General features: G+C 65.3%; 46 protein-coding genes, 4 tRNA genes and 1 pseudogene (1 of these 51 cut by a window edge). 23 read left to right on the top strand and 28 right to left on the bottom strand.

Annotated features, from left to right (window positions below):
• The 5 genes from CFR72_RS05300 to hpnK form a co-directional block, all read left to right on the top strand.
• Positions 1–183, top strand: a 183-nt coding sequence (locus CFR72_RS05300) for a hypothetical protein (protein ID WP_146220653.1), incomplete at its 5' end; no start/stop codon positions are given.
• Positions 180–845 carry an ABC transporter substrate-binding protein gene (locus CFR72_RS05295; RefSeq protein ID WP_110912969.1) on the top strand — a complete coding sequence of 222 codons (666 nt, stop codon included), beginning with the start codon at positions 180–182 and terminating at the stop codon, positions 843–845. The genes CFR72_RS05300 and CFR72_RS05295, both read left to right, overlap by 4 nt.
• 69 nt (positions 846–914) lie before the next feature.
• Entirely contained in the window at positions 915–2,093 is a 1,179-nt protein-coding gene (gene hpnI / locus CFR72_RS05290; protein WP_110912980.1) for a bacteriohopanetetrol glucosamine biosynthesis glycosyltransferase HpnI, read from the top strand.
• Positions 2,094–2,189: 96 nt separating this feature from the next.
• Complete coding sequence (gene hpnJ / locus CFR72_RS05285; protein ID WP_003622006.1) at positions 2,190–3,614, top strand: hopanoid biosynthesis associated radical SAM protein HpnJ; 1,425 nt, start codon at positions 2,190–2,192, stop codon at positions 3,612–3,614.
• An 82-nt stretch (positions 3,615–3,696) separates the two neighbouring features.
• Positions 3,697–4,551, top strand: a complete 855-nt coding sequence (hpnK, locus tag CFR72_RS05280) for a hopanoid biosynthesis-associated protein HpnK (RefSeq protein ID WP_110912968.1) — start codon at positions 3,697–3,699, stop codon at positions 4,549–4,551.
• A gap of 156 nt (positions 4,552–4,707) precedes the next feature.
• On the opposite strand, the gene trxA is transcribed toward hpnK, so the two are convergent.
• The 5 genes from trxA to tsaE form a co-directional block, all read right to left on the bottom strand.
• A complete protein-coding gene (trxA, locus tag CFR72_RS05275) occupies positions 4,708–5,037 on the bottom strand; it encodes a thioredoxin TrxA (protein ID WP_110912967.1) in 330 nt (109 codons plus the stop codon).
• Positions 5,038–5,121: 84 nt separating this feature from the next.
• Complete coding sequence (gene addA / locus CFR72_RS05270; RefSeq protein ID WP_244182183.1) at positions 5,122–8,697, bottom strand: double-strand break repair helicase AddA; 3,576 nt, start codon at positions 8,695–8,697, stop codon at positions 5,122–5,124.
• Complete coding sequence (gene addB / locus CFR72_RS05265; RefSeq protein WP_110912965.1) at positions 8,694–11,747, bottom strand: double-strand break repair protein AddB; 3,054 nt, start codon at positions 11,745–11,747, stop codon at positions 8,694–8,696. The genes addA and addB overlap by 4 nt, the downstream gene beginning before the upstream one ends.
• The gene (locus tag CFR72_RS05260; RefSeq protein ID WP_110912964.1) at positions 11,747–12,517 is read right to left on the bottom strand and encodes a nucleotidyltransferase family protein; all 771 of its coding nucleotides are present in this window, start codon (positions 12,515–12,517) and stop codon (positions 11,747–11,749) included. Before CFR72_RS05260 ends, addB begins: the two co-directional genes overlap by 1 nt.
• Positions 12,514–13,023 carry a tRNA (adenosine(37)-N6)-threonylcarbamoyltransferase complex ATPase subunit type 1 TsaE gene (gene tsaE, locus CFR72_RS05255; protein WP_110912979.1) on the bottom strand — a complete coding sequence of 170 codons (510 nt, stop codon included), beginning with the start codon at positions 13,021–13,023 and terminating at the stop codon, positions 12,514–12,516. The genes CFR72_RS05260 and tsaE overlap by 4 nt, the downstream gene beginning before the upstream one ends.
• Positions 13,024–13,252: 229 nt before the next feature.
• On the opposite strand from tsaE, the gene CFR72_RS05250 reads away from it, so the two are divergent.
• On the top strand, positions 13,253–14,275 hold the full coding sequence (locus CFR72_RS05250; RefSeq protein WP_110912963.1) for an NAD(P)/FAD-dependent oxidoreductase: 1,023 nt from the start codon (positions 13,253–13,255) through the stop codon (positions 14,273–14,275).
• Between the two features lie 133 nt (positions 14,276–14,408).
• Positions 14,409–15,665, top strand: a complete 1,257-nt coding sequence (locus tag CFR72_RS05245) for a D-amino acid dehydrogenase (RefSeq protein ID WP_110912962.1) — start codon at positions 14,409–14,411, stop codon at positions 15,663–15,665.
• Positions 15,666–15,893: 228 nt separating this feature from the next.
• Here the strand turns inward: CFR72_RS05245 and CFR72_RS05240 are convergent, their stop codons facing one another.
• The 3 genes from CFR72_RS05240 to CFR72_RS05230 form a co-directional block, all read right to left on the bottom strand.
• Positions 15,894–16,157, bottom strand: a complete 264-nt coding sequence (locus tag CFR72_RS05240; RefSeq protein ID WP_110094698.1) for a hypothetical protein — start codon at positions 16,155–16,157, stop codon at positions 15,894–15,896.
• Between the two features lie 247 nt (positions 16,158–16,404).
• Positions 16,405–18,228, bottom strand: a complete 1,824-nt coding sequence (typA, locus tag CFR72_RS05235) for a translational GTPase TypA (RefSeq protein WP_110912961.1) — start codon at positions 18,226–18,228, stop codon at positions 16,405–16,407.
• A 188-nt stretch (positions 18,229–18,416) separates the two neighbouring features.
• On the bottom strand, positions 18,417–19,472 hold the full coding sequence (locus CFR72_RS05230) for an adenosine kinase (RefSeq protein WP_110912978.1): 1,056 nt from the start codon (positions 19,470–19,472) through the stop codon (positions 18,417–18,419).
• 366 nt (positions 19,473–19,838) lie between these two features.
• Between CFR72_RS05230 and CFR72_RS05225 the strand changes: the two genes are divergently transcribed.
• Complete coding sequence (locus CFR72_RS05225) at positions 19,839–20,315, top strand: bactofilin family protein (RefSeq protein ID WP_110912960.1); 477 nt, start codon at positions 19,839–19,841, stop codon at positions 20,313–20,315.
• Positions 20,316–20,534: 219 nt separating this feature from the next.
• Here the strand turns inward: CFR72_RS05225 and CFR72_RS05220 are convergent, their stop codons facing one another.
• A complete protein-coding gene (locus CFR72_RS05220; RefSeq protein WP_110912959.1) occupies positions 20,535–21,338 on the bottom strand; it encodes a GcrA family cell cycle regulator in 804 nt (267 codons plus the stop codon).
• A 144-nt stretch (positions 21,339–21,482) separates the two neighbouring features.
• Positions 21,483–22,670 (bottom strand): ribonuclease D, encoded by a 1,188-nt coding sequence (rnd, locus tag CFR72_RS05215; RefSeq protein WP_110912958.1) that lies wholly within the window; start codon positions 22,668–22,670, stop codon positions 21,483–21,485.
• A gap of 127 nt (positions 22,671–22,797) precedes the next feature.
• Here rnd and queF point away from each other — a divergent pair, with 127 nt between their 5' ends.
• Positions 22,798–23,289, top strand: coding sequence for a preQ(1) synthase (queF, locus tag CFR72_RS05210; protein WP_110912977.1), 492 nt, complete (start codon positions 22,798–22,800; stop codon positions 23,287–23,289).
• 183 nt (positions 23,290–23,472) lie between these two features.
• Here the strand turns inward: queF and atpC are convergent, their stop codons facing one another.
• The 7 genes from atpC to CFR72_RS05175 form a co-directional block, all read right to left on the bottom strand.
• Positions 23,473–23,898 (bottom strand): ATP synthase F1 subunit epsilon, encoded by a 426-nt coding sequence (gene atpC / locus CFR72_RS05205; RefSeq protein WP_110912957.1) that lies wholly within the window; start codon positions 23,896–23,898, stop codon positions 23,473–23,475.
• Between the two features lie 31 nt (positions 23,899–23,929).
• The gene (atpD, locus tag CFR72_RS05200; RefSeq protein ID WP_110912956.1) at positions 23,930–25,411 is read right to left on the bottom strand and encodes a F0F1 ATP synthase subunit beta; all 1,482 of its coding nucleotides are present in this window, start codon (positions 25,409–25,411) and stop codon (positions 23,930–23,932) included.
• Positions 25,412–25,442: 31 nt separating this feature from the next.
• Positions 25,443–26,324, bottom strand: coding sequence for a F0F1 ATP synthase subunit gamma (locus tag CFR72_RS05195; protein WP_110912955.1), 882 nt, complete (start codon positions 26,322–26,324; stop codon positions 25,443–25,445).
• 16 nt (positions 26,325–26,340) lie between these two features.
• The gene (gene atpA / locus CFR72_RS05190) at positions 26,341–27,879 is read right to left on the bottom strand and encodes a F0F1 ATP synthase subunit alpha (RefSeq protein WP_110912954.1); all 1,539 of its coding nucleotides are present in this window, start codon (positions 27,877–27,879) and stop codon (positions 26,341–26,343) included.
• Complete coding sequence (locus CFR72_RS05185; RefSeq protein ID WP_110912953.1) at positions 27,879–28,475, bottom strand: F0F1 ATP synthase subunit delta; 597 nt, start codon at positions 28,473–28,475, stop codon at positions 27,879–27,881. Before CFR72_RS05185 ends, atpA begins: the two co-directional genes overlap by 1 nt.
• Positions 28,476–28,770: 295 nt before the next feature.
• Positions 28,771–30,282 carry an MFS transporter gene (locus CFR72_RS05180; protein WP_244182185.1) on the bottom strand — a complete coding sequence of 504 codons (1,512 nt, stop codon included), beginning with the start codon at positions 30,280–30,282 and terminating at the stop codon, positions 28,771–28,773.
• Positions 30,283–30,409: 127 nt separating this feature from the next.
• Positions 30,410–30,483 (bottom strand) — tRNA-Gly (locus CFR72_RS05175).
• 240 nt (positions 30,484–30,723) lie between these two features.
• Here CFR72_RS05175 and CFR72_RS05170 point away from each other — a divergent pair.
• The 4 genes from CFR72_RS05170 (at position 30,724) to CFR72_RS05155 (ending at position 32,235) form a co-directional block, all read left to right on the top strand.
• Positions 30,724–30,800 (top strand) — tRNA-Trp (locus CFR72_RS05170).
• Positions 30,801–30,938: 138 nt separating this feature from the next.
• Positions 30,939–31,133 (top strand): preprotein translocase subunit SecE, encoded by a 195-nt coding sequence (gene secE, locus CFR72_RS05165; RefSeq protein WP_040512887.1) that lies wholly within the window; start codon positions 30,939–30,941, stop codon positions 31,131–31,133.
• An 8-nt stretch (positions 31,134–31,141) separates the two neighbouring features.
• Positions 31,142–31,672, top strand: coding sequence for a transcription termination/antitermination protein NusG (nusG, locus tag CFR72_RS05160; RefSeq protein ID WP_110912952.1), 531 nt, complete (start codon positions 31,142–31,144; stop codon positions 31,670–31,672).
• An 83-nt stretch (positions 31,673–31,755) separates the two neighbouring features.
• Entirely contained in the window at positions 31,756–32,235 is a 480-nt protein-coding gene (locus tag CFR72_RS05155) for a cupin domain-containing protein (RefSeq protein ID WP_244182182.1), read from the top strand.
• Between the two features lie 271 nt (positions 32,236–32,506).
• Here CFR72_RS05155 and CFR72_RS05150 read toward each other — a convergent pair whose 3' ends face one another.
• The 3 genes and pseudogenes from CFR72_RS05150 to CFR72_RS05140 all read right to left on the bottom strand — a co-directional run bounded on the left by CFR72_RS05150 (position 32,507) and on the right by CFR72_RS05140 (position 36,319).
• Complete coding sequence (locus tag CFR72_RS05150) at positions 32,507–33,142, bottom strand: PqiC family protein (RefSeq protein ID WP_110912950.1); 636 nt, start codon at positions 33,140–33,142, stop codon at positions 32,507–32,509.
• 4 nt (positions 33,143–33,146) lie between these two features.
• Positions 33,147–34,811: pseudogene (locus CFR72_RS05145) on the bottom strand (PqiB family protein).
• Positions 34,808–36,319 carry a paraquat-inducible protein A gene (locus CFR72_RS05140; RefSeq protein WP_110912949.1) on the bottom strand — a complete coding sequence of 504 codons (1,512 nt, stop codon included), beginning with the start codon at positions 36,317–36,319 and terminating at the stop codon, positions 34,808–34,810. The pseudogene CFR72_RS05145 and the gene CFR72_RS05140 overlap by 4 nt, the downstream one beginning before the upstream one ends.
• 95 nt (positions 36,320–36,414) lie before the next feature.
• On the opposite strand from CFR72_RS05140, the gene CFR72_RS05135 reads away from it, so the two are divergent.
• Positions 36,415–36,489, top strand: a tRNA-Thr gene (locus CFR72_RS05135).
• A 321-nt stretch (positions 36,490–36,810) separates the two neighbouring features.
• Here the strand turns inward: CFR72_RS05135 and CFR72_RS05130 are convergent.
• The gene (locus CFR72_RS05130; RefSeq protein WP_110912948.1) at positions 36,811–37,266 is read right to left on the bottom strand and encodes a hypothetical protein; all 456 of its coding nucleotides are present in this window, start codon (positions 37,264–37,266) and stop codon (positions 36,811–36,813) included.
• A gap of 288 nt (positions 37,267–37,554) precedes the next feature.
• Complete coding sequence (locus tag CFR72_RS05125; protein WP_110912947.1) at positions 37,555–38,670, bottom strand: AAA family ATPase; 1,116 nt, start codon at positions 38,668–38,670, stop codon at positions 37,555–37,557.
• A gap of 165 nt (positions 38,671–38,835) precedes the next feature.
• On the opposite strand from CFR72_RS05125, the gene CFR72_RS17110 reads away from it, so the two are divergent.
• Positions 38,836–39,030, top strand: a complete 195-nt coding sequence (locus CFR72_RS17110; protein ID WP_146220652.1) for a hypothetical protein — start codon at positions 38,836–38,838, stop codon at positions 39,028–39,030.
• Between the two features lie 146 nt (positions 39,031–39,176).
• Here CFR72_RS17110 and CFR72_RS05120 read toward each other — a convergent pair whose 3' ends face one another.
• Positions 39,177–39,368, bottom strand: coding sequence for a hypothetical protein (locus CFR72_RS05120; protein WP_110912946.1), 192 nt, complete (start codon positions 39,366–39,368; stop codon positions 39,177–39,179).
• An 816-nt stretch (positions 39,369–40,184) separates the two neighbouring features.
• On the opposite strand from CFR72_RS05120, the gene CFR72_RS05115 reads away from it, so the two are divergent.
• The 4 genes from CFR72_RS05115 to CFR72_RS17990 all read left to right on the top strand — a co-directional run bounded on the left by CFR72_RS05115 (position 40,185) and on the right by CFR72_RS17990 (position 44,500).
• The gene (locus CFR72_RS05115) at positions 40,185–41,696 is read left to right on the top strand and encodes an aldehyde dehydrogenase family protein (RefSeq protein WP_110912945.1); all 1,512 of its coding nucleotides are present in this window, start codon (positions 40,185–40,187) and stop codon (positions 41,694–41,696) included.
• Between the two features lie 213 nt (positions 41,697–41,909).
• Positions 41,910–43,190, top strand: a complete 1,281-nt coding sequence (locus CFR72_RS05110) for an NAD(P)/FAD-dependent oxidoreductase (RefSeq protein WP_110912944.1) — start codon at positions 41,910–41,912, stop codon at positions 43,188–43,190.
• A gap of 229 nt (positions 43,191–43,419) precedes the next feature.
• A complete protein-coding gene (locus CFR72_RS05105; protein WP_110912943.1) occupies positions 43,420–43,812 on the top strand; it encodes a hypothetical protein in 393 nt (130 codons plus the stop codon).
• Between the two features lie 313 nt (positions 43,813–44,125).
• Positions 44,126–44,500 (top strand): hypothetical protein, encoded by a 375-nt coding sequence (locus CFR72_RS17990; RefSeq protein ID WP_244182181.1) that lies wholly within the window; start codon positions 44,126–44,128, stop codon positions 44,498–44,500.
• A gap of 97 nt (positions 44,501–44,597) precedes the next feature.
• Here CFR72_RS17990 and CFR72_RS17490 read toward each other — a convergent pair whose 3' ends face one another.
• On the bottom strand, positions 44,598–44,759 hold the full coding sequence (locus CFR72_RS17490; RefSeq protein WP_167400305.1) for a hypothetical protein: 162 nt from the start codon (positions 44,757–44,759) through the stop codon (positions 44,598–44,600).
• 182 nt (positions 44,760–44,941) lie between these two features.
• On the opposite strand from CFR72_RS17490, the gene CFR72_RS17780 reads away from it, so the two are divergent.
• Positions 44,942–45,373: a hypothetical protein gene (locus CFR72_RS17780; RefSeq protein WP_208629969.1), complete on the top strand. Its 432-nt coding sequence runs from the start codon at positions 44,942–44,944 to the stop codon at positions 45,371–45,373.
• A 240-nt stretch (positions 45,374–45,613) separates the two neighbouring features.
• Here CFR72_RS17780 and CFR72_RS05085 read toward each other — a convergent pair.
• From CFR72_RS05085 to CFR72_RS05075, 3 genes are all read right to left on the bottom strand, one after another.
• Positions 45,614–45,688 (bottom strand) — tRNA-Thr (locus CFR72_RS05085).
• Positions 45,689–45,788: 100 nt separating this feature from the next.
• Positions 45,789–46,202, bottom strand: coding sequence for an RNA polymerase-binding protein DksA (gene dksA, locus CFR72_RS05080; protein WP_003621930.1), 414 nt, complete (start codon positions 46,200–46,202; stop codon positions 45,789–45,791).
• 137 nt (positions 46,203–46,339) lie between these two features.
• Entirely contained in the window at positions 46,340–47,938 is a 1,599-nt protein-coding gene (locus CFR72_RS05075; RefSeq protein ID WP_110912941.1) for an efflux transporter outer membrane subunit, read from the bottom strand.
• 166 nt (positions 47,939–48,104) lie between these two features.
• On the opposite strand from CFR72_RS05075, the gene CFR72_RS05070 reads away from it, so the two are divergent.
• From CFR72_RS05070 to CFR72_RS05060, 3 genes are all read left to right on the top strand, one after another.
• Positions 48,105–48,803 carry a TetR/AcrR family transcriptional regulator gene (locus CFR72_RS05070; protein WP_110912940.1) on the top strand — a complete coding sequence of 233 codons (699 nt, stop codon included), beginning with the start codon at positions 48,105–48,107 and terminating at the stop codon, positions 48,801–48,803.
• Between the two features lie 143 nt (positions 48,804–48,946).
• Positions 48,947–50,164 carry a Tm-1-like ATP-binding domain-containing protein gene (locus CFR72_RS05065; protein WP_110912939.1) on the top strand — a complete coding sequence of 406 codons (1,218 nt, stop codon included), beginning with the start codon at positions 48,947–48,949 and terminating at the stop codon, positions 50,162–50,164.
• Entirely contained in the window at positions 50,164–50,994 is an 831-nt protein-coding gene (locus tag CFR72_RS05060; protein ID WP_110912938.1) for a phosphoenolpyruvate hydrolase family protein, read from the top strand. Before CFR72_RS05065 ends, CFR72_RS05060 begins: the two co-directional genes overlap by 1 nt.
• A 444-nt stretch (positions 50,995–51,438) precedes the next feature.
• Here the strand turns inward: CFR72_RS05060 and CFR72_RS05055 are convergent, their stop codons facing one another.
• Positions 51,439–51,527: the final stretch of an outer membrane beta-barrel protein gene (locus tag CFR72_RS05055; protein ID WP_390669794.1), read on the bottom strand. The gene runs 1,171 nt beyond the window's last position; 89 of the gene's 1,260 nt are visible here — the last part of the coding sequence; its start codon lies beyond the right edge, outside the window — the gene reads right to left on this strand; its stop codon occupies positions 51,439–51,441.

Below are 51,527 nucleotides of genomic sequence, written 5' to 3'. Positions count from 1 at the left end.
CGCGTGCGCTTCCGCCCCATGGCCCTGCCCGACCGCTTCATCGACCACAACACCCAGGCCGCCCAGTACCACGAGGCAGGCCTCGATGCGCAGGCGATCACCAATACCGCGCTGGAAGCGCTGGGTGTCGGAATCAGCATGACCCAGCCCTTGCTAAAGACGGCAATCGGACCGAAATCATGATCATTATGAAACATGTCCTGAAAACAACGTCTCTGGCGCTGTGCGCCGGGCTGGTGGCAGCGTCGGCGCTCCCGGCCCTGCCTTCCTTCATTCCTTCGGCGCATGCGGCCGCGGCCGCATCCGACCCGCAGGCCCCCATCAAGGCGCTTTACGCCGAACTGACCCGCATCGAGGCCAAGAACAGCGGTTCGTTCGACCAGCGTGCGCAGGAACTCGGCCCGGTCATCGACCGCGTGTATGACCTGGAGGCGATCCTGTCCTCCTCCATCGGTCCGCACTATGCCACGCTGTCGCCGGACCAGAAGCAGGTGCTGCTGTCCACGTTCCGCCAGTTCACGATCGCCCGCAACCTTTCCAGCTTCAAGCCCGGCACCGACGCCCGCTTCACCATCAATCCCGCAGTCCGTGACGCGCCCGTGGGTGGCAACAAGATTGTCGATACCCAGATCGGATCATCGGACGACCCGTCCGGCACGGCGGTCAATTACGTCATGCACATGAACGGGGCCAAGGGATATCAGGTGGTTGACGTGCTGCTGAATGGCAATATCAGCCAGGTCGGCATGCAGCATTCCGATTTCCGTTCCGCGCTGGCTGGCGGGAATGTGCAAAACCTGATCGATCTGTTACAGAAGAGGATCAAGGTCTTTTCGGCCGGATGACCCGGGCTTCGGGTTACGGACCGGATCACCGATGTTATATCATGCACGCGCGACCCAGCCGGAAAGATGATGTCTGTTCTTAACGCCCTTGTCTCACCATCCGGTCTGGCCGCGGCAGTCGCGGTGGCCGGGTGCGTACAGGCGACGCTAGGCACTTTTCTGGTTTCACGCTTCCGCGTGCAGGAAAAACGCTCCGATCAGGCCGTGCCCATGCCCCCGGTCACGGTGCTCAAGCCACTGCATGGCGATGAACCCCTGCTGGAAGAAGCGCTCGAAAGCTTCTGCACGCAGGATTATCCCGCTATGCAGATCATCTTTGGTGTCCAGTCCGAAGATGACGCCGCCATCCCCATCGTGCGGCGCCTGTGCGAACGCCACCCGGCGCTGGATATCGAACTGGTCATCGACCCGACATTCCACGGGATCAACCGCAAGATCGGGAACCTGATCAACATGATGCCGCGCGCGCGGCATGACGTGCTGGTCATTTCCGATTCGGACATCCACGTGGCCCCGGATTACCTGCGCCATGTGGTCGGCGCGCTGGTTCCCCCCAATGTCGGGCTGGTCACCACGCTTTACGCGGGGCTGCCCGCGTCCCCCACCCTGCCGCGCCTGCTGGCGGCGGGACAGATCAACCACAATTTCCTGCCCGGCGTCATGCTGTCGCGCTACCTTGGGCGGCAGGACTGCCTTGGTGCGACCATGGCGCTGCGGCGGTCCATGCTGCAGGCCATCGGCGGGCTGGAGGCGCTGGTCCCGCATGTCGCCGACGACGCGATGCTGGGCCGGTATGTGCGCGAACAGGGCAAGGACATCGCCATTGCCGCGTGCATGACATGGACCACCGTGGGGGAACGTTCCCTGCGTGAGGTGCTGGCCCACGAACTGCGCTGGGGCCGGACGGTCAAGACGCTGGAGCCCCTGGGCTATGCCGCGTCGGCCATCCAGCTACCGCTGTTCTGGGCCACGATGGTGGTGGTGTTCGCCCCCCATGCGACATGGACATGGATGTTCTTCGTGTCGGTATGGGTGGCGCGCGCCATCTGCGCGTTCGTCATGGACCGTGCACTGGCGCAGCGCAGCCTTGTCCCGCTGTTCCTGCTGCCGCTGCGCGACTGGCTGTCGGCGGGCATCATGGTCGGCAGCGTCACGGGCACGCGCGTGGCGTGGCGCGGACAGACTATGCATATTTCGCCACATTCCGCTATGACACCCCGATCACAACCTGCTTCCCCCGGCGACTGACGCCGTCGGGGGCCGGGCAGGCCAAACCAAACCAGTCAAGGCAACTGCGGTCGCGCGGGGGAGTGAGCCCCTTTCAGACCCGAGGATTCGCGTAACATGATGAAGACCCTGTTTCTCCAGCCGCCTTCCTTCGACGGATTCGATGGCGGGGCCGGCTCCCGCTATCAGGCCAAGCGGGAAATCAAGTCGTTCTGGTATCCGACATGGCTGGCGCAGCCTGCCGCCATGGTCGAAGGCAGCCGCCTGATTGACGCACCGCCGGCGCGCATGGGCATGGAACCGATCCTTGAGGACGTGCGCAACCGCGACCTCGTCATCATGCACACCTCCACCCCGTCCTTTGCGTCCGACGTGCGGGTGGCGCAGATGCTCAAGGACGCGAATCCGGCGGTCAAGATCGGCATGGTCGGCGCGAAGGTCGCCGTGCAGCCGGAGGAAAGCCTGCTGAACGCGCCGCCGGTCGATTTCGTGGCGCGCAACGAATTCGACTACACCATCAAGGAAATCGCCGAAGGCCGCGACTGGAAGGATGTCGATGGCATCACCTGGCGCGACCCGGATGGCAAGATCATCTCCAACCGCGACCGCGCGATGATCGAGGACATGGACAGCCTGCCGTTCGTGACCGAGGTGTACAAGCGTGACCTGAAGATCGAGGATTACTTCATCGGTTACCTGATGCACCCCTACATCTCGATCTATACGGGTCGCGGGTGCAAGTCGCGCTGCACGTTCTGCCTGTGGCCGCAGACGGTCGGTGGCCATCACTACCGCACCCGCAGCCCCGAGCACGTGGCCGCCGAAATCCGCCTGGCGAAGCAGTATTTCCCGCAGGTCAAGGAATTCTTCTTCGACGACGACACCTTCACCGACGACCTGCCGCGCGCCGAGGCGATTGCCAAGGAACTTGGCAAGTTGGGTGTGACGTGGTCGTGCAACGCAAAGGCGAACGTGCCGCGCAAGACGCTCGAGGTGCTCAAGGCCAACGGCCTGCGCCTGCTTCTGGTCGGGTACGAGAGCGGCAACCAGCAGATCCTTCACAACATCAAGAAGGGCATGCGGGTCGAGGTCGCGCGTGAGTTCACCAAGAACTGCCACGAACTCGGCATCAAGATCCATGGCACCTTCATCCTCGGCCTGCCGGGCGAGACGAAGGAGACCATTCAGGAAACCATCAAGTTCGCGACCGAAATCAACCCGCACACGCTGCAGGTTTCGCTGGCGGCACCCTATCCGGGCACGTTCCTGCACAAGCAGGCGACGGAGAATGGCTGGCTCGACGCCAGCAATGCGGAACTGATTGATGAAAACGGCGTGCAGATCGCGCCGCTGCATTACCCGCACCTGTCGCACACCGAAATCTTCAACAGTGTCGAGGATTTCTACCGGAAGTTCTATTTCCGCGCGCCCAAGATCGCCTCGATCCTGAACGAGATGGTCCGCAGCCCGCAGATGATGAAGCGCCGCCTGCGCGAAGGGGTGGAATTCTTCCAGTTCCTGCGCGAACGTCGCGCGGCCTGATCGCCATCGGGCATTTCCATGCGCCGGGGCCTTCGGGTTCCGGCGTTTTTTCTGGTATCGCTACATCCGGTTCCCTGCTGTCATGAAACGCGTCATCATATCCGCCGATGATTTCGGCCTGTCGGAAGAGGTGAACGAAGCCGTCGAGATCGCGCATCGCGATGGCCTGCTGTCCACCGCGAGCCTGATGGTCGCCGGTCCCGCGGCGGAGGATGCGATCCGCCGGGCAAAGCGCCTGCCTGACCTGCGGGTGGGGCTGCACCTTGTCGCGATCGAGGGACCGGCCACCCTGCCGCCCGCGGACATCCCGCTTCTGGTGCCGCAGGACGGGCAGTTCCCGTCCGACCAGTTGAAGCTGGGCGTGGAATATTTCTTCCGCCCCGCCGTGCGCCGCGAACTCGCCGCCGAGATCGAGGCCCAGTTCCGCGCCTTTGCCCGCACGGGGCTGGCGCTGGACCATGCCAACGCGCACAAGCACATGCACCTGCATCCCACGGTCGGGCGCTACATGATCGAAAGCGGCCTGCGTCATGGCCTGCGCGCGGTGCGCGTGCCGCTGGAACCGCCGCAGCCGCTGTTCGCGGCGGGCACCTATGCCGACACGCTGGGCGATGCGGCGCTGCGGCGCTGGACGCGGCTTTTGCGGCATCAGGCGCACAAGGCGGGGCTGGTGACCAATGACTGGTGCTTTGGCCTGGCGTGGAGCGGCCACATGACGACGGAGCGTGTCTCCGCCTTGGCCGCGCACCTGCCCGACGGGCTGTCGGAAATCTATTTCCACCCGGCCACGGCAAAGAACAAACTGCTGCAGCGCCTGATGCCGACCTATGAACATGTGGCCGAATTCGAAACGCTGTGCAGTCCCGGCCTGCGCGCCGGCCTGCGCCATGCGGGCGCGACGCCGACGACATGGACCGACGTCGCACGCGCGGGGTAGCGTTGTCTCAGGGGCTTTGCCCCCGAACCCCCACCAAAGGTCGCGGACCTTTGGAAACCATGATTTCATAAACAGATCAGGGTGCAGGGAGCGCGCTCCCTGCCGGGTCCGGGCAGCGCCCGGGTGGTCCTGTCACATGTCAGGACACGGGGATCTTCAGGCGAGGCTGGCCTTCACCCATTCCTTAAGCTGCGTCTTGGGGGCCGCGCCGACCTTGTCCGCGACGACCTTGCCGCCCTTGAAGATCAGCATGGTCGGGATGCCACGCACGCCATAGGTGTTGGGCGTCTCGGGGTTTTCGTCGATATTGACCTTCACCACCTTGAGCTTGCCCTTGAACTCCGCGCCGATTTCTTCCAGCGCCGGGGCGACCATCTTGCACGGCCCGCACCATTCGGCCCAGAAATCGACCAGAACGGGTTCGCTGGATTCCAGCACCTGCTTCTGGAATTCGGCGTCCTTTACGGCGACGGTGTTCTCGCTCATTGCATCACTCCTGTTGATCGCGGCACGGGCCGCGACATGATCGGTCCATCCGACATGGCGACCCTTTGGCGCGGGGTCAAGACATCACTGCGATGCAATCCGCGCTGGCGCATTGGCCGCGACCAGCGCATCGGGCAGGACACTGACGCGCACATCCTCGGTCCAGACAAGGATGCACGTCACCTTCCGCCCCGGATAGAGCATGCGCAGCAGCGCACGGTACGACGCCATCTGCCGCAGGTACAGCACCGGCGTGTCCTCAACGCGGGCGGGGGGCTGGCGGTTGGTCTTGAAATCACACAGCAGCACCTCGTCGTCGGTCACGGCCATGCGATCGACCTGCCCCACGACCACCGTCTCCCCCACGACACCGGCCAGTGGCTGCTCCGCACGGCTGCCGGGCGCGAACAGGGGCGCCATCTCCGGCATTTCCATGATCGCCATCACCTGGCGCGCGACCTGTTCGCACTGCGCCGCCGACAGGCCGCTACCCCGGCGCGACAGCCACCGGCGCGCCACCTCCGCCCGTTCGGAGGGCGCGCAGTCGGGCAGGTACTGCAACAGCGCATGCACCATCTGCCCGCGCCGCAGCGCATTCATCCGGCGTGTGCCCGCACTGCGTCCCCCTGCCCCGGCCTGCGCGATCTCCAGCGGGGAACGCACGGCAGGCTGCGGGCCAAGGGCGATGTCATCGGGACGGCTGGGCGCCAGCGGGCGCGCCAGCGGCCCTTCCACCGGCGGCGGCACGGGCGTCCAGTCCGGCGCCGTGCCCATCCAGCGCGGCGGGGGCACATCCACGCGCGGCGGGGGCGGCGGGGCGGCTTCGGGACACGGGGCATAGGCCTCCTCGATCACCAGCGCCTCCCCGGACCAGCCAAGCGCGAAGTCCTCGGCCTTTGCGCCCTCGGCCTCCAGCGCCTTGCGGCACAGATCGTACCAGCAATCCTCGGGCACGCCCCGGCGTGGCTCCCACCCGCAGACCACCAGACGCTCGCTCGCCCGGGTCAGGGCGACATACAGCAGGCGGTTATATTCCTCCGCCGCCGCAAGCTTCAGCCGGTCCTGCAACGCCTGCGTCACCCCGGTGCCCAGTTCGCTGCGCGGAATCCACAGCTGGATATCCAGCCTGCTTTGCGGGTCATGCGCCCACAGCAGGCCACGGTCGAAACGCGGCGTACCCACCGTGTCGGGCAGGATGACAAGCCGCGCCTGCAATCCCTTGGCCCCGTGGGCGGTCATGACGCGCACCATGTCGGCCGATGCGTCGGGTTCGTGCTTGACCGTTTCCTCCGACGCGTGAAGCCAGTGCAGGAATCCCTGCAGCGACACGGCATGCGCCTCCTCGAAGCGCAGGGCGGCGGAGAGCAGTTCGCCCACAGGCTCCACCGCCTCCGGCCCCAACCGTGCAAGCAGACGCGCGCGACCGCCCAGCGGGCCGAGCGCCTCCGACAGCAGGGCATAGGGCGAGGCGTAGTCCACCTTGCCAAACAGGGTGTCGAGCATCCGCCACGCCGCCGCCCATTCGGGCCGTTCGCCATGGCGTTCACGCAGGACCGCCCACAGTGGCCGCCGCTGCCGCCCCATGCATAGGTGCATCAGGCTGTCATCATCCAGCCCGCCAAGTGGCGAGGTCAGGACACAGGCCAGCGTCAGGTCGTCCTGCGGCAGCAGCAGCGCCGCGCACAGCGCCATGAGGTCCTGCACCGCCAACTGGTCCGTCAGCACCGTGCGCACCAGTGTCGCCACCGGCACGTCCTGCGTCTTGAGCGCACGGATCAGCGCGCGGGCAAAGGCAGAGCGGCGCGGCACGAGGATCAGCACGTCACCGGGCGCAAGCGGCGCCTGCCCCGGCGGCGGCACGCGGCGCAGTTCACCCGCGATCCATGCCGCCAGCGTATCGGCCAACTGCTGCTGCGCCGTGGACTGTCCCGCATTGCTGGTGGGGGCATCCCACGGGTCCGGATCCTCCCCATCCTCGCCATTGGGCGTGACGGGCCACAGTTCGACGCGCCCGCCGCCGCCGGGACGCGCGGTGACATGGGTGGGGATACCGCTGTCGGGTTCGGCCACGCCACGGGCGGCGGCGGGGATGGAAAACACCCGGTCCACCAGCGCCAGCACCGGCGTGGTGGAGCGGAATGACACCGTCAGCGCCGGTTCACGCCAGCGCGCCTCCGCCTCCCGCGCCTTGTGGCGGAAGCGTTCGCGCCAGTAACGGAAGGCCTCCGGGTCCGCGCCCTGAAAGGAGTAGATCGACTGCTTGTAATCCCCCACGGCAAAGATCGTGCGCGGCGGACCGTCATGTTCGCGCGCGCCCGTTCCCGCAAAGAACTCCGCCGTCAGGCCACCGGCGATCGCCCATTGCTGGGGCGAGGTATCCTGCACCTCGTCGAGCAGGAGGTGGTCGATCCCGCCATCAAGCTTGTACAGCACCCATGCCGCCCCCGGATCATCCAGCAGGCCAAGCGTGCGTTCGATCAGGTCATCATAATCGACCAGCCCCTGCCCGGTCTTGCGCGCGGCATATCCCTCCACCACCGTGGCCGCGACCGACAGCAGCGCGCGGCTGAGGTCACGCACCGTCAGCGCGCGCAACTGCGCCTCCACGTCGATGATGCGCTGCGCCTCCGCCATCAGGGCGTCACCGATTTCCGGGTGGTCCCTGTCCAGCGCCGCGTTCACGCCCCCGCGCTTGCGCGGTTCGCCATCCTGTTTCACCAGCGCCCTGCGCCAGTCGTCCCACTGCGCGGCCCGCGCCTGCGCATCCTGCCCCAGCCACGCCAGCATCCCGGCCGCCGTCGTGCGCACCTTGGGCGATCCCTGCTCCGCCACCATGCGCAGGCCCTCACGCAATGCGTCCTCGTCAGGGATGTCGGCGCAGGCATCGCGCAGGATGGCCTGCGCGTTATCGCCACGCACGCCCAGGACCCGGCGCAGCGCCGCATCCACCACCGCGGGTTCGGTGCGCCAGCGTTCGGCAACGGTGCGGAACTGCCGCAGTCGCGCCTGGATCCGTGTAATCAGCGCGGTAAACTCGCCAATGCCCACCTGCCCCGCAAGCGCGGTGACGGCGTCCCCGCCGCGCCCGACCACCTCCTCCACCGCGCCCTGCAGGGCAAGGCGCGCATCGGTTTCCTCCACCAGCGTGAAATGCGGGCTGATCGCCGCCTCCACCGGGAAACGCCGCAGCAGCGACTGGCAGAAGGCGTGGATCGTGCCGATGCGCATGCCGCCGGGCAGGTCGAGCACGCGGGCGAACAGTTCGCGCGCCACCTGCCGGGTGCGGGCCTCCGCCGGGACGAACAGGCCACGCAGTTCCGCGTCAAGTTCACGGTCCGGCAGCGTCACCCACCGGCCCAGCCGTTTCTGCAGCCGCACGGCCATTTCCGCCGCCGCCGCCTTGGTAAAGGTCAGGCACAGGATGCGCGACGGGTCCGACCCCGGCAGCAGCACCGCATGCCCCTGCGCATCATGGCCCGGACGCGGCAGCATCAGCCGCAGGAGACGGTCGATCAGCAGCTTTGTCTTGCCACTCCCGGCGGAGGCGGAGACAAAGACAGAGGCCTGCGGGTCGGACGCCTGCGCCTGGCTTTCGTTCGCAAGCGTGATGGCATCGGGCGCATGGGCGGCGGAGGCGGCCCCGTCGGGTGTCATCGTCATGCCATGTCCTCCTCTCGCGCGGCACTCCATTCCGCAACCCGCGCCAGATGGGCGTAATCGGCAAAGCGCGGTTCCTGCCCCGGATGGGGATGCGACAGATAGGGCATCTGCGCGGTGTCATAGGCCGCGACACGCCTGCGCAGGCCATCCCGGCACTGCGCGATCAGGTCCGACAGTTCCTCGCCACGCGCGATGTCAAGCACCTGCGCCGGGACGTGGCCGCCCGTCAGACGCCAGTACACCAGTTCCGTCACATGCCCCACCGCATCGGGGGCGAAGCCGCCCGCCTCGATCATCGCGGCCTCCAGCACCAGTTGCGACTGCCATCCCGCCAGCACGCTGGCGCGCGTGGGCAGGGTTCCGGTCTTGTAATCGAACAGGCTCAGGCCCCCTTCGGCGTCGCGGTCGATCCGGTCGGCCCGGCCGCGCAGCACGAACGTGCCGAAGGAAAAGCCCGACAGTTCCATCCGCCCCGAAAGCTCGGTCATGACGGTGCGCGGCGCGCCATCGCCACGGCGCCCGGATTCCGTCGCGGCGCACCAGCGCGCGATGCGTTCCAGCCGTGGCGCCCACCATGCCGCCAGCGCCGGGCGCAGGCGCGCCGCCTCCAGCACTTCGGCGAACACGCGTACCATCCGTGCCTCCCCATCCGCGGGCCAGCGGTCGGGATAGCGCGTGAACCACTGGTCCAGCGCGTCATGGACGATTTCCCCGTAATCGGCGGCGTCGGCCATTTCCTCAAGGTCGGCAAGGCGTTTCAGCCCGAGGATCCGCCGGGCATAGATGGCATAGGGGTCGCGCATCCATGTCTCGATCTCCGTCACCGACAGGCTGCGCGGGCGCATCGACACCGGCGGGCACGGGCGCGGCGGGGCGACGGGCGCGGGCGCGCCGGAGGGACGGTCAAGCTGTTCCAGCCATGACAGCGCCGGATGTTCGGCGATACCCGCCCCACGCCCCGAAAGATAGGCATCGAGCCGCACCAGCCACCGCGCGGCGACCGCAGGCGCGCCCTGCCTGCGTCCCGGCACCGACAGCACCACGTTTGGCGCGGCACAGGCGCAGGCGATGAAATCATGCGCCGCCTGCCCGATGGCGCATTCGGGCGACGGCAGGCAGATGCGCGTGCGCATCGGGCGGCTCATCCACGGTCCCGGATCGGTGGCAGGCGGCCAGACGGTTTCCACCAGCCCGCCCAGCACGATGGTCCCCGCCGTCTGCAACCGGGCCTCCAGCAGGCCCCAGATGAAGACGCGCGGATGCACCGCCACCTGTTCACGCCCGCGCAGGGCGCGGCGGCCACGCACCGTCACCCCCGCCAGCGACGAGGCCAGCAGACCATCCAGCGCACCGACCCGCTGCGCCGGCAGCACGTCGCACCATGTCAGCAGTTCCGCCAGGTGCGCACCCAGCGCGTTGCCTTCCTCCCCCGACCACAGGCGCGCGGCCCCGTCTTCGGTATCGGTCGCCGCCAGCGCCTGCGCCGCCTCAACAAGGGCGGAAAGCAGGTCCACCACCTCCGCCCCGCCGGACGCGCACGACAGCAGCGGGTCGAGCGCGCGTTCCAGCCGGTCAAGGAAGGCGGAAAGTTCCTGCGGCGCATCCGGCGCATCGGCCAGCGCGCCATGTTCATCCTGTGTCGTGCGCGACAGGGCGGCGCGCAGGCCCGCGATCCCCGGTGGCGGCGCAGGCCCGCGCAGGACCGCGCGTTCCAGCAGGCGGGCCGACGCACGGCAGTTCCCCGGCGACAGCCCGCAGGCCGCCAGCGGATGCTTGAGCATCGACAGGAGGGCGACCGGCGACAGCCCGGCATCGACGGCCTGCACGATCAGGCGCAGGAACGTGGCCTGCGGCGTGGTCGCCAGCCCCTCCCCCGCGCTGTCATCGGCAATGACGCCCCAGCGCGCCAGTTCGGTCGCCACACGTCCCGCCAGTGCCCGGTCCGGCGTGACAAGGGCGGCGGGCTGTCCCGGCCGTTCGATCGCCTGGCGCAGGATCAGCGCGATGGCGGCCGCTTCCTCCTGCTGGTCCGCCGCGTGCAGGACCGACAGGCCCCGCAGTTCCGGCGGGGGCGCGGGGTCCAGCCACTGCCCCAGCGCCGGGGCCGGCAGCAGCGCGTTCGACAGCAGTGTCGCGCGTCCCGGTGGCGCGGCGGCCACGCAGCCTGCGGGCAGGTCGTCCCAGACCTCCAGTTCCTCGCGCATGACGCCGAGGTCGGCCAGCATGCGCGCGGTCCCTGCCTGCGGATGGCCCGGCGGCAGGGCGGCCCATGTGTCCGCGTCCATGTCCATGTCCACCGGCGTCAGCACCAGCCGCCCGCCGGGCATGTCCAGCACCGTGCGCAGCACCGCCACCGTGGAGGGCACGGCGTCCGAAAACCCCGCCGCCCACAGGCGCTGGCCCTTGGGCAGGGGGTTTTCGCGCCAGTGCGCGGCCTGCGCATGCAACAGCGCGACCTGCCGGGCGACAGGGTTCATCACCCCCTGCTCCTCCAGCCATGTCGGCCAGATACCGGTCACGATCGACAGGAATTTCAGCGTCAGGTCCCAGTGCTGCGCGAAATCGCCATCGGCGGCTTCGGGCAGGCGTTCGCGCAGGTCACATTCCGCCCATTCCGCCTCGTCCATCAGGTCGGCCAGCGCGCGCGCCAGCGGCCAGGCCTGGTCCACGGTGCGCACGTCACCAAACGCCGTCCCCGCCTGCAGCACCAGCAGCGTCAGCGTCGCAAGGCGGCGCATGGGCTCCACGGCGGGCGGCAGTTCCAGTGCGGCCTCCCCCGACAGGGCAAGTGCGGCCTCGTCCAGCGCCGCGATCGGCGCGATGCGCGGCAGCAGCAGCGCACGGCCATCGGCACGGCGCAGGAACGCCTCCGTCAACGCACGCGCGGCACGCCTGCTGGGCAGCAGGATCAGCCCCGCGCCGGTGCGCTGCGGGTCATTGTCCACCTCCGCCATCCAGCGCGCCGCAAGCTGGTCGAGGAAGGGAACGTGATGGGCGATGGTGACGACGCGGGACGCGCCGGGACGCGCGCCGGGGGTGGCCTGCGCCATCAGCCGTGCACCCCGCTATCGTCATGGTCGGGGTCGAGCGTGCTGCGCAACGTGGCCTCCGCCGCCGCGATGTCCTGCGGGCGCGACAGGTGGAACCACAGCGAATCATGGACGATCATGCCCAGCCGCCCGCGCGCCATCGCCCGGTCCCACAGCAGGTTCAGGCTGAACGCCCCATCCGGCGCGTCCTCGAACAAGGCGGGGGAGACGATCTGCACCCCGGTATAGACATAGGGCGTCAGTTCCCCGCCCTTTGGCCGGCGCGGCCTGCCCTGCGCGTCCACGGCGAAGTCGCCACGCCCGACCTCCCCCACCGCGCGCGTCATCGCACCCAGCAGCAGCATCGCATCCATCTTCGCCGGGTCGAACGCCGCCGCCAGCCGCCGCAGCGCCGCCTGCGGGCCGTTGAGCCACATCGCATCGCCATTGAGCAGGAAGAACGGCCCCGGCCCGATCTGCCCCGCGCGCAGGGCGGCCGCCGCGCTGCCCCCCGTCTCCAGCAGTTCGTCCTCCCGCCGCAGCACGGTGCGCGGGCCATCGCCGGCCGCGCGCCGGGCCTCCAGCGCCGCGGCCACCATGTCGGCGTGCCAGTGGGCGTTGACCACCACGCGCCCCACACCCGCACGGTCCAGCCGGTCGAGCGCATGGCACAGGATCGCCTGTCCCCCGACCTTCAGCAGGGGCTTGGGGGTCGTCTCGCTCAGCGGGCGCATCCGCCGCCCCATCCCGGCGGCGAAGATCATCGCCGTTTCGGGCATGTCCACACTCATGCCTGCTCTCCTGCCTGTTTCATCGCGTCTTCGACCAGCCGCGCCACGGTCCCTGCCTGTGCCCCCCATCCGCGCAGCACGGCGTCGCGCCCGCCATCGGCCCGCACCAGCAGATCGACATGCCGCGCGCCGGGCGGGGTAAGTTCGCCCAGGCGTTCGGGCCATTCCACCAGCACGATCCCCTCGCACGCATCATCCCAGCCCAGTTCGACCAGCGCGCCCGGACCATCGAGGCGCCACAGGTCGAAATGCGACACCTCCACGCCCGGGGCATCATAGGTCTGCACCAGCGTATAGGACGGGCTTGGCACCTCCATCGCCGGGTCGTGGCACAGCGTCCGCAGCAGCGCGCGCGCCAGCGTCGTCTTCCCCGCGCCAAGGTCCCCGCGCAGCAGCACCGCGTCCCCCGCGTGCAGCAGGGGCGCCAGCGCCCGGCCCAGCGCCATCGTCGCCGAGTCATCGGGCAGGAAGATGCACGCCACGTCCGGGGCGGGCGAAGGTGTCATGTCCGTCTGCGTCATGGGGGTATTGTGCGCCCATGACACATGCGCAGACAAGACGAAGCCGCATGCCCGCACGCCTGTTCCGCACGCGCACCATTTACCCCGCGCCACACGGTCCGCAGGGGGGCGTTTTCGCGGGGTTTGTGCCATTTTTGTGGGTTGCGCTGGCGCGTCATGCGACGCACAACGCAGCAGGACACCGAACAGACACGGATTGCAGGACATAACAGCAATGACCGACACCGCCAGCCTTACCACCGATGTCGCCATTATCGGCGCGGGGCCTGCAGGCCTGTTCGCCGCGTTCGAATGCGCCATGCTCAAGCTGGGCTGCGTGCTGATCGACGCGCTTGATGAAATCGGCGGGCAGTGCACCGCGCTATATCCCGAAAAGCCGATCTATGACATTCCCGCCCATCCCGCCATCGCGGGCGGCGACCTGATCGCGGCACTTGACCGGCAGATCGCGCCGTTCGACATCCCGCGCCTGCTGGGCCGCCGGGTGGAGGAACTGTCGGGCACGCGCGGGGCGTTCACCCTGCGTACCAGCCGTGGCGACACGATTCGCGCCCATGCCGTCATCATCGCCGCCGGGGCTGGCGCATTCGGCCCCAACCGGCCGCCGCTCGAGGGGCTGGAGGCGTTCGAGAAAAGCGGCGCCGTGCGGTACTATGTCCGCCGCCGCGCCGATTTCGCGGGCAGGCATGTCCTGATCGCCGGTGGCGGGGATTCGGCGGTGGACTGGGCGCTGTCGCTGCGTGACGTGGCCGCGCGCGTGACCATCGTCCATCGCCGCAACCGCTTCCGCGCCGCGCCCGAAAGCCTGCGCCAGATGGACGAGGCCGTGGAACGCGGCGAGATCGAAAAGCTGGTCGGCTACCAGCTTCACGGCCTGCACGGGAATGACGGCGTGCTCGACGGTGTGGACCTCATCACCCTTGATGGCGAGGTACTGCATGTCCCGTGCCAGACGCTGCTGCCGTTCTTCGGGCTGGCGACCGACCTTGGCCCCATCGCGCAATGGGGGCTGGACACCGTCCGGGGCACCATTCCCGTCATGCCGTCCACCTGCGAAAGCAGCATGCCCGGCATCTTTGCCGTGGGGGATGTCGCGTCCTATCCGGGGAAGCTGAAGCTGATCCTGCAGGGGTTCAGCGAATGCGCCATGGCCGCGCACGCCATCCATCCCATCGTCCATCCCGACACGGCGCTGCATTTCGAATATTCCACCAGCAGGGGCGTGCCAACGGCCTGAAAACACCGCATACATATTTCGACACATAATGTTATGACGCCGTGCCACGGATCGGCCGCGCGGTGCTTGACCCCGTGGGCGCGGGCGATAGCATCGCGCGCAGATCATGCGATGTAACAGGAAGGGGCAGCGGGTGAAGGTTATTATTCTGGGCTCGGGCGTGATTGGTGTGACGGCCGCATGGTACCTCGCCAAACAGGGGCACGAGGTCGAGGTGATCGACCGCCAGCCCGCCGCCGCGATGGAAACCTCCTTCGCCAATGCGGGACAGGTCTCCCCCGGCTATTCCGCGCCATGGGCCGGGCCGGGCCTGCCGTTGCAGGTCCTGAAATGGATGTGCAGCACCGCCAGCCCCATGATCATCCGCCCGCGCATAGATTTCGCGATGTTCGGCTGGATGATGCAGGTCCTGCGCAACTGCAATGCCCATGCCTATGACATCAACAAGTCACGCATGCTGCGCGTTGCGACCTACAGCCGTGACTGCCTTGACGCGCTGCGTGCGGAGACCGGCATCACCTATGACGACCGCCAGCGCGGCCTGATCCAGTTGTTCCGCACCGACCGCGACGTCGCCAAGGCGCACAAGGACATGCAGGTCCTGTCACAGCACGGGGTGGAACACGAACTGCTCAACCCCGACCAGATCGCGCAGTACGAACCCGGCCTGTCGGGGTCGCGCCACCTGCTGCGCGCGGGGCTGCGCCTGCCGGGTGACGAATCGGGGGATGCGCACATGTTCACCCAGCGCCTGGCGCAGAAGGCGGCCGAACTGGGGGTGACGTTCCGGTATGAAACCACAATCCAGGCACTCGACGCCTCGGCCGAGGAAATTCTGGGCGTGCGGACATCCGCCGGGCGCATCACGGGCGATGCCTATGTCGTCGCCCTCGGCAGTTACGCGCCGCGCCTTGTCCGTCCGCTGGGGCTGAAGCTGCCGGTCTATCCGGTCAAGGGATATTCGCTGACGCTGCCGGTGACGGATGAAAGCCGCGCGCCGACCTCCACCGTCAACGATGACCGCTACAAGGTCGCGATCACGCGGCTTGGCGATCGCATCCGCATTGGCGGGACGGCGGAACTGGCGGGATATAACACCCGCCTCAGCCGTGACCGGCGTGCGGGGCTGGAGGAATGTTTCTCCGAACTGTTTGGCGGCGGCGACCTGTCGCAGGCGGTGTACTGGACCGGCCTGCGCCCGAACACGCCCGACGGGACACCCGTCATCGGCGGGTCGAAGCGGTTTGGCAACCTGTGGTTCAATACCGGCCACGGGACGCTGGGATGGACGATGGCCTGCGGGTCGGGGAAGCTGCTGTCCGACATGATCAGCCAGCGCCCGACCGAAATCCCCAGCCTCGACCTGTCGATCGACCGTTACGCGCAGTAAGCGTCTGCCGGATAACCTGAGTCATAAAAGTTTTTGGTGAAGCTTTTTGCAAAAAGCTTCGAAGAACGCCGCCTTTTTAAAAAAAGGCGGCATCCAAAAACTTTTATTCCTTACATTTACCCATATCCCACGCGGGCAACAAAAAACGGGGCCGGATAAATCCGGGCCCCGTTTTCGTGCATCATGCAGACATGGCGCGCCGGCCCGGGGGCCGACGCTCATGCGACATTACTGCGCAGCGGCAGGTGCTTCGGCCTCGGCGGCCTTCTTCTTGCCGTGATGCTTGCCGCCATGGTGGTGACCACCATGATGGACCTTCTTTTCGCCAGCGGCGGCCGCGTCGCCGGCAGCGGCGTCGGGCGCATGCTCCGGACCGGACACTGCCGGGGCGGTCGGTTCAGCAGGGGTAGTCTGCGCCATCAGGGGGGACGCAACGCCCATCACGGCGACTGCGGACAGGGCGGCCAGGAAACGGCGGGTCGAAACGATCATGAACTCTTATCTCCAACAATCGGGATAAAATCCCAATGCCTGCGCCGGACCGGCAACGACACCAGCCCGATTAGACAGTCATGGATTTAACATGCGCAGTGAGCCCACGTCTCGAATTAAAAATTTTAAATTTTCGGAGCGAAACCCATAATTGCCGCATTCCCACCGCAATCACAATGCCAGAAACATTACGAATGGTTGCGGTGGATGCAGGCAACGATGGGCTGGGTCGCGCTACCGGTCTATGTCAGTCCACGGTGCCCGAACGCTCGCGCTTCTTGCGCTCATGCGGGTCGAGGTAACGCTTGCGGATACGCACGGCCGACGGCGTGACCTCCACCAGTTCGTCATCCTCGATATAGGCGATGGCCTGCTCAAGGTTCATCTTGCGCGGCGGGATCAGCAGCAGGGCCTCGTCCTTGCCGGCGGCACGGATGTTGGTCAGCTTCTTTTCACGGATCGGGTTCACCTCGAGGTCATTCTCACGCGAATGTTCCCCGATGATCATGCCGACATAGACCTTCTCGCCCGCATCGACGAACAGCGTGCCGCGATCCTGCAGCGAGAACAGCGAATACTGCGTCGTCGTACCATCTTCGGAGGAGATCAGCGAACCGTTGCGACGCCCCGCGATCGGCCCGACATAGGGCTGGTAGCCGGAGAACAGGCGGTTCATGATGCCCGAACCGCGCGTGTCGGTCAGGAATTCGCCGTGATAGCCGATCAGCCCGCGTGAGGGGATCTGGAACGTCAGGCGCACCTTGCCGCCGCCGGACGGCTGCATGTCCTGCATGATGCCCTTGCGCAGGGCCATCTTCTCGACCACGACGCCGGAATACGGCTCGTCCACATCGATCAGGACTTCCTCGAACGGTTCCTCGCGCTCACCGGTTTCCTCGTTCGTGCGGAACAGCACGCGGGGGCGGCCGATGGTCAGTTCGAAGCCTTCGCGGCGCATCTGCTCGATCAGGACGCCAAGCTGCAGTTCGCCACGGCCCGCAACCTCGAACGCCTCGCTCTCGGGGCTTTCGGAGACGCGGATGGCGATGTTGCCTTCGGTTTCCTTGAACAGGCGGTCACGGATCTGGCGCGACGTGACCTTCTTGCCTTCACGGCCACCCAGCGGACCGTCATTGAGGCGGAAGGTCATCGACAGCGTCGGCGGATCGACGGGGGTGGAGGGCAGCGGCTCCTTCACCTCGAGGGCGGCGATGGTTTCGGGGATCGTCGCCTCGGACAGGCCGGCCACGGCCACGATGTCACCGGCCTCGACCTCCTCCACCGGCACGCGGTCCAGCCCGCGGAAGGACAGCAGCTTCGTCAGGCGGCCGGTTTCGACGACCGAACCGTCGGGACGCAGCACGTGCACCGGCATGTTCATCTTTGCGGTGCCCTGCTCCACACGCCCGGTCAGCACGCGGCCAAGGAAGTTGTCGTTCTCAAGGATGGTCGCGACCATCGCGAACGGCGCGTCCTTGTTGACCTTCGGCGGCGGGACGTGACGCAGGATCAGGTCGAACAGGGGCGACAGGTCCTTGCGCGGGCCGTCGATCTCCAGATCCGCCCAGCCCTGGCGGCCGGAGGCGTAGAGCATCGGGAAGTCAAGCTGTTCGTCATTCGCGCCAAGGGCGGCGAACAGGTCGAAGATCTCGTTATGCACTTCGTCGGGGCGGGCGTCGCCACGGTCGATCTTGTTGACGACCACGATCGGCTTCAGCCCGCGGGCCAGCGCCTTGCCCACGACGAACTTCGTCTGCGGCAGCGCGCCTTCGGCGGAATCGACCAGCACGACCGCGCCGTCCACCATGCTCAGGATACGCTCCACCTCGCCGCCGAAGTCGGCATGGCCCGGGGTGTCGATGATGTTGATGCTGGTGTCCTTCCACACGACGGACGTGCACTTCGCCAGGATCGTGATGCCGCGCTCACGCTCCAGGTCGTTGCTGTCCATCGCGCGTTCGGCGACATGCTGGTTGTCGCGGAACGAGCCCGACTGTTTCAGAAGCTGGTCAACCAGCGTGGTCTTGCCATGATCGACGTGCGCGATGATGGCGATATTACGGATATCCATAACGGTTGTAACCTGACTTTCCTTGCGGGGGCGCCAAGAGGGCGCGCCGCCCGTGCGGGCAGTTCAGGCCCGAGCGACATGGCGGCATTGTTGGGTGCTGTGGCGTAGATAAAGGGGACTGGCGCGGATTGCACGCGAAACTTCACGCCATCCGCGCATCCCGGTGATGAATTCTGTCCTGCCCGCGATCAGAACCCCATGTCCTGGCGCATGTTGATCAGCGGCCGCGCGCCATAGTGGGAGATCACTTCGGACGCAGCCACACTGCCGAGGCGGCCGCATTCGGCCAGTTCGCGCCCCGATGTCCACCACGCGAGGAAGCCCGCGGCATAGGCATCGCCCGCGCCCGTGGTGTCCACAACCTGCGTGCGTACGCTTTCGATGACGATCTGCTGCTGGTCCTGCACGATGACGCTGCCCTTCTCGCTGCGGGTCAGGACGGCGAAATGCGTATCGGCGGAGACCTGGCGCAGCGCGTCGTCGAATTCCTTGACCTGGTAGAGCGAGAGGATCTCCATCTCGTTGGCGAACAGGATATCGACATGCCCGCGCACGAGGTCGAGGAACGCGTCACGGTGGCGGTCCACGCAGAACGCATCCGACAGCGACAGCGCGACCCGGCGGCCCGCCGCGTGCGCGATTTCCGCGGCCCGGCGGAAGGCGGCCTGCGCCTCCGGCCGGTCGAACAGGTAGCCCTCCATGTAGGTCACCTTCGACGCCGTCACCACGTCGGGCAGCACGTCGTCCGGCCCGAACGACACGCATGCGCCAAGGTAGGTGTTCATCGTGCGCTGCCCGTCGGGGGTGACAAGGATCAGGCAGCTTGCGGTTGGCTGCTGCTGCGCGTCCTTGCCCTTGAGCGGGACGGACGGGAAATACACGCCCGCCGCCTGCATGTCGGCGGCAAAGGTACGGCCGGTCGCGTCATCGGCCACCTTGCCCAGATAGGCGACGCGCGCGCCCATGTTCGACGCCACGACGCAGGTATTGGCCGCCGACCCGCCGCCCATTTCCTTTTCACGCCGGATCTCGCGGCCGAGTTCCTGCGCACGGATGGCGTCGATCAGCATCATGCCACCCGGCGTCATGTCATTGGCGGCCAGGAAGGAAGGGGCGACAGGGGCCAGGATATCGACGATCGCATTGCCGATCCCGAGGATATCGAACCTGCATTCCGTGGCCTGTCCCGAATTTTCCGTGTTCTTTTCCAACTGTCCGTCCCCTCTTTGCACATCGCATGGCATCATCGCACAAACGTCGCCATGAAATGACCAATATTACGTATGACTAAGTTGCGCATTCGCTATCACCAGGGCAGGCAAACCGCAATGCCAGCACGTTTTTCACAATCGCCACGCGACGTTCGCCCTTGTCGCGGGGTCATGCGCGCGTATAACCGAAACAAGAGCAGGGACCTGCCTGTCCGGCACGAGAGCGAAGATCGATCCGGACTATTCCCAGCACCGGATACAGCCAGATGAAGCGGGGTAATATTGTTCAGACGTCGTAAGCCAGAACCGGCCAAGCCAGCCGCCAAGCCTCAGGCAGCCACTCCGCAATCCGCGCGCCCAGCGCCATCTTCCACACCAGCCAACAAGGAAAACGCGCCGATGGCCCGTCCGCCCTTCCCCCAGAGCCCCAACGCCACGCCCGCAGGCGCCACGCGTCCGGGCATGCCCACGACCGGCGCGAAAAAGGAAAATGACCGCCGCACGCTGGTCGTTGGCCGTGGCATCAGCGTCCAAGGCACCATCAAGGACGCCGAACGCCTGGTCGTGGAGGGGATGGTCGAATCCTCCATGATCAACGCCACCGAACTGCTGATCGCCGATGGCGGTGTCTTCAAGGGTGAGGTCGAGGTGGAAGACGCCGAACTGGCCGGCACCATCGACGGCACGCTGACGGTGCAGGGCGGTCTTACGATCCGTTCCACCGGCCGCCTGCTGGGCACGGCGAAGTGCCGCCGCCTGAAGGTCGAGGATGGTGGCCAGGTTTCGGGGCAGCTTGAAATGATCACCTCCCCCAAGCCCGAGGCCCCGGCCGCAGCACCGGCCGCCGCCCCCGCCGAGAAGCCGCAGACCCCCTGAGGGCCGGTCGCAGCGCGCCCACGGCCATGACGCCCGCCCGCCGCGCCATGCGGCATCGCGCGGGTGTTGCGGCCATGTGGCGCAGTGACCCACCCGGCAGGGTGCGCGCGCCTTGCGGATATCCATGAAAAAAGCCGCCGGAACGTCATGTTCCCGGCGGCTTTTTCATATCCGTCACAGGCGCGGCGCCCGGGGATATCCCCTCAGGACACGCGCCGCTCAGGCGACATTGTCGCGGCGGTCACGCAGCTTCACATAGGCAAGCTGCGCATGTTCGGCGCAGTAGGGCTTGCCCGGCAGCGGGGTCGCGCCACAAAAATGGAAACCCGGCGTGCCCGGATCACCCAGCGGCCAGCAGCAGGACTGGCTGCTGCGACGGCGCGGCGGGGTTACGGCGGCCCGGGCGGCGGCGGCGCGTTCGGCACGTGTGGGTGTTGCCTTTCGCGGGGCCTTGGCCGCGGGACGTGCCGCGGCTTCCTCCGCCGCGGCGGCGGGCGCGGCCTTGGGGGCCGGGGCGGCAGCAGGCTTTGGCGATACGGTGTCGGCGGCGCTGTCAGCAACAGTCGGCGCGGCGGCCGGGGCAGGCGTGGATGGCGGGGGTGCGGCCACGGCGGCGGCCGGTGCCGGGGCGGAAACGGTGTTTTCTTCCACAACGGGGGCAACAGGGGCCGCCACCGCTGCGGGCGCCGCCGGGGCAGCGGCAGTGGGTTCGGGGGCCGGAGTCGCCACCACCGCCACGGAAACTTCCGTGACCGTCACATCCGCCGCAGGGGCTGGTGTCGCGGGCGTCCGGGCCGCCGCGTCCTGTGCCGCCGGGGCCGGTGTCGCCTTGTCCGCGGATTTGTCCGCCTTCGCCCCCCGGCGGATAGGCGACGGGCGTGGCTTCAGACCCAGCCGATGCGCCTTTCCGACGACCGCGTTCTTGGTCACTGACAACTGGCGGCCAATTTCCGCCGTTGACAATCCCTGCTGCCACAGGTCGCGAAGACGCGCGATCGTCTCCTCGGTCCATTCCATCGCCATCGCTCACACTCCATTACGCGGAATTGAGGGCAAAATAGGCTTATATTGTAGGTGACTCAACCAGCGTACCACAAAATCTTGTGGACAAGGGTGGAGATAACCTGTTCGCAACCATGGTAAAACCTGCGGAGTACGCCCCGCCCCTCAGGCACGGATCAGCCGGATCGCGCCGTCGGCCACCCCCAGCGTCAGTTCCCCCGACTTCAGCGCCAGCGCCTGCGTGCCGAACACCTCCCGCCGCCAGCCCTGCAACGCGGGGATTTCGGGCGCGTCCTCCAGCGCGAGGCGGTCGATATCCTCGGCCGAGGCCACAAGCTTCGGCGCAACGCGATGGCGTTCACAGCACGCCGCCAGCAGCACCTTGAGCATCGCCACCAGCGCGGCCGACGGGCGCGCCGCATCCTTGCCCCGGCCATTTGGCGGGCGTGGCAGGGAGGCATCGGGTTCGCGCCGTGCGGCCGCGATCGTCTCCAGCAGGGCCTGCCCGCTGCGCCCCTCGGCAAAGCCTCGCGAAATGCCACGCACCCGCGCCAGCGCATCGACATCGCCGGGCGCGGTGGCGGCGATTTCCATCAGGCTCTCATCCTTCACCAGGCGCTGGCGCGGGACATTGACGCGCTGGGCCTCCAGTTCCCGCCACGCCGCAATCGCACGCAGCATGCCCAGCATCCGGCGGTTGTTGGTGCGCGGGCGCATGCGTTCCCACAGCGTCTGCGGGTCGGGGCGGAAGGTGGCGGGGGAATTGAGGACATCCATCTCCGCCGTCATCCACTCCAGCCGCCCCTCACGCTCCAGTTGCGCGACAAGGCGCTGGTACACCTCGCGCAGGTAGGTCACGTCGGCGGCGGCGTAATTGATCTGCGCCGCCGAAAGCGGGCGCGCGGCCCAGTCGGAAAAGCGGTGCGACTTGTCGATCTGCGCCCCCACGACCGAGGCGACGAGGTTGTCATACCCCACCTGGTCCCCGTATCCCGCCACCATCGCCGCGACCTGCGTATCGAACAGTGGCTGCGGCAGGCGGTCGAACAGGTGCAGGAAAATCTCCAGATCCTGCCGCGCGGCATGGAACACCTTGATAACCCCTTCGTCGGCAAGGAGTTCGCCAAGGGATGTCAGGTCCATGCCCGGCGCCAGCGTATCGACGACCACGACCTCGTCCGCGCCGGCAAGCTGCACCAGGCACAGTTCCGGCCAGTAGGTGCGTTCGCGCACGAATTCCGTGTCGATCGTGATGAAGGGTTCACGACGCAGCCGCGCGGTCACCGCGTCCAGCTCTGCCGTTGTGGTCACAAGGACCGGATCGGGGAATTCGGTTCGGGATGCAGGTGCCATGACTGCTGTGTTATCATGACGCACACAGGTTGCAACAGCGGGCAAAATGGCATGGCAATCCATTGACGTCGCCATATCCCGTCCGGCATCACCCGCCCATCAGGCAAACCGTGGAAAGAAAACACCCATGTCCTCCCCTACCCCGTCCCCTGCGCGGCCGGACGATGGCAGCCAGACGCTGACGCAGCTTGGCCGCAACACCACCCAGCCCACCAGCCCCGAGGAAGCCATCCTCGAACGTGTGCCCGCGCCCGACGCGGACAGGCGTTACGTGGTGCGTTTCACCGCGCCCGAATTCACCTCGCTATGTCCCGTGACGGGACAGCCGGATTTCGCGCATATCGTCATCGACTACATCCCGCGCCAGTGGATCGTGGAGAGCAAGTCGCTCAAGCTGTTCCTGACCAGCTTTCGCAACCATGGCGCCTTCCACGAAAAATGCTCCATGCAGATCGCGACCACGCTGGTGGACCTGCTCGATCCCGTGTGGCTGCGGATCGGGGCGTACTGGTATCCGCGTGGCGGCATGCCGATCGACATCTTCTGGCAGACGGGCGCCCCGCCCGAAGGCGCATGGATCCCGCCGCAGGATGTGTCCGGATATCGCGGACGCGGCTGACGGGTATGTAACATACTGATGAATTGGTAAAAGTTTCCGGGTGCCGCCTTTTTACAAAGGCGGCGTTCTTTGAAGCTTCTTGGACAAAGCGTCACCAAAAACTTTTGAAACTGGCGTCCCAACAAAAAACGGCACCTGCGATGAGGTGCCGTTTTTTCCTGATGGTCCGGTCAGGCCCCGATGTCAGATGGACATCTCTGGCGTGGCGCTTTTTGCGGCCTCGATTTCCGCGCGGGCGGACTGCATCTTGTCCATCAGGATATCCAGTGCCGGGACGTTCATCTTGTCCGCCTCGTCATAGGATTTTTCCAGTCCGGTCAGACGGGACTGCGCATCGGTGGCGGACAGGTCCGCAACCGGCGTCGCATGATCCGCCAGAATGGTGCAGTGGTCCGGCGTCATGTCGGCAAACCCGCCGGACACGAAGAAACGATGGGCGATGGTGTCGCCCTCGTAAATCTCGACAACGCCACCGCGCAGCATCAGCATCAGCGGCGCATGCTCCGGCATCGCGGCGATATCGCCCTCGGACCCGGGCATGACCACCATGTCAGCCGTGTGGGAGAAGAGGGTCTTCTCCGGGCTGACAATCTCGACCTTAATCGGCATGGTCTGTCTTCCTTGCGTCAGGGGCCAGTAATCAGGCCGATTCCTTCATCTTCTCGGCCTTCGCCACCGCTTCCTCGATCGCGCCAACCATATAGAACGCGCCTTCGGGCAGGTGGTCATATTCGCCCGCGACAATCGCCTTGAACGAACGCACCGTATCGGCCAGCGCAACCAGCTTGCCCGGCGCACCGGTAAAGACTTCGGCCACATGGAACGGCTGCGACAGGAAGCGCTGGATACGACGCGCACGCGCCACCACCAGCTTGTCGTCTTCCGACAGTTCATCCATGCCAAGGATGGCGATGATGTCCTGCAGCGACTTGTAGGTCTGCAGGATGCGCTGCACGTCGCGCGCCACCTGGTAGTGTTCGTCACCCACGATCTTGGGGTCGAGCGAGCGCGAGGTGGAATCCAGCGGGTCAACGGCGGGATAGATGCCCATTTCCGCGATGGAACGGTTCAGCACCGTCGTCGCGTCAAGGTGGGCGAAGGTCGCGGCAGGCGCCGGGTCGGTCAGGTCATCGGCAGGGACGTAAACGGCCTGCACCGAGGTGATCGACCCCTTCTTGGTGGAGGTGATGCGTTCCTGCAGCGCGCCCATTTCGGTCGCCAGCGTCGGCTGGTAACCCACGGCGGACGGGATACGGCCCAGCAGCGCGGACACTTCGGCGCCGGCCTGCGTGAAGCGGAAGATGTTGTCCACGAAGAACAGCACGTCCTGACCTTCGACGTCGCGGAAATATTCCGCAACCGTCACGCCCGACAGGGCGACACGGGCACGCGCGCCCGGCGGTTCGTTCATCTGGCCATAGACCAGCGCCACCTTGGAGCCTTCGGTGGAGTCACCGTCGATCTTGATGACGCCCGCGTCCTGCATTTCGTAATACAGGTCGTTACCTTCACGGGTACGTTCACCGACACCGGCGAACACGGACACGCCGCCATGCGCCTTGGCGATGTTGTTGATCAGTTCCTGGATGATGACCGTCTTGCCGACGCCCGCACCACCGAACAGGCCGACCTTGCCGCCCTTCAGGTAGGGGCACAGCAGATCGACGACCTTGATGCCCGTGGGCAGGATCTCGGTCGCGGCCGCCTGCTCGTCAAAGGCGGGGGCGGCGCGATGGATCGGCGAACGGCCCTTCGCCTGGATCGGGCCGCGATCGTCGATCGGCTCCCCGATGACGTTGAGGATACGGCCCAGCGTGCCCGGACCGACCGGCACAGTGATCTGCGCGCCGGTGGCGACGACTTCGGTGCCGCGGCTCAGCCCGTCGGTCGTGTCCATCGCGATGCAGCGGACTTCATGCTCGCCGATTTCCTGCGCGACTTCGAGGACCAGCGTCTGGCCGTTGAGCGAGACATGCAGCGCATCGAGGATGTGCGGCAGCGTGCCTTCGAACTGGACATCGACGACGGCGCCGCGGATCTGCGTCACACGGCCGACGACGTTGCTTTTCTGCGACTGCCCCTGTGTGGAGACAGGAGCCTCGTGAGTTGTGGTTTCCGACATGGGACAGCTCCTGGAGCGTGGAGACCGATCTTCAGACTGCCTGGGCGCCCGAAATGATCTCGATCAGTTCATTGGTGATGTTGGTCTGGCGGGTGCGGTTATAGGTCAGCGTCAGGCGGTCGATGGCCTTGCCCGCGTTACGCGTGGCACTGTCCATCGCCGTCATCCGCGCGCCGTTTTCACCCGCGGCGGTTTCAAGCATGGTCGCATAGAGCTGGACCTGCAGGTTGCGCGGCAGCAGGCGCGACAGCAGCGCACCCTCGTCCGGCTCGAACTCATAGGCGGCGGTCTCGCCAGCCGCCTGGTTGTCGTTGCCCGGAAGCGCCAGCGGAATCAGCTGCATTTCCGTGGGAACCTGCGACATGACGTTCTGGAAGCGGTTGTAGACCAGCGTGCAGACATCGAACTCGTCACGGTCGAGCATGCCGGAAATCTTCTCGCCCAGGTCGGCTGCGACCTTGAACGACACCTCCTTGCCCGACGACATGTGGATATGATCGACGATCAGGTCCGAAAAGTCGCGCGACAGGTATTCGAACGTCTTGCGCCCGATCGGCAGCAGGCGGACGGTCTTTCCCTCGGCCTGCAGCTTCAGGATCATGTCGCGCGTCTTGCGGTTGATGTTCGAGTTGAAGGCCCCCGCAAGACCGCGGTCACTCGACATCGGCACCAGCAGGTGGGTGCTGCTGCCACCCGTGCCGACGAGCAGCTTGGGCTGCCCGCCCTCACCGCCCATGCTGCGGGCGACCTCGGCGAGCATGCGGCGCATCGCGTCGGCATAGGGACGCGCCGCCGCCGCGCGGGTTTCAGCCCGGCGCAGCTTGGCCGCGGCGACCATTTTCATCGCGCTGGTGATCTTTCGCGTCGATTTGACGCTGCCGATCCGTGCGCGCAGTTCCTTCAGGGAAGCCATGGATGCGCGTTCTTCCTCAGTTGACGAACTGACGGCCGAACGTCGTCAGGAAATCGTTCAGTCGGCTTTCGATATCCTTGGTCAGCTGACGCTGGGTCCGGATGGATTCAAGGATGTCCTTGCCTGCCGAACGCACTTCCTCAAGCAGGCGCTTCTCGTACGTCGTGACCTGGTTCACCGGCACGGTGTCGATATAGCCACGGGTGCCGGCATACAGCACGACGACCTGTTCCTCGACCGACAGCGGGGAGGTTTCGGGCTGCTTGAGCAGTTCGACAAGGCGCGCGCCACGGGCAAGCTGCTTCTGCGTCGCGGGATCGAGGTCCGACGCGAACTGCGAGAAGGCGGCCATTTCACGATACTGCGCCAGTTCCAGCTTGATCTTGCCGGCAACCTGCTTCATCGCCTTGATCTGTGCGGCCGAACCAACGCGCGACACGGAACCACCAACGTTCACCGCCGGGCGGATGCCCCGATAGAACAGGTCGGTTTCAAGGAAGACCTGACCGTCGGTGATGGAGATCACGTTGGTCGGGATGTAGGCGGACACGTCACCGGCATGCGTCTCGATCACCGGCAGGGCCGTCAGCGAACCCGCGCCGTACTTGTCGGACATCTTCGCCGCGCGTTCCAGCAGGCGCGAATGCAGGTAGAACACATCACCCGGATACGCTTCACGTCCCGGCGGACGACGCAGCAGCAGCGACATCTGGCGGTAGGCGACGGCCTGCTTGGACAGGTCATCATACACGATCAGGGCATGCATGCCGTTGTCGCGGAAATATTCACCCATGGAGCACGCGGCATACGGTGCCAGGTACTGCATCGGGGCCGGGTCGGACGCGGTGGCGGCGACGACGATGGAATATTCCATCGCGCCGGTTTCCTCCAGCGTGCGGACCAGCTGCGCCACTGTGGAGCGCTTCTGCCCGATCGCGACATAGATGCAGTAGAGCGACTTGGACTCGTCACCCAGGGCGTTGACGCCCTTCTGGTTGACGATGGTGTCGATCAGGATCGCGGTCTTGCCGGTCTGGCGGTCACCGATGATCAGTTCACGCTGGCCACGCCCGATGGGCACCAGCGCGTCGATCGCCTTGATGCCGGTCTGCATCGGCTCGCTCACGGACTGGCGGGGCATGATGCCCGGCGCCTTGATTTCCGCGCGCTTGCTGATGACTTCGCCAACCAGCGGACCCTTGCCATCGATCGGGTTGCCAAGGCCATCGACCACGCGGCCCAGCAGGGCCTTGCCGGTCGGGACCTCGACCACCTTGCCGGTGCGCGCGACGGTGTCGCCTTCGCGCATCGCCGTGTCATCACCGAAGATGACGACGCCGACATTGTCGTTTTCAAGGTTCAGCGCCATGCCATGCTGGCCGCTGGCGGGGAAGACCAGCATTTCGCCGGCTTCGACATTCTGCAGCCCGTAGACACGGGCGATGCCGTCACCAACCGACAGGATGGTGCCGGTTTCGGCAACATCGACGGACTGGTCGAACGTGGCGATCTGCTGCTTGAGGATATCCGAAATCTCGGAGGGGCGGATTTCCATCACGCGGCTCCCTTCATGGCATGATGCAGGCGGGTAAGGCGGGATCTGAGGCTGGTATCATACAGGCGGGCGCCTACGCGCACGACCAGACCGCCCAGCAGCGCCGCGTCAACACGCTCCTGGATATTGACTTTGGAATAGCCGGCCTCGGCGAGGCGGCCGCGAAGCTGTGCACGCTGCACGTCGTTGAGGGGGTGGGCGGACACGACGTCCGCCACCACCTCGCCCCGGCGGGCAGCGGCGATTGCCGCCAGGGCGGCAAGAATTTCACGAAGGTACGGCAGGCGGCGGTTTGTCGCCACCACGCCGACGAAATCACGGATCAGGGGGTCGAACCCCTCCTTGTCCAGCACCGCCACCATCGCGCGGGTGGCCTGGCGGATGTCAAGGGTACGGTCAACCAGCACGGCGGACAGGTCCGCGCTCTGGTCCAGCATGGAGGACAGGGCCTTCGCCTGGTCAAGCACGAGGTCGAGCTTCTGCCTGTCGGAGGCGAGGTCATAGAGCGCCGTCGCATAACGGCCCGCAAGGCCATTGGCAATGGAGGCGATTGGTATTGAGGTCGTTCCAGTCGAATCCACTGTCCGCTTTTCCAATCCAGAATCGTGGGTCACACAAACAAGCTGCAGGCCCCGGAACACGACAGGCCCCAAGTCTGCTGGCGCGGCTCTAGCACGCTGCATCGACCCACGCAACCGACACTGCCCTGCCCCGCGCCAGATTGTTCCACCGCGTGCGCAGGCCGGTCGTCAGGCGGGTCAGGCCACCGTCCCATAGCGAGGCGTAGCATACATACCTGCCCCCCGTTCGGGAATAGAGTTCATGAACGATTCGTCATGATATGGCCAATAGGAGGTGCACGACCCGCATATCAATCATGCGGGAACCGCATCACCCCCGCCGGGAAGCCGCCACGGGCACCGCGGCCCCCTCCCCCGCCGCCATCAGCGCCGCCACCGCCTGCGTGCTGGCGCGGGCGCGGGCACTGGTCACGATGATGCCGATGACCCCGATCAGGATCGCCGCGGCGAACATCCCCCACCACATGCGATGCGTCGCCTGCGCGAACAGCGCCCAGCGGATCGTCCCGGCCTGTCCCGCCGCCCCGCCCGTCAGCGTGCCGCACAGCGCGATCCCCAGCAGCACGCCCACCTGCCTGCTGGTGGAGGCCAGGGCCGCCGCGACGCCCGCCTGGCTGCGCGGCATGCCGGCCACGGCGGCGTTGGTGATGGGCGCGTTACACAGCCCGAAGCCACACCCGCACAGCCCGTACGCCAGCAGCAGCAGCGCAAGCGGCGTCGTGGCTGACAGTCCCGTCAGCAAAAGCGCGCTGCCCCCGAATCCCAGCGCGGACAGCAACAGCGGCACCCGCGCGCCGATCCGCCCGACAAGACGCCCCGACAGCGGCGCGCAGATGCTGCTGCACACCGCGAACGGCAGCGTGCACAGCCCCGCATGCAGGGCCGACATCCCGCGCGCGCCCTGAAGGTAGAGTGTATTGAGGAACAGGAACGAGCTGAACACCGCAAAGGCGAGGATCGCGGTCACGATCGCCCCCGAAAACGGCAGGGCATGGAAAAAGCGCAGGTCCACAAGGGGCGCGGCGCTGCGCTGCTCCACGATCACGAAGCCGATCATCGCCAGCACGCCAAGCGACAGGAAGCCGGAGATGACCGGATCGCCCCAGCCGAAATCGCGCACCTCGATCAGCGCCGCCGTCAGCATCGCCAGCGTCACCATCACCAGCAACTGCCCCGGCGCGTCGAACGGGCGTGTATGCGGGGCACGGGATTCGGGGATGAAACGCAGGGAAAGGAAGATCGCCACGATGCCGATCGGCACGTTCACCCAGAACACCGCCTGCCAGTTGACCCAGTGGACCAGGATCCCGCCCACCACCGGCCCCAGCGCGAGCGCCACGCCCGAGGCCCCGCCCCACACGCCGATGGCCTGCGCGCGGGCGCGCGGTTCGGTAAAGACATTGGCGATGATCGACAGCGCCACGGGATTGAGCATCGCGCCACCGATTCCCTGCAGCATGCGCGCCCCCACCAGGAACGGGATCGACCCCGACAGCGCGCACAGCATCGAACCGAGGCAGAAAACGGCAATCCCGGCGACGAACACCCGCCGCCGCCCCAGACGGTCCGCGATCGCGCCCATCAGCACCAGCAGGCTGGCGACCATCAGGGTATAGCCATCGACCACCCATTGCAGGGTGGAGAAACTGCCATGCAGGGCAGTGCGGATCGACGGCAGCGCCACATTGACGATGGTCACGTCCATCATCACCAGCAGCAGGCTGAGGCAGCATGTCACCAGCACGATGGTCGAATGTACCGGGGACTGTACCGGGGCGGGGCGCGCCGTGGCAGGGCGGGATGGCGGGATGGGGGCGGTCATGGCGCTCTGGTTTCCGTCGGTCGGAAGCACCCGCAGGCCGCGACGCCCTGAGGACCCGCCGGACAGGCCCGACACGAAAACCCGTTCCGTGCGAAGCGGGAGCCACAATCATCATGAATGGGGGGAATGGAGCGGGCGAAGGGAATCGAACCCTCCTCAGAAGCTTGGAAGGCTACTGCATTACCACTATGCTACGCCCGCCCATTTCGGGGCATGTATAATGCGGCGCGGGGACGGGTTGCAAGCCCCCTTGCGCAGGGCCGCGCACTTTCGTCGCGCACGCACACGTTTTTTACGCCCATGTGCATGAAATCGCACACGCCCCCTTGACTTTCACCGCCAGACGTATTCTTTTCCGCCTCACTGTGCCGGGTACGCATGGGCAGGCCGGATGGCGGGATCACCTCCCGTTCCCAGATGGCGGGTCGATAGCGGCTTTGCAGGGGTGTAGCTCAATTGGCTAGAGCGCCGGTCTCCAAAACCGGAGGTTGCGGGTTCGAGACCCTCCACCCCTGCCATTCTCCGGTCGGGATAATTCCCCCCCTTCCGGCTTGGCATGTTTTGGTCAGGACAACGCCGTGCTGACCGGATTTCAGGCCCCCGCGCCAGCCGGGCATCCCGGTCAGGCGCGTCGGGTGTTGCAGGAAGGATGTTTCGTGTCGGTCAGTCCCGCGAAATTTGTAGAAGAAGTCCGCGCCGAGGCGAAAAAGGTCACATGGCCCACCCGTCGCGCGACACTGATGACGACGGGCGCGGTCCTGGCGATGGCCGGGCTGGCATCGGTATTTTTCTTCCTCGTCGACGAGGTGATCGGCCTTGGCGTGCGTAAATTATTTGGACTGGGAGGCTGAGTTCGGCCATGGCCAAGCTGTGGTATGTCATCCACGTCTATTCGGGCTTTGAAAAGAAGATCGCCCAGCACATCAAGGAACAGGCCGCCCAGAAGGGGCTGGCCGACCATTTCGGTGAAATCCTGGTCCCGTCCGAGGAAGTGACCGAGGTCCGTCGCGGGCAGAAGGTCAATTCCGAGCGCAAGTTCTTCCCCGGCTACGTGCTGGTCAACATGGAACTGACGGACGAGGCGTGGCACCTGGTCAAGGACACGCCGAAGGTGACCGGCTTCCTGGGCAGCAAGACCAAGCCGTCGCCCATCCCCAAGGTCGAGGCCGAGCGGATCATGAAGCAGGCGCAGGAAGGCGTCGAGCGCGTGCGTCCCTCCGTCACGTTCGAAGTGGGCGAACAGATCCGCGTGGCCGATGGCCCGTTCACGTCCTTCAACGGCACGATCGAGGAAGTGGACGAGGAAAAGGGCCGCCTGACCGTCAGCGTCTCCATCTTCGGCCGTTCCACGCCGGTGGACCTCGAATACAACCAGGTCGAGAAGGTCTGATCCTTCCCGCACCTGCGGATCACGGCAAAGGCACCCCCGGCGGGTGCCTTTTTTCGTTGGGGCGCCATGGAACACCGTGGGCCGTGCCCCCTCCCCGCGTTACACTGCCACGCCAGCATACGGGAGGACGCACGATGAACGAACGCTACAGATTCGCGGATTTCGACGAGATCATAAAGCTGTTCCCCGATCAGGCCGACACGCTGATCGTGGATGCCTACCTGACCGATTCGGCGGAGGCGAGCATGCGGCTGTTCCGCATCTATCACCCCCTGCCCCGCCATTATCATACGCAGTGCGACGAACACCTGCTGCTGCTGCGTGGCGAACTGGAATTCCTGATCGAGGACGAACCACCCCGCAAGCTGCGGGCCGGGCAGATGGTGTCCTTCCTGCGCAATGTCGTGCATGGCGTCCGGCCGATCGGGACCGACCCGGTCGTGTTCTTTGCCGCCGATACCCCCCGCCGCGCGCCCGATGACGTGCATTTCGTGGACCCCGAGGCCGCAAAGTGGCTGAAATTCGTCAGCCATCTGAAGGATTACGCCAACACGCTGGCCTGAATCCAGGGGCTTTGCCCTTTGGAAACCACTACTTTTAAAACGAATCAGGGTGCAGGGATCGTGATCCATGCCGGGTCCGGGCAGCGCCCGGGTGTTTCATGTGCCGACGGCCTCAGGGGCTTTGCCCCTGAAACCCCACCAAAGGGCATTGCCCTTTGGAAACCACGACTTCTAAGCGAATCAGGGTGCAGGGAGCGCGCTCCCTGCCGGGTCCGGGCAGAGCCCGGATGTCACCACACACCGACGCCCCTGCACGCCGGCACACAGCACCCTACCGCGCGTGATGCGGCGCTTCCTCGGCAGGCAGGGTCTGTAGCCGCTGCGCCGCGCTATCGGCCACCTGTCCCAGAAGCTGGCTCAGCCCCGCGACCATGGCCGTGGCCCCGCTGCCGGACGCCGTCGCCAGCGAGAAGGCCTGCGCCGTGCCGGCTTCCGGGTCGCCCGCGCGATGGACCGACAGGGTGCCCGACAGGCGCACCTGCCCCGTCGCGTCACGGGCGAACTGCGTCACGTCGAGTTCGACGAACGCCTTGGCCGGCATGCTCGTCGCGTTGTTCTGCGCGAAGATGGAGCTACCGGGCAGGCGCTGCTGCAGGTCGCTGGTCAGGGTGTCGCCGATCATCTGCGCCAGCGGTTCGCTCCACGCCGCACCCGGCAGGGTGGTCAGGCTGTAATTCGCCTGCTGGCCGACGATATGGTCGCGATCCAGCGCGGGCGGCACGCCGGGGGTGCGGACCTCGATCACGGCGGGGGCCTGCCCCATGGGGCTGCCCTGCGTGGGGGCGAGGCTGTAGAGCGTCGGGTCCGCCGAACCGCAGCCCGCCAGCAGCGGTGTCGCCGCCGCCAGCGCCAGTGCCGCGCGGCGCAGGGCGCGCGCGGGGATGAGGATGCTCAAGGACTGGGTCATCGGATTATCGTCCCGTAATCAGCGCCGAGGGATGGCGGGTAAGGAAGTCGGACAGGAACCGCAGCGACCGCGCCGCCTAGTTAAGCTGTACGACCATCTGTTGCAGGTTGCGGTGGAAATCCGTATCGCCGCCATAGCTGGACAGCAGCGAGTTCGCGTTCTTCAGCGTGGAATCCAGCCCCGCCAGCAGTTGCGGCATACGCGCGCGCGCATCGTGGGAGATGACCTGCAGGTTCTCCATCGACGCCCGCAGCTACGACAGCCCCTGCCGCATGTCGGCACTGTTGATGCGGGCATCCGCATGGGCCAGCAGGTTGTTCAGGTTCTCGCCCACCTGCGTCAGCGGCATCGCCGCGACCTTGTCCGTGATGGTGGACACCGAATCCATGATGCCCGCCATGCCGCCCGCCTGTCCCGGCAGGACCAGCGCGTCGCCTTCCTGCGTGAGCGTGGCGGGACGCGCGTTCTTGACAAAGGTCAGCGCGATTTCGGATTCGCCGGTCAGGAAGCTCGCACTCTGGACCGAGGCGCGCAGCCCGTTCGCCACCTGCGTATGCAGCAGGGCGCGCAGGGCGTCGGCGGGCACTTCCTGGTCGTTCAGCACACGTTCGGGCTGAAGCTCCATGGCCACGCGCACGCGCGCCTGCCCGGTATGCGGGTCCACCAGCAGCTTCACATCGTCGATCGTGCCGACCTGGATGCCGAACATGGTCATCCGCCCGCCCTTCGTCAGGCCCGCAACGGGGCTGGTGAGGTAGGTGACAAGCGGGATGCGTTCGCGATACCCGGCGGCGTCGGCTTCCTCCTGACTGTCATACAGGCGGAAGACGGTGTCGGAGTTGGGCTGCACCAGATGTTCGTCGCGCGCATCGGGCGGCGCGAATGCGATGCCACCGGACAGCAGCGCCTGCAGCGACTGCAGCTTCACCTTCAGGCCACCGGCCCCAAGCCCGACCTGCACGCCCGAGACGTTCCAGAAGCGCGTATCGGTGCGCAGGTACTGGTCATAGGGCGCCTGCACGAAGATCTGCACCTTGATCGGCCCGCGCCCACCCGGCGGCAGCGTATAGCCCAGCACCTCGCCCGCGACGACATCGCGGAAGAAGATCGGCGCGCCCTGCCCGATGGAGCCGAGGCTGGGCGTCATCAGGGTATAGGTATGGCCCGGCTGGTCCGAACGCACGCCCGGCGGGGATTCCAGCCCCTTGAAGAAGGTCGTGTGGCGGCCGCCCGGCTCCCCGGGGTCCATGGCGATGTAGGCCCCGGACATCACGGTTTCCAGCCCGGTGATGCTGGCGCCGTTGATGCGCGGGCGCACCACACAGAACCGCGCGTTGCTGGTCATCATCCGCGACGCGGCGGACGTCATGCGCACGCCGACCTCCACATGATGCAGGTCATCGCTCAGCCGGATCGATTCGACCGTGCCGAGGGAGACGGACTTGCTCTTCACCTCGGTCTGGCCACTTGTCAGGCCATCGGCGGTGTCGAACGTGATGGTGATGACCGGGCCGCGCGTCGTCAGCCCCCGCCAGCCAAGGTAGCCCGCAATCAGCAGGGCGACGATGGGCACCAGCCATATGACGGAAAACCGGTATGTGCGCGTATCGGACTGCGGGATGGAAGTGGGCGATCGCCCGTTGCGGGGATCGTTCGGGGAATCGTTCACGCCTGGTTCGGCTCCATGTTGGCAGCGGGGCGGGGAGCCGCCGCGGATGTGTGTGCGGGACGCGACGGCCCCTGCGGAGTGTTGTCGGTGTCCTGGCGTTTCAGCACGGCGCGGGGAAGGCCATCGACCAGTTCACCGTTCATGCCGGCGGCATCCCACATGATGCGCGGGTCGAAGCTCCATGCCGCGAACAGCGTCAGCACCACGACGGCGGCGAACGCCACCATCCCGGCATTGGCGGTGACGGTGGCCATCGCGTTGAAACGCACCACCGCCACCAGAATGGAAATCATGAACACGTCGATCATCGACCACCGGCCCACCATATCGACCACGCGGAACAGGCGCGTACGCCGCACCAGGCCGCGCCGCGACCCGCGCCACGTCATGACGACCATGGTGGCAAGGCTGATGATCTTGAGCATCGGGACCGTGATGCTGGCAAAGAAGACCAGCAGCGACAGCGGGATCATCCCGTCGCTCCACAACTCGAGCGCCCCTTCGATGATGGTGTGCCCGCCGCCACCGCCCATGCGCATGAAGGTCATGACAGGATACAGGTTGGCCGGGATGTAGAAGGTGACCGCCGCGATCAGGTAGGCCGTCGTGCGCGTCAGGGATTCGGGCGCGCGCCGCCAGACACTGTGGCCGCAGCGCGGGCAGGCGCCGACGCAGTGCAGGTTGCTGACGGGGTGTTCCATCTCCCCCACCAGCCCGCACGACGGGCACGCGACAAGGCGTTCGACGGGGGGCATGCCGACATCGTCCACATGGACATAGTCGATTTCCACCACGTCCCCGTCGTCAAGGCGGGTCAGCGCATCCACCCTGCGGTGTCGCCAGATCCGTTCGGTGTCCAGCGTCGAATCCGTCACCGCCATCGTCAGCATCAGCCCGCCGATCAGGTACACCGCCGGGCCGACATCGACATGCGCCATGTCCGTCAGCTTGGTATAGGCGACGAAGATGCCAAGGATATAGACCTCCACCATCGACCATGGCCGCAGCTTCTCGTACCAGATCAGGATGCCCGGCGCCCAGTTCGGCAGGGTCGGGCGCGTGCCGGCATACAGGATGGCGAACATCAGGCCGATGGCCACGGCCGGCGCCATGATGGTCACCGCGCCGACCAGCAGCCCTGCCTCCCCCCAGCCTTCGTGCAGCAGTTCCATCGGCCCGGTCAGCAGGTCCACCGTGCGTTCGCGCCCATACACATTGAGCGTCATGAGCGAGGACGCCAGCGCCGCGAGGTAGAACGCCGCCGAACTGATGCAGAACGCCAGGGGGGCCGCCACCGGCGCGGTGCGCCTGCGCTTCTGCAGGTGCTGCCCGCAGCGTGGGCAGGCCGCAAGCTGCCCGGGCTGGAGTTCGGGGACATGCTGGTACAGCCCGCAGCCCGGACATTCCGCCAGCCCGCCGATGACACGCAGGTGCTCGGCCGGGGCCGGGGCGACGCCAAGCGACTGACAGCCCAGCCGGGCGGGAAGGGTCTTGATGAATGTTCTCATGCCGGCCCCACCATACAACGCGAATTAAATTGAGGAATGGCGCATTTGGCATATTGCATCCGCGTCCAACGTCGGATATCAAGCGCTCAACTTTCGCCGACATAGCTCAGGGGTAGAGCAACTGATTCGTAATCAGTAGGCCCTCGGTTCAATTCCGAGTGTCGGCACCATTTTTCTCTTGTTTTTTCAAGAGTCTGGGCACAATAGCCCAAGGTCCGGACAACCTGCCCCACCGTGGGCGACAGTCCCCCCCGACATCCCTTCCCTGCCGATTCCCCAGCCGAAATCAGGGCTTTAGCTGCGTGCCGGTTCTGCCTGCGCATGGCGTGGCCCGGACATCCTTACGATGCCCCGCCACTGGGGACATGGCTGCCATGCATCGACGCGCAGGGGGCCTCACGTAATATTATGTAACCATTTTTACGTAAAAAGACCGGCCGGGACTCCGTGCGCGCACACGACACGGGCACGGAGACTCCGCAACAGCGGTTTCAGGTCCCGGAATGTTTGCGCAGGAGCGAGACCGCATGCGGCCCGTCCTCAAGCGCTGCGTCAAGCAGGTCACGCCCAAGCGCGCGGAGCGTCAGGGGATGCATCCCGTCGAGCGCCCCATGCAGTTCATGCCGTTTTTCTTCCGACAGGGTGGGATCACTGGCGACACGCTGGCGCAGGGCTGCGAGCATGTCGGGGCTTTTCATCGTGATCTGCACATTTTCCGGCCGGGCAAGGAACTGGCGGCCCGCATCGGTAATGGTGCTTTCGCCCTGCACGCGAAATCCCTGCGCCGTGGCGGACACGCCGCCGGTACAGAAACCCTGCAGTTCGAGGTCGAGGAGGTTGCGCGCATATTTCTGTTCATCCGCGCCATCGGGGATCTGCAATGCGACCGTCCCACCCGCCGCCTGCATGGACAGCAGCATTTCAACCTGCAGATCACGATCAATCACGCCCTGAACTCCTCCGGCCATCATGTTATAACAATGGATATGGGCCTGATGTCCCTGTATTGCAATCCGGCATGCATGGCAGGCGCAACAGTTCCGGCAGTTTTCGTTGCCCCACGACCCCTGAATTTGATTTAAAAATCATGGTTTCCAAAGGGTAATACCCTTTGGTGGGGGTTCGGGGGCAAAGCCCCTGAGGGGCATGTACCAAACGTTCAAATGACGCACGAAAAAGCCTCACCAGACACCACCTTTCCTAGGAAAAGGCGGCATCCGGAAGCTTTCACAAGGTCAGGCCCGCGCCCAATGACGCACCTGTTCACGCAGGACAACCTCCACGCAGCGGCGCAGCATGCGCATGTCGCCGGTAAAGACTTCCTGCAGCTTCGTCATTTCATAGCCGGACAGGTCGAACCAGCCGGGCTGCAGGTTCCGTTCCACCTCGATTTCGCGGATGATGTTCCACGCGAGGGCAGGCACATGTTCGACCGTGGGCGCAGGCACATGCACCACCGTGCAGCGCGAACGCAGCGGCGCGCTGACCATGCCCAGGTCGTTGGCCGTCAGGACCCAGCGCACGTGGCTGACATCGACGGAGGTGTTCAGGTACACATCGCGAAAGGCCCGCGCCTCCGTCAGGTCGAGGAACTGCAGCAGCGCATCCTGTACCGTCCCGTTACGGCTTTCACGCGGGGCCTTTTCCACCTCGTCCATAATCATGCAGACATTGGCCATGCCGCTGTGGGCGATGGCCTCCGTCACGATCGACGGCTTGGAATCGCCATAGGTCTGGTGCGTCCCCACCAGCGACAGGGCATCGGACATGCCGGCCACGTTCTGCTTCTGCACGGCATAGCCCAGCGCCTCGTGATAATGGCGCGCGACGGTGGATTTCCCCGATCCCGGCGGCCCGACCAGCAGTACCGGACGCATCCGCCCCGGCGTGCCCCAGGCCATCAGGTCACGTTCGGCATGGGCCATCGCCTCCACCGCGTCCGCCGCGTGGGGGCAGGCCTCCAGTGCAAGGCCGATGCGTGATTCCACGAAATCCGGGACATGCAGATGCACCGGCTTTTCCAGCCGCCGCACGCTGGCGAAACGGTCGGGCGTGCGCGTGCCTGTCTTCACCTGCGGAAATTTGAAATTCGCAGGCAGGATATGGATGCCTTCATCCCCGGACTCCCCGTCCCCCGCAAACTCTGCGGGTTCTACGGCGTCAGGCGGGATGACGGGTTCAGGCTGCCGTGACGGGGCATCATCCTCATCATCAAGGCTGTCGGCCCCAAGGATGAAGGGGCCACATTCCCCGTCCTCTTCCTCGCTCGAATCAGGTTCCTGCGCATTCCATAATGCCATCAGCTCGTCAAAGGAGCCGTCATCATCATCGGAAGAATTCATTTTGCTCATGTCGTGGTGCCCTGATGTTGGAGATCATGGAGTTTTGCGGCCCGGGAGGAGGGCAAAACGTATGAGCTTCAACATCGGCAATGACATGGGCAGGTCCTGACCTGGACAGAGTCCGCACGGTATACCCGGCGCATACAGGGATGCACCTGGCCATAATATGCAGTCATGTTGGGGAAAGACGGTGGCGACCAATGGCGTGTTGCTGTGGTCACGAAGCAATCAGAGTGCTATTCGCTGGAACGTCATACTTGGGATATGACAGATTTAGGTTCTTTTTTCAAGGGAAATTCTTTCCTGCCAAAGAAAAAACCACCCCTCAATACAGAAGGCGACACCCCCGAAGGAATGCCGCCAACCTGAGAACAGTCACAACCGTCTGGAAAAACAGCGTTCCTGTTTCTTATTAATGACACATCTGAATAACGATACAACACGGTTGTGGTAACAACGTGCTGAGGTCACGGCGATGTAATGATACAGCCGCGGGATTGCAGGCGCCGTCGGGTTCAGGCCTGGTCCAGCGGATCTTCATCGCCATCATTTTCGCGCACGCTCCACCATCCTGCGGACCATTGCGCGAATTCGGGCGTGTCTTCCTTGAACGGGTTTTCAATCAGGGGTTCGCCCCGGACGGCGGCGGCCTTGCCCTGGGCCGTGGGATCGTCGGTGGCGGGGGTGGTCGGGGTCTGCTGGGTCATTGCGCTTCCTTGTACTCTGGTCTGTGTCGGCCGTACCTGCGCGTGATACCGCATGCCCACACCCCGCGTCAGCCCCATCCTCCGCCCGTGCGCCCCGTGCGGCACGCATGCCACGACCTGCCCCGACGGGACGACAGGTGGCACGGGCGCGACATGGGAAATGCGATGCACAGTATATGGCGGACCTCCGCCCGGTGGCATGCGGTGCCGGATTCGCATTTCCGCCCTGTGGGGCCCTGCATGTTCCACGACTCCCGCCTGCCTGTGCGCCGTCCATGTGAAATTATGGCACCGGGGCGCAGATTCCCCCGTCCCGCCCGTTGCCGTTTTATGCAACTGCTCTTTCATCATGTTTCATTTATTGAAATCCTGAAAAAATCTCATCAGGATAACACATTGTAATATAAGTATTTTCATGGATCATATTGTGACATTGAGTGTCGATATCACGTATACGTGATCGCGATTATGCTTGCGGATCACAATTTATCTATATACCAATGGATACAGACATTCCGCTGTATCCGGCGGTTTTGTTCTTTCCTCGCCGATCCCTGATACCGGCAGACCGGGGTGGAAAATGCGCGAATATTTCATCCCGGCACAGAAGTTCAAGAAACGAATGCCATAACAGCAAGAACAACATGGGTTCTGCATATGATCGCCCTCATCGCATTCCCTTGTCGGAATACGGGCTTCAGGCGGAACCTGCCCCGGGATCGGCAACGCCGGACGATTTGATAACCACGGAACTGTATTTCATATTTCCATGGAATACATGCCTGGTCACAATAAAACCACAAGGGAACATGACTCATGTCTTCCGATTACACGACCGAGAAGCCGCCGTTCAAGGCTCGCTATGAAAACTACATCGGTGGCAAGTGGCTGCCGCCGATCGCAGGCCATTACCTGACGAACACCTCGCCGGTCGATGGTCGCGTGCTCTGCGAAGTTCCCGCCTCCACCGCTGCCGACGTGGAACTGGCACTCGATGCCGCGCACAAGGCGAAGACCGCCTGGGCCCACACCTCCCCCGCCGATCGCGCGCTGATCCTGCTCAAGGCCGCGGACAAGATGGAGCAAAACCTCGACCTGCTCGCCCGTGCGGAAACGTGGGACAACGGCAAGCCCATCCGTGAAACCCTGACCGCCGACATCCCGCTGGCGATCGACCATTTCCGTTACTTCGCTGGCTGCATCCGTGCGCAGGAAGGCTCGCTGAGCGAAATCACGGACACGACCATCGCGTATCACTTCCACGAACCGCTGGGCGTTGTCGCGCAGATCATTCCGTGGAACTTCCCGCTGCTGATGGGTTCGTGGAAGCTGGCGCCCGCGCTTGCCGCCGGCAACTGCGTCGTCATGAAGCCCGCCGAAAGCACGCCCGCCAGCATCCTCGTGATGATGGAACTGATCGGGGACCTGTTCCCGCCCGGCACGCTGAACATCGTCAACGGCCTGGGCAAGGACGTGGGTGCTGCCCTGTCCAACAGCAACCGCATCGCCAAGATCGCGTTCACGGGTTCGACGCCGACGGGCAAGATGATCGCCCACGCTGCGGCCGAACACCTGATCCCCGCGACGCTGGAACTGGGTGGCAAGTCGCCCAACATCTTCTTCGCCGACATCATGGAGAAGGACGACGATTACCTGGACAAGGCAATCGAAGGCTTCACGATGTTCTCCCTGAACCAGGGTCAGATCTGTTCGTGCCCCAGCCGTGCGCTGGTCCAGGAATCGATCTATGAGAAGTTCATCGAACGCGCCCTGCCGCGCATCAAGGCGATCCGCCAGGGCAACCCGCTGGATCCCAACACCATGATGGGTGCGCAGAATTCGCACGGGCATCAGGAAAAGATCCTGTCCTACATCGACATCGGCAAGGGCGAAGGCGCCCAGCTTCTGACCGGTGGCGGCCGTCCGGACCTGGGTGGTGACCTGAACAAGGGATGCTATGTGCAGCCGACCGTGTTCAAGGGCAACAACAAGATGCGCATCTTCCAGGAGGAAATCTTTGGCCCCGTGCTGGCCGTGACGACCTTCAAGACGGAAGAAGAAGCGCTGGCCATCGCCAACGACACCCCGTTCGGTCTGGGTTCGGGCGTGTGGAGCCGCGACGCCAACACCTGCTTCCGCATGGGTCGCGGGCTGGAAGCGGGCCGCGTGTGGATCAACTGCTATCACGTCTATCCCGCGCATGCGGCGTTCGGCGGATACAAGAAGTCCGGCATCGGCCGTGAGACCCACAAGATGGTTCTCGAACACTACCAGCAGACCAAGAACATGTTGGTCAGCTACAGCGAAAAGAAGCTCGGCTTCTTCTGATCGCAGGTCGTGGCGGCGAAGGCCGCCACGGCATGATGCGCAGGCGGTGCGGCCGGGCCGGTTATTTTGCCGGGTCGGCCGTTGCCGTCTTCCGTCCCCGCATACGGGCGTGGATGGCACACGACATGAACAGTTTTTGAAATATCAGGAATGCGACAGGGTTTTTCCCACGGGGGCCGGGACACTGTGCGGCAGGGGTGAAAGAGGCATAGGATGGCACAAAAGTTTCGGGTGGTGATTGTCGGCGGTGGTATCGCGGGCCTGGCGCTGGCGACGCGTCTGGGTGATTCCATCGGCAAGTCGGGACGCGCGGAAATCACGCTGGTCGACAAGAGCTTCGCCCATGTGTGGAAGCCGATGCTGCACTGCTTCGCCGCCGGCACGGCCGCGAACGAGAACGACCGCATCAGTTTCCTGTCACAGGCCAGCCGCCACCATTTCGAGTTCTGGCCCGGCGAGATCTCGGACCTGGACCGCACGGCCAAGTCCATCACGCTCGCCCCCGTGGTCGAACCCACCGGCGAGGTCATCCTGGATGAACGCAAGCTGGAATATGATGCGCTGGTGCTGTCGATCGGCAGCCGCGCCAATGATTTCGGCACCCCCGGCGTGGCCCAGCATTGCCTGTTCATCGACAACCTCGTCGATGCCAACGGCTTCAACGACCGTTTCCGCATGGAACTGCTCAAGGCGTTCGGCAATAACGAGGAACTCGACATCGCCATCGTCGGCGGGGGTGCCACCGGCACGCAGCTTGCCGCCGAACTGCACAAGGCGCTGGACCTCGCGGCCCTTTACAGCTTTGGCAAGAAGCCGCCCAAGCTGAAGATCACGCTGCTGGAGGCCGGGCCGCGCATCCTGCCGGCCTTCCCTGAATCCGTCTCCGCCGCAGCGCAGAAGCAGCTTGAGGCGATCGGCGTGACGGTCATGACTTCGGCCATGGTCAGCGGCGCGGACGAAAAGGGCTACATGCTCAAGGACGGGACGCGCATTCCCGCCACCCTGCGCGTCTGGGCCGCAGGGGTGAAGGCGCCGGACGTGACGCGCAAGTTCGCCGGGCTGAAACTGTCACGCTCCGGACAGCTTGAGGTGCGCCCGACGCTGCAGCTTCTGGAAGATGACAACATCTTTGCCATGGGCGACTGCGCCTTCATCGCGGAAAAGCCGGTGGCCCCCACGGCACAGGTCGCCCGCCAGCAGGCGCACCACCTGGCGCGCTACCTGCCGCGCTGGATCAATGGCGGGCAGTTGCAGCCGTTTGCGTTCCATAACAAGGGCGCGGTCGTCGCCCTTGGCGATTACAATGGCTGGGGCACCTTCCCCGGCGGCAAGGTGTTCGGTGGCGGGTGGCTCAGGGGCATTACCGCGCGCATGGTCCACCTGATGCTGTATCGCCAGCACCAGTTCGAACTTTACGGCACGTTCCGCGGCCTTGTTTCGTGCCTTGTGGACTGGCTCGATGTGTTCGTGCGGCCGTCGGTCCGGCTGGACTGACAAATCCCGCAGCAATTTAAGGGAGCCGCCTTCTGATCGAAAAAGGCGGCGTTCTTTCAAGGCTTTTTCAAGAAATCTTCAGCAAAGACTTCTGATCCTTTCCTTTTCAGCCGCGTCCTGTCGCCGGGTCCACTTCATCGTGGGCCCGGCGATTTTTTTTGGCGTCGCGGCATACGGAACCGGTCGTGGTGATCCCCGTTGCCCCCTTGTACGCAAGGGAGACACGGACATGCGCTTTGCCCCCGTATCACACCATTTCCTGGACCAGCCCCCCTGCCCCGCGCCGGTGCCGCCCATGCCGCCCGGAACGCCGGTGCCACCCACGCACCCACCGGAACCCGGCGAGGATCCCCAGCCAATCGACGACCCGCAACCCATCCCGCCGCCCATGCTGGCCTGCTGGACGGCGCGGTATTTCCGGAACTCCGCCGCAACCATGCTGTTGAGGGAGTCCGCACCATGGAAAGGGAACACCCCCATGTCGAACACAGCCTACGATCCCGAAAAACCCGTCCCCAAGCCGGACAGCGAAAAAGACCATGATCGTGACGAGGCGCTTGAAGAGAGTTTCCCCGCCAGCGATCCGCCCTCCAAGGGAGAGACAACCGGCCCGGATGAATGAAACCGTCATAAAGGTTTTTGGTGAAGCTTTTTCCAAAAAGCTTCGAGGAGGCCGCCTTTTTGGAAAAAGGCGGCACCCGAAAACTTTTGACCATTATATCAGGACATTAACCGGAGAGGGTCATTCGTCCATGACGGTACGGCGCGCGGTGTCGCCCGTGGGTGTCCGTACCGATCGGTCAAAGCGGCGCACCCTCCGCCCCGTCCGCCATGACACATGCCCGCGCGTGGCGCATGTGGACGTCTGCGCAACCTTTTTGCACGCAGCCTGTTGGGATTCGTATCTGTCGGTATTCCGCAAGAAAGGAAACATCATGAAAATCCATTTCAGTTCCATCTGCGTGCTGGCGACATTGGCCGGTGTTCCGACGCTGGCGGCCGCGCAAACGGCCACCCCGCCCGCCCCCACGGCGAATTCCGCCGCATCGGAAGTGGGCCGCAACCCGCCCTCCGCCACGGACAGCACGGGGAACCGGGTCAATCCGTCGGACAAGCTGTGGAACAACCCGCGCACCGTCACCGAACAGCCCGGGACCCAGCCTCCCCCCAATTCAGGCACCGGGGAAACGTGGGCACAGACGCAGGCACCGATTCATAACGGCAAGACGTGGCACGGGCACCAGCACTCGAAATATCATTCCACCACCCCGTCCACACCGTCCTCGCCCGGCACGGCGGAGCAGCAGTAAGGCCCGCCGGGAGGCAACATGCCGGGACCGGGGCACGAAGGGCGGGACCACGGGTGCGCGGCCCCGCCCCTGCCGCCGCGTCGCGCGTCAGCCAGTGTCAGAATTCGTCGAGGATGAAATCTTCATCGGGACTGCGGCAGGCCATGTCGGTCGGACGGGTATACCCCCGCCGGTTTTTCCATGCGTGGATCAGGGCCAGTCGCCATTCCTCGTGGGGATCGCGGGTGGGTTTCGGGGGGCAATCGGATTTCGCTTTCATGATCCGGACACCTCTGGCTGTCACCCGCATCAGCGCGGGCACCGGTTCCATAGCAGGCACCCCATGATGGCGGTGTGACGATTGCATGAAGCTTTGGCGCATGACGCGTTCGCACAACTGGCATAAGCGCGGATTGTCCCGATCCGGCACAATGCAGGACAAAACAACAAGGAAACTGTCCTGTGGCCGACCATCCTGCTCCTGACGCGGCTTTTCCCGTCCCGTACCGGCACCCGTCGGGGGTGGCGTGTATCGACATCGCGCGTCACATGTCCTTCTGCCTTGGCAATGCGGTGCGGTGCGTCTGGCATGGGTGGCGCGCCAGCACGCATGACGGGACGGCGGACCTGCAACAGGCCGTGTTCTATATCCATGAATGGCTGGGGATGGAGGTGCGGCCCCGCATGCCCCTGTCACGCCTGATTACCGACGCGGTGCAGCGCTTTGCCGCCGTGGACGAGGACGCCCGATTTTCCACCATCATACGTGACCTGTGCCGTGCGGATTTCACCCACGGCAACGAAAACGCCGCCCGCCATGCACTCAGCCTCATCACGGCGGAGATGGAACAGCGCAGGGAGGCGCAGGCGCGACCGGACAAGGAAAAGGTGTAGGCGACGCCCGAAAACGTTTGGTGAATTATCCCGATGTCGTGTCCGCGGATTTTCAGCACACGGATCCGCTTATCTCACGATAGAACCGGAAATCACTCCACGGTTTTTCCACGGAACCAAGGGGATCGGCATCGCATCAAGATGGACGAAAGCGAACGGCCAGAGATTTTCCATGGATGAGCGAATTGCCAGAGACCCGCCATAAATGGCTGTTTTATGGTCATTCAGACAAGGGAATCATGGTGCTGCTGGACAGGATTGAACTGTCGACCTCTCCCTTACCAAGGGAGTGCTCTACCACTGAGCTACAGCAGCGACGCCGTGGGCGGTTGGTAGCTTTTCCCGCCCTGCGTTGCAACCCCTTTTCATGGGATTTTATGCATCCTGTGCCAACGCGGGGCGGAAAAAGGCATCATCAGTCGTCGCGGTGGATCTTTTCCATGCGTTCGTGGCGTTCCTGCGCCTCGATCGACAGGGTGGCGATGGGGCGCGCCTCCAGCCGTTTCAGGCCGATCGGTTCGCCCGTTTCCTCGCAATAACCATAGGTCCCCGCCTCGATCCGCTGCAGCGCCTGGTTGATCTTGGTGATCAGCTTGCGCGCGCGGTCACGGGTGCGCAGTTCCAGCGCACGGTCGGTTTCCACGCTGGCGCGGTCGGTGATGTCGGCTTCGTGAATGCCGCCTTCGGACAGGCTGGCCAATGTCTCGTCCGCTTCCTTCAGAAGCTCGCCGCGCCAGCGTAACAGCTTGTGACGGAAATATTCCACCTGGAGGGGATTCATGAATTCCTCGGATTCCGAGGGATGATAATCGGGTGGCAATGTAAGCATATCAAACTGGTCCCTGCACCTCGGCTCCGGCATGGCTGCGGCCCCCGCGTCGGGACCGGCATGGCGGAACCGCGCGGCTTATATCAGGCGTCGTCTGGCCGCGCCAAGCATTTCCGCACGTTTTCGGGTCTTTTCCCCTATGCCGCCTTCCCTGCGGCGGGGGTAGCGGAGGCGGCGGTGGCGCGGGGCGCTGCCTTCTTCCCCCTGGGCACGGGTTCGGGATAGGTCGTCTCCCACCCGCCGCCAAGGGCGTTGTACAGCCGCACCAGATTGGCCGAAATCGTCGCCGTGCTGCTGGTCAGGTCGGATTGCGACGACAGAAGCTGGCGCTGCGCATCGAGCACCGACAGGTAGGTCACAAGCCCCTGCCCGTACTGGTCCTGCGCCAGCTTCAGCGACGCTGCGTTCGCCGCCACCTGGGCTGCGAGGAAATCATGGTGCCGCTGTTCATCCGTATAGGCGGTCAGCGCGTTGTCCACGTCATGCCACGCCTGAAGCACCGTCTGCTGGTAGGCGAGCGCCGCCTCCTTCTGCGCGGACTTGCGCAGTTCAAGCTGCCCGCGCAGGCGCCCGCCCTGGAACAGCGGCAGGGTGATCGACGGGCCGACATTCCATGCCTTGGCGTTCCAGAACCCCATGTCGCGGAACGACAGGGATTCGAAGCCGAACCCGGCATTGATCGTCACACGGGGATAGAACTCGGCCACGGCTTCGCCCACCTCGGCGGTGGCGGCGTGCAGGTTGGCTTCGGCGCGGCGGATGTCGGGCCTGCGCCGCGCAAGTTCGGAGGGCACGCCAATCGGCACGGCAGGGGGCACCGGCGGGATGGCCGACGCCACCAGAAGTTTATCCGACAGGGCGCGCGGCGGTTCACCCAGCAGCATGCTCAGCGCGTTGACCTGCTGGGCCAGTTGCTGTTCAAGCTGCGGCATGCGCGCCAGCGTGCCCTCAAGCTGGGCGCGGGCGCGTTCCACATCGAAATCGCTGCTCATGCCGTGGGTGTAGCGGTCCTGGTTCAGGTCGAGCATGCGCTGCGCCACGTCGCGGTTTTCCATGACGATGCGCAACTGTTCCTGCGTCGCGCGCAGGTCCATGTAATCGCGCGCGACCTCCGCCTCGCGCGAGATCAGCATGCCGCGCCGCGCTTCCTGCGTGACCTGCGCCGATGCGGCCGCGGCCTCGTACTGGCGACGCACACGGCCCCACAGGTCCACCTCCCACGTGGCGTCGATGCTGTCGCGCCACTGGTTGAACAGCGGGATCTTCGCCTGCCCCGGCGGCGGGGCGATGCCCATGGCCTCGGGGTGTTCCTGCTCGATGTCGGTGACGATGCGCTGCAGCATCTTGGTGCTGTACTGCTGGCGCGCGTACGACCCGCTTGCCGACATGGCGGGGAAGCGTTCGGCCCCCGCGATGCGCAGTTCCGCGCGGCTTTCGGCCATGCGGTAGGCAAAGCGCCGGACATCGAGGTTGTCGGTGGCCACCCTGCGTTCAAGTTCCGACAGGATGGGATCGTGGAAGCAGTCCCACCATGCCGGGTCCGGCGTGTCGGATGTCACCTGGCTGGCGACGGGTTTTTCGCCTGCCTTCGTCTCGGTGTGCATGTTGGTCGGGCCGCCATATTTCTTTGGCGTCCAGGGGGTAGGCTTATGGAAATTGGGGCCAACGGCACACCCCGCCGTAACCACCGACAACCCGACCACGGCGGTGCGCCATGAAAATCCCCTAACCACCAACGCGGCCCCCTGTTGTCACTGTCGCCAATACGATAAACCTGTTCGTACGCAACGGTTGCGCGATATCATCTTCCATTGACCGATCAGTTCGGTCAGGTCCATAACCTATCCGCTTTATGCATCGGGTCAATCGAAACTAACGGACAAAAAGGTCAGGACACGTCTGATGGCTGCAACGCCCCCCTTCCCCGACAAGGACAAGGCGCAGGTCCCCTCCGCCGCGACGGGCACCTCCCCGGCCAAGCGCGCGCAGATCCTTGAAGGGGCGGCGCGGATCTTTGCCGAACACGGGTATGAAGGTGCGAGCATGTCGTGCATCGCGCGCGACGCGGGCGTGTCGAAGGGGACACTCTACAACTATTTCGACAGCAAGGCCGTCCTGTTCTGCGCCTTCATCGAACAGTGCACCCGTGAAAAGCTGCCGCTGATGTTCCGCCGCATCGACGAGGGGGCGACGATGGCGGACTCGCTCGAACATGTCGCGCGCGCGCTGATCGAACTCATCACCTCGCCGCTGTCGCTGATGCTCAACCGCGTGATCGTGTCGGAGGCGGCGACCTTTCCCGAACTGGCCAAGACATTCTGGGCCAACGGGCCGCAGCAGGCCACCAGCATCCTTGCCGCATGGCTGACCCGCGCGCCGCAGAGCGAACTTCTCGATGTGCCCGACCCGACATTCGCGGCGGAGCAGTTCTATGCCCTGTGCCAGACGCACATCGCGGGGCGCGCGCGCATGCAGCTTCCGGTTGACACCAGCCCCGCCTATATTGATTTCGTCGCGCGTTCGGCCGTGCGCGTCTTCCTCAACACCTATCAGCGCAGCGGGCCGCGCCAGCCACCGCTGGCCTATGTCCCGGACGTGTAAAAGGCGCGGAAAAGCGGCTTTTCCATGACATAGTATTGCCTGCGCCCCTGTTCACGCAAGCGTGTCCCCGCCGGGCGGCCACGGGGCTTGCGCCCCTGTGTCGCGGACGCAAATTCTGACCCGGGCAGGAAGGGGAGAGCAACGTGGGACGTGTATATATAGTCGGCACATGCGACACCAAGGCCGTGGAACTGCGCTATGTCCATGACCTCATCACCGGGCAGGGCGTGCCCGCCGTCATCGTCGATGTCAGCACCGCCCATCGCGCGCCCGGCCCCGACGACGCCGACACGATCCCCCCCACCACCGTTGCCGCCGCCCATCCCGATGGCACGCAGGCGGTATTCACCCGCAGGCGTGGCTCCTCCATCGCCGCCATGGCCACCGCGCTGCGCCATTTCCTGTGCGCGCGCAACGATATCTCCGGCGTGCTGGGAATCGGCGGGTCGGGGGGCACCGCGCTGGTCGCGCCCGCGTTGCAGGAGCTGCCGCTGGGCCTGCCGAAAATGATGGTCTCCACCGTCGCGTCGGGCAATGTCGCGCCCTATGTCGGCGGGTCGGACATCGCCATGGTCTATTCCGTGACGGACATGGAGGGGCTGAACCGCCTGTCGCGCCGCATCCTCGCCAACGCCGCCAACGCCATGGCGGGCATGGCCAGCCACCTGCCCCCCGCCCTGCATGACCCGCGCCCGGCCGTGGGGCTGACGATGTTCGGTGTGACGACGCCGTGCGTGGAACGCATCGTCAGCGACCTTGACGACACGTTCGACTGCATGGTGTTCCACGCCACCGGCACCGGCGGGCGCGCGATGGAACGCATGGCCGATTCCGGGCTGCTGGCGGGCATCATCGATGTCACCACGACCGAGATCTGCGATTACCTTTCGGGCGGGATCTTCCCCTGCGACGACGACCGGCTGGGTGCGGCCATCCGTACCGGCGTGCCCTATGTCGGCAGTTGCGGTGCGCTGGACATGGTCAATTTCGGCGCGCCCGACACCGTGCCCGCCCATTACCGCAACCGCCGCCTGGTGGAACACAACCCGCAGATCACGCTGATGCGCACCTCGGTCGCGGAATGTCGCGCGATCGGGGAATGGATTGGCGACCGGCTGAACCAGTGCCGGGGGGAGGTGCGCTTCTTCCTGCCCGAAGGCGGTTTCTCCCTGCTCGACCGCATGGGGGAGCCGTTCTATGACCCGCAGGCGGACCATGCCCTGTTCGAAGCGCTGGAGCGCACGGTGGAACAGACACCGCGCCGCCGGCTGATTCCGCTGCCTTATGGGGTGAATGACGCGGCGTTTGCCGATACACTCGCCGCCACGTTCCGCAGCCTCTTTAACGGAGAAAACACCTGATGCCTTCGATTCCACGCGCAGAGATACTGGCGAAATTCCGCACGATGATCGCCGACAAACATCCTATCATCGGTGGTGGCGCCGGCACCGGCCTGTCCGCCAAGTGCGAGGCGGCGGGCGGGATCGACATGATCGTCATCTACAATTCCGGCCGGTACCGCATGGCGGGGCGCGGGTCGCTGGCGGGGGTACTGGCCTATGGCAATGCCAACCAGATCGTCATGGACATGGCGCGCGAGGTCCTGCCCGTGGTGCCCCACACCCCCGTCCTGGCCGGTGTGTGCGGCACCGACCCGTTTGTCGATTTCGACGTGTTCCTCGACGATGTGAAGCGGGTCGGGTTTTCGGGCATCCAGAACTTTCCCACCGTGGGGCTGATCGACGGGAATTTCCGCCGCAACCTTGAGGAAACCGGCATGAGCTACGCGCTGGAGGTCGATGTCGTCGCCCGCGCGCGCAAGAAGGACCTGCTGACCACGCCCTACGTCTTCGACGCGGAGCAGGCGCGCGACATGACAAAGGCCGGGGCCGACGTGCTGGTGGCGCATATGGGCCTGACCTCCGGCGGGGCGATCGGCGCGGGCACGACCATGACGCTGGAAGATTCGATCACCCTCATCAACGAGATTTCGGAGGCCGCGCGCTCCATCCGTCCCGATGTCATGCTGCTGTGCCATGGCGGCCCGATCGCCATGCCCGACGACGCGCAGAAGGTGCTGGACAACTGCCCCGACTGCCACGGCTTCTATGGCGCATCGAGCATGGAACGCCTGCCGGTCGAGGTCGCCCTGACGGAACAGACCCGCCGGTTCAAGGCGATGAAGCGCTGAGGCCACGCAGGGGCGCTGCCCCTGCACCCCGCCAAAGGGCCTGCCCTTTGGAAACCATGACTTTTAAACGAATCAGTGTGCAGGGATCGCGATCCCTGCCGGGTCCGGGCAGAGCCCGGGTGTTGCATGGCACCAACGGCCTCGCATGCTCAGGGGCTTCGCCCCCGACCTCCCACCAAAGGGCTCACCCTTTGGAAACCATGACTTTTAAACGAATCAGGGTGCAGGGAGCACGCTCCCTGCCGGGTCCGGGCAGAGCCCGGGTGTTGCATGCACCAACGTCCTCGCACGCTCAGGGGCTTCGCCCCCGAACCCCCACCAAAGGGTATTACCCTTTGGAAACCATGACTTTTAACGAATCAGGGTGCAGGGAGCGCGCTCCCTGCCGGGTCCGGGCAGAGCCCGGGTCTCTCACGCACCGACTCCCCCGCACGCCGGAATACCTCAGAACCCGATCACCGCATCCCCGCCAAAGGTGAACATGCCATTGTTGCGCCCGCCATTGAACGGCGTCGTGCCGTTGAGCGAGCGGT

This window comes from Gluconacetobacter entanii, assembly GCF_003206495.1.
GTDB lineage: Bacteria > Pseudomonadota > Alphaproteobacteria > Acetobacterales > Acetobacteraceae > Novacetimonas > Novacetimonas entanii.
The sequence above is the reverse complement of the archived record's forward strand: the minus strand, read 5'-3'. Positions and strand labels throughout refer to the sequence as shown.

What these genes read in the sequence shown, in the direction of transcription:
- atpD (WP_110912956.1), bottom strand. Translation starts at nt 25,411, where the DNA reads ATGTCGGAAACCACAACTCACGAGGCTCCTGTCTCCACACAGGGGCAG.
- hpnK (WP_110912968.1), top strand. Translation starts at nt 3,697, where the DNA reads ATGAAACGCGTCATCATATCCGCCGATGATTTCGGCCTGTCGGAAGAG.
- CFR72_RS05195 (WP_110912955.1), bottom strand. Translation starts at nt 26,324, where the DNA reads ATGGCTTCCCTGAAGGAACTGCGCGCACGGATCGGCAGCGTCAAATCG.
- hpnI (WP_110912980.1), top strand. Translation starts at nt 915, where the DNA reads ATGTCTGTTCTTAACGCCCTTGTCTCACCATCCGGTCTGGCCGCGGCA.
- addB (WP_110912965.1), bottom strand. Translation starts at nt 11,747, where the DNA reads ATGGCGCAGGCCACCCCCGGCGCGCGTCCCGGCGCGTCCCGCGTCGTC.
- CFR72_RS05105 (WP_110912943.1), top strand. Translation starts at nt 43,420, where the DNA reads ATGCGCTTTGCCCCCGTATCACACCATTTCCTGGACCAGCCCCCCTGC.
- CFR72_RS05140 (WP_110912949.1), bottom strand. Translation starts at nt 36,319, where the DNA reads ATGAGAACATTCATCAAGACCCTTCCCGCCCGGCTGGGCTGTCAGTCG.
- CFR72_RS05120 (WP_110912946.1), bottom strand. Translation starts at nt 39,368, where the DNA reads ATGACCCAGCAGACCCCGACCACCCCCGCCACCGACGATCCCACGGCC.
- tsaE (WP_110912979.1), bottom strand. Translation starts at nt 13,023, where the DNA reads ATGACACCTTCGCCCGCCCCGGACGTGGCGTGCATCTTCCTGCCCGAT.
- queF (WP_110912977.1), top strand. Translation starts at nt 22,798, where the DNA reads ATGTCCTCCCCTACCCCGTCCCCTGCGCGGCCGGACGATGGCAGCCAG.
- nusG (WP_110912952.1), top strand. Translation starts at nt 31,142, where the DNA reads ATGGCCAAGCTGTGGTATGTCATCCACGTCTATTCGGGCTTTGAAAAG.
- atpA (WP_110912954.1), bottom strand. Translation starts at nt 27,879, where the DNA reads ATGGAAATCCGCCCCTCCGAGATTTCGGATATCCTCAAGCAGCAGATC.
- CFR72_RS05295 (WP_110912969.1), top strand. Translation starts at nt 180, where the DNA reads ATGATCATTATGAAACATGTCCTGAAAACAACGTCTCTGGCGCTGTGC.
- typA (WP_110912961.1), bottom strand. Translation starts at nt 18,228, where the DNA reads ATGGATATCCGTAATATCGCCATCATCGCGCACGTCGATCATGGCAAG.
- CFR72_RS05115 (WP_110912945.1), top strand. Translation starts at nt 40,185, where the DNA reads ATGTCTTCCGATTACACGACCGAGAAGCCGCCGTTCAAGGCTCGCTAT.
- CFR72_RS17110 (WP_146220652.1), top strand. Translation starts at nt 38,836, where the DNA reads ATGTTGGGGAAAGACGGTGGCGACCAATGGCGTGTTGCTGTGGTCACG.
- hpnJ (WP_003622006.1), top strand. Translation starts at nt 2,190, where the DNA reads ATGATGAAGACCCTGTTTCTCCAGCCGCCTTCCTTCGACGGATTCGAT.
- trxA (WP_110912967.1), bottom strand. Translation starts at nt 5,037, where the DNA reads ATGAGCGAGAACACCGTCGCCGTAAAGGACGCCGAATTCCAGAAGCAG.
- CFR72_RS17990 (WP_244182181.1), top strand. Translation starts at nt 44,126, where the DNA reads ATGAAAATCCATTTCAGTTCCATCTGCGTGCTGGCGACATTGGCCGGT.
- addA (WP_244182183.1), bottom strand. Translation starts at nt 8,697, where the DNA reads ATGACGATGACACCCGACGGGGCCGCCTCCGCCGCCCATGCGCCCGAT.
- atpC (WP_110912957.1), bottom strand. Translation starts at nt 23,898, where the DNA reads ATGCCGATTAAGGTCGAGATTGTCAGCCCGGAGAAGACCCTCTTCTCC.
- CFR72_RS05225 (WP_110912960.1), top strand. Translation starts at nt 19,839, where the DNA reads ATGGCCCGTCCGCCCTTCCCCCAGAGCCCCAACGCCACGCCCGCAGGC.
- CFR72_RS05180 (WP_244182185.1), bottom strand. Translation starts at nt 30,282, where the DNA reads ATGACCGCCCCCATCCCGCCATCCCGCCCTGCCACGGCGCGCCCCGCC.
- CFR72_RS05250 (WP_110912963.1), top strand. Translation starts at nt 13,253, where the DNA reads ATGACCGACACCGCCAGCCTTACCACCGATGTCGCCATTATCGGCGCG.
- CFR72_RS05230 (WP_110912978.1), bottom strand. Translation starts at nt 19,472, where the DNA reads ATGCCATGCGATGTGCAAAGAGGGGACGGACAGTTGGAAAAGAACACG.
- rnd (WP_110912958.1), bottom strand. Translation starts at nt 22,670, where the DNA reads ATGGCACCTGCATCCCGAACCGAATTCCCCGATCCGGTCCTTGTGACC.
- dksA (WP_003621930.1), bottom strand. Translation starts at nt 46,202, where the DNA reads ATGCTTACATTGCCACCCGATTATCATCCCTCGGAATCCGAGGAATTC.
- CFR72_RS17490 (WP_167400305.1), bottom strand. Translation starts at nt 44,759, where the DNA reads ATGAAAGCGAAATCCGATTGCCCCCCGAAACCCACCCGCGATCCCCAC.
- CFR72_RS05150 (WP_110912950.1), bottom strand. Translation starts at nt 33,142, where the DNA reads ATGACCCAGTCCTTGAGCATCCTCATCCCCGCGCGCGCCCTGCGCCGC.
- CFR72_RS05070 (WP_110912940.1), top strand. Translation starts at nt 48,105, where the DNA reads ATGGCTGCAACGCCCCCCTTCCCCGACAAGGACAAGGCGCAGGTCCCC.
- CFR72_RS05240 (WP_110094698.1), bottom strand. Translation starts at nt 16,157, where the DNA reads ATGATCGTTTCGACCCGCCGTTTCCTGGCCGCCCTGTCCGCAGTCGCC.
- CFR72_RS05125 (WP_110912947.1), bottom strand. Translation starts at nt 38,670, where the DNA reads ATGAGCAAAATGAATTCTTCCGATGATGATGACGGCTCCTTTGACGAG.
- CFR72_RS05110 (WP_110912944.1), top strand. Translation starts at nt 41,910, where the DNA reads ATGGCACAAAAGTTTCGGGTGGTGATTGTCGGCGGTGGTATCGCGGGC.
- CFR72_RS05220 (WP_110912959.1), bottom strand. Translation starts at nt 21,338, where the DNA reads ATGGCGATGGAATGGACCGAGGAGACGATCGCGCGTCTTCGCGACCTG.
- CFR72_RS05060 (WP_110912938.1), top strand. Translation starts at nt 50,164, where the DNA reads ATGCCTTCGATTCCACGCGCAGAGATACTGGCGAAATTCCGCACGATG.
- CFR72_RS05260 (WP_110912964.1), bottom strand. Translation starts at nt 12,517, where the DNA reads ATGAGTGTGGACATGCCCGAAACGGCGATGATCTTCGCCGCCGGGATG.